Annotated in this window: 53 protein-coding genes and 2 pseudogenes (1 of these 55 cut by a window edge); 20 read left to right on the plus strand and 35 right to left on the minus strand. The window is 70.2% G+C overall.

Translation table 11 applies throughout. The features are described 5' to 3' along the window. Nucleotides 1-198 precede the first annotated feature (198 nt). On the plus strand, nt 199-1,089 hold the full coding sequence (locus tag ACFT4A_RS26395) for a universal stress protein (RefSeq protein ID WP_382834261.1): 891 nt from the start codon (nt 199-201) through the stop codon (nt 1,087-1,089). Nucleotides 1,090-1,135: 46 nt separating this feature from the next. Here ACFT4A_RS26395 and ACFT4A_RS26400 read toward each other — a convergent pair whose 3' ends face one another. From ACFT4A_RS26400 to ACFT4A_RS26410, 3 genes and pseudogenes are all read right to left on the minus strand, one after another. Further along, entirely contained in the window at nt 1,136-2,161 is a 1,026-nt protein-coding gene (locus ACFT4A_RS26400) for a 6-phosphofructokinase (RefSeq protein WP_382834264.1), read from the minus strand. 135 nt (nt 2,162-2,296) lie between these two features. Continuing rightward, nucleotides 2,297-2,506: pseudogene (locus ACFT4A_RS26405) on the minus strand (universal stress protein); the annotation flags it as partial. Between the two features lie 237 nt (nt 2,507-2,743). After that, nucleotides 2,744-3,898 carry an acetate/propionate family kinase gene (locus ACFT4A_RS26410; protein WP_382834267.1) on the minus strand — a complete coding sequence of 385 codons (1,155 nt, stop codon included), beginning with the start codon at nt 3,896-3,898 and terminating at the stop codon, nt 2,744-2,746. Nucleotides 3,899-4,072: 174 nt separating this feature from the next. Between ACFT4A_RS26410 and ACFT4A_RS26415 the strand changes: the two genes are divergently transcribed. After that, on the plus strand, nt 4,073-4,606 hold the full coding sequence (locus ACFT4A_RS26415; RefSeq protein WP_382834270.1) for a phosphate-starvation-inducible PsiE family protein: 534 nt from the start codon (nt 4,073-4,075) through the stop codon (nt 4,604-4,606). Here ACFT4A_RS26415 and ACFT4A_RS26420 read toward each other — a convergent pair. Both ACFT4A_RS26420 and ACFT4A_RS26425 read right to left on the minus strand, forming a co-directional pair. Then, a pseudogene (locus ACFT4A_RS26420) lies at nt 4,583-6,756 on the minus strand (FUSC family protein). The gene ACFT4A_RS26415 and the pseudogene ACFT4A_RS26420 overlap by 24 nt on opposite strands. A 72-nt stretch (nt 6,757-6,828) precedes the next feature. After that, nucleotides 6,829-7,929, minus strand: coding sequence for a hypothetical protein (locus ACFT4A_RS26425; protein WP_382834272.1), 1,101 nt, complete (start codon nt 7,927-7,929; stop codon nt 6,829-6,831). Between the two features lie 429 nt (nt 7,930-8,358). Here ACFT4A_RS26425 and ACFT4A_RS26430 point away from each other — a divergent pair, with 429 nt between their 5' ends. Both ACFT4A_RS26430 and ACFT4A_RS26435 read left to right on the plus strand, forming a co-directional pair. Next, on the plus strand, nt 8,359-8,808 hold the full coding sequence (locus ACFT4A_RS26430) for a DUF1931 family protein (RefSeq protein ID WP_382834275.1): 450 nt from the start codon (nt 8,359-8,361) through the stop codon (nt 8,806-8,808). Between the two features lie 62 nt (nt 8,809-8,870). After that, nucleotides 8,871-10,064, plus strand: a complete 1,194-nt coding sequence (locus ACFT4A_RS26435) for a PP2C family protein-serine/threonine phosphatase (RefSeq protein WP_382834278.1) — start codon at nt 8,871-8,873, stop codon at nt 10,062-10,064. A gap of 33 nt (nt 10,065-10,097) precedes the next feature. Here ACFT4A_RS26435 and ACFT4A_RS26440 read toward each other — a convergent pair whose 3' ends face one another. The 13 genes from ACFT4A_RS26440 to ACFT4A_RS26500 all read right to left on the minus strand — a co-directional run bounded on the left by ACFT4A_RS26440 (nt 10,098) and on the right by ACFT4A_RS26500 (nt 23,480). Then, nucleotides 10,098-10,526: a DUF2267 domain-containing protein gene (locus tag ACFT4A_RS26440; RefSeq protein ID WP_382834281.1), complete on the minus strand. Its 429-nt coding sequence runs from the start codon at nt 10,524-10,526 to the stop codon at nt 10,098-10,100. 35 nt (nt 10,527-10,561) lie between these two features. Next, a complete protein-coding gene (locus ACFT4A_RS26445) occupies nt 10,562-10,954 on the minus strand; it encodes a DUF2267 domain-containing protein (protein WP_382834283.1) in 393 nt (130 codons plus the stop codon). Nucleotides 10,955-10,974: 20 nt separating this feature from the next. After that, nucleotides 10,975-12,906, minus strand: coding sequence for an MFS transporter (locus ACFT4A_RS26450; protein ID WP_382834286.1), 1,932 nt, complete (start codon nt 12,904-12,906; stop codon nt 10,975-10,977). Nucleotides 12,907-13,380: 474 nt separating this feature from the next. Continuing rightward, the gene (locus ACFT4A_RS26455) at nt 13,381-13,842 is read right to left on the minus strand and encodes an Hsp20/alpha crystallin family protein (protein WP_382834289.1); all 462 of its coding nucleotides are present in this window, start codon (nt 13,840-13,842) and stop codon (nt 13,381-13,383) included. Between the two features lie 80 nt (nt 13,843-13,922). Continuing rightward, a complete protein-coding gene (locus ACFT4A_RS26460) occupies nt 13,923-15,704 on the minus strand; it encodes an FAD-dependent oxidoreductase (RefSeq protein WP_382834292.1) in 1,782 nt (593 codons plus the stop codon). Then, a complete protein-coding gene (locus ACFT4A_RS26465; protein WP_382834295.1) occupies nt 15,704-15,967 on the minus strand; it encodes a UBP-type zinc finger domain-containing protein in 264 nt (87 codons plus the stop codon). Before ACFT4A_RS26465 ends, ACFT4A_RS26460 begins: the two co-directional genes overlap by 1 nt. Nucleotides 15,968-15,973: 6 nt before the next feature. Then, nucleotides 15,974-16,432, minus strand: a complete 459-nt coding sequence (gene trxA / locus ACFT4A_RS26470) for a thioredoxin (protein WP_382834298.1) — start codon at nt 16,430-16,432, stop codon at nt 15,974-15,976. Beyond that, the gene (clpB, locus tag ACFT4A_RS26475) at nt 16,429-19,068 is read right to left on the minus strand and encodes an ATP-dependent chaperone ClpB (protein WP_382834301.1); all 2,640 of its coding nucleotides are present in this window, start codon (nt 19,066-19,068) and stop codon (nt 16,429-16,431) included. Before clpB ends, trxA begins: the two co-directional genes overlap by 4 nt. Then, entirely contained in the window at nt 19,059-19,466 is a 408-nt protein-coding gene (locus ACFT4A_RS26480; RefSeq protein WP_382834303.1) for a chaperone modulator CbpM, read from the minus strand. The genes clpB and ACFT4A_RS26480 overlap by 10 nt, the downstream gene beginning before the upstream one ends. Then, nucleotides 19,466-20,422 carry a DnaJ C-terminal domain-containing protein gene (locus ACFT4A_RS26485; RefSeq protein WP_382588784.1) on the minus strand — a complete coding sequence of 319 codons (957 nt, stop codon included), beginning with the start codon at nt 20,420-20,422 and terminating at the stop codon, nt 19,466-19,468. The genes ACFT4A_RS26480 and ACFT4A_RS26485 overlap by 1 nt, the downstream gene beginning before the upstream one ends. Before the next feature lie 6 nt (nt 20,423-20,428). Further along, complete coding sequence (locus ACFT4A_RS26490; RefSeq protein ID WP_382834306.1) at nt 20,429-21,031, minus strand: nucleotide exchange factor GrpE; 603 nt, start codon at nt 21,029-21,031, stop codon at nt 20,429-20,431. Between the two features lie 9 nt (nt 21,032-21,040). Further along, entirely contained in the window at nt 21,041-22,939 is a 1,899-nt protein-coding gene (dnaK, locus tag ACFT4A_RS26495; RefSeq protein WP_382834309.1) for a molecular chaperone DnaK, read from the minus strand. Nucleotides 22,940-22,991: 52 nt separating this feature from the next. After that, complete coding sequence (locus tag ACFT4A_RS26500; RefSeq protein WP_382834312.1) at nt 22,992-23,480, minus strand: general stress protein; 489 nt, start codon at nt 23,478-23,480, stop codon at nt 22,992-22,994. A gap of 223 nt (nt 23,481-23,703) precedes the next feature. On the opposite strand from ACFT4A_RS26500, the gene ACFT4A_RS26505 reads away from it, so the two are divergent. Next, nucleotides 23,704-25,485 carry a PucR family transcriptional regulator gene (locus ACFT4A_RS26505; RefSeq protein WP_382834315.1) on the plus strand — a complete coding sequence of 594 codons (1,782 nt, stop codon included), beginning with the start codon at nt 23,704-23,706 and terminating at the stop codon, nt 25,483-25,485. 68 nt (nt 25,486-25,553) lie between these two features. Here the strand turns inward: ACFT4A_RS26505 and ACFT4A_RS26510 are convergent, their stop codons facing one another. Continuing rightward, nucleotides 25,554-26,732, minus strand: coding sequence for an acyl-CoA dehydrogenase family protein (locus ACFT4A_RS26510; protein WP_382834317.1), 1,179 nt, complete (start codon nt 26,730-26,732; stop codon nt 25,554-25,556). 89 nt (nt 26,733-26,821) lie between these two features. Continuing rightward, complete coding sequence (locus ACFT4A_RS26515) at nt 26,822-27,196, minus strand: ferredoxin (RefSeq protein WP_382834505.1); 375 nt, start codon at nt 27,194-27,196, stop codon at nt 26,822-26,824. A gap of 102 nt (nt 27,197-27,298) precedes the next feature. Between ACFT4A_RS26515 and ACFT4A_RS26520 the strand changes: the two genes are divergently transcribed. The 9 genes from ACFT4A_RS26520 (at nt 27,299) to ACFT4A_RS26560 (ending at nt 35,779) form a co-directional block, all read left to right on the plus strand. Then, entirely contained in the window at nt 27,299-27,664 is a 366-nt protein-coding gene (locus tag ACFT4A_RS26520; protein WP_382834320.1) for a DUF6479 family protein, read from the plus strand. Nucleotides 27,665-27,844: 180 nt separating this feature from the next. After that, nucleotides 27,845-28,351, plus strand: a complete 507-nt coding sequence (locus tag ACFT4A_RS26525; protein ID WP_359894698.1) for a SigE family RNA polymerase sigma factor — start codon at nt 27,845-27,847, stop codon at nt 28,349-28,351. A gap of 11 nt (nt 28,352-28,362) precedes the next feature. Further along, nucleotides 28,363-28,884 carry a cellulase gene (locus ACFT4A_RS26530; protein ID WP_382834323.1) on the plus strand — a complete coding sequence of 174 codons (522 nt, stop codon included), beginning with the start codon at nt 28,363-28,365 and terminating at the stop codon, nt 28,882-28,884. Between the two features lie 137 nt (nt 28,885-29,021). Continuing rightward, nucleotides 29,022-30,302: a glycosyltransferase gene (locus ACFT4A_RS26535; protein WP_382834326.1), complete on the plus strand. Its 1,281-nt coding sequence runs from the start codon at nt 29,022-29,024 to the stop codon at nt 30,300-30,302. Beyond that, entirely contained in the window at nt 30,299-31,561 is a 1,263-nt protein-coding gene (locus ACFT4A_RS26540; RefSeq protein WP_382834329.1) for a glycosyltransferase family 39 protein, read from the plus strand. Before ACFT4A_RS26535 ends, ACFT4A_RS26540 begins: the two co-directional genes overlap by 4 nt. Before the next feature lie 125 nt (nt 31,562-31,686). Beyond that, the gene (locus ACFT4A_RS26545) at nt 31,687-33,360 is read left to right on the plus strand and encodes a purine-cytosine permease family protein (RefSeq protein ID WP_382834332.1); all 1,674 of its coding nucleotides are present in this window, start codon (nt 31,687-31,689) and stop codon (nt 33,358-33,360) included. Nucleotides 33,361-33,465: 105 nt separating this feature from the next. Further along, the gene (locus ACFT4A_RS26550; RefSeq protein ID WP_382834335.1) at nt 33,466-33,921 is read left to right on the plus strand and encodes a hypothetical protein; all 456 of its coding nucleotides are present in this window, start codon (nt 33,466-33,468) and stop codon (nt 33,919-33,921) included. Between the two features lie 130 nt (nt 33,922-34,051). Beyond that, nucleotides 34,052-34,537 (plus strand): cation:proton antiporter regulatory subunit, encoded by a 486-nt coding sequence (locus ACFT4A_RS26555; protein ID WP_382834338.1) that lies wholly within the window; start codon nt 34,052-34,054, stop codon nt 34,535-34,537. A 6-nt stretch (nt 34,538-34,543) separates the two neighbouring features. Then, on the plus strand, nt 34,544-35,779 hold the full coding sequence (locus ACFT4A_RS26560; protein WP_382834341.1) for a cation:proton antiporter: 1,236 nt from the start codon (nt 34,544-34,546) through the stop codon (nt 35,777-35,779). Nucleotides 35,780-35,848: 69 nt separating this feature from the next. Here the strand turns inward: ACFT4A_RS26560 and ACFT4A_RS26565 are convergent, their stop codons facing one another. From ACFT4A_RS26565 to ACFT4A_RS26580, 4 genes are all read right to left on the minus strand, one after another. Next, the gene (locus tag ACFT4A_RS26565; protein WP_382834344.1) at nt 35,849-36,430 is read right to left on the minus strand and encodes a hypothetical protein; all 582 of its coding nucleotides are present in this window, start codon (nt 36,428-36,430) and stop codon (nt 35,849-35,851) included. Nucleotides 36,431-36,506: 76 nt separating this feature from the next. Beyond that, complete coding sequence (locus ACFT4A_RS26570; RefSeq protein ID WP_382834347.1) at nt 36,507-37,607, minus strand: winged helix DNA-binding domain-containing protein; 1,101 nt, start codon at nt 37,605-37,607, stop codon at nt 36,507-36,509. A gap of 131 nt (nt 37,608-37,738) precedes the next feature. Next, complete coding sequence (locus ACFT4A_RS26575; protein ID WP_382834350.1) at nt 37,739-38,401, minus strand: ATP-binding cassette domain-containing protein; 663 nt, start codon at nt 38,399-38,401, stop codon at nt 37,739-37,741. Nucleotides 38,402-38,504: 103 nt separating this feature from the next. Continuing rightward, nucleotides 38,505-39,221 (minus strand): ABC transporter permease, encoded by a 717-nt coding sequence (locus tag ACFT4A_RS26580; RefSeq protein ID WP_382834508.1) that lies wholly within the window; start codon nt 39,219-39,221, stop codon nt 38,505-38,507. 286 nt (nt 39,222-39,507) lie between these two features. Between ACFT4A_RS26580 and ACFT4A_RS26585 the strand changes: the two genes are divergently transcribed. Beyond that, on the plus strand, nt 39,508-39,705 hold the full coding sequence (locus ACFT4A_RS26585; protein ID WP_382834354.1) for a hypothetical protein: 198 nt from the start codon (nt 39,508-39,510) through the stop codon (nt 39,703-39,705). 76 nt (nt 39,706-39,781) lie between these two features. On the opposite strand, the gene ACFT4A_RS26590 is transcribed toward ACFT4A_RS26585, so the two are convergent. From ACFT4A_RS26590 to ACFT4A_RS26605, 4 genes are all read right to left on the minus strand, one after another. Continuing rightward, on the minus strand, nt 39,782-40,987 hold the full coding sequence (locus ACFT4A_RS26590) for an FAD-dependent oxidoreductase (protein ID WP_382834357.1): 1,206 nt from the start codon (nt 40,985-40,987) through the stop codon (nt 39,782-39,784). 221 nt (nt 40,988-41,208) lie between these two features. Then, nucleotides 41,209-41,964 carry a dienelactone hydrolase family protein gene (locus tag ACFT4A_RS26595; RefSeq protein WP_382834360.1) on the minus strand — a complete coding sequence of 252 codons (756 nt, stop codon included), beginning with the start codon at nt 41,962-41,964 and terminating at the stop codon, nt 41,209-41,211. Between the two features lie 406 nt (nt 41,965-42,370). Further along, on the minus strand, nt 42,371-42,949 hold the full coding sequence (locus tag ACFT4A_RS26600; protein WP_382834362.1) for a substrate-binding domain-containing protein: 579 nt from the start codon (nt 42,947-42,949) through the stop codon (nt 42,371-42,373). Nucleotides 42,950-43,407: 458 nt separating this feature from the next. Continuing rightward, on the minus strand, nt 43,408-44,445 hold the full coding sequence (locus ACFT4A_RS26605) for a LacI family DNA-binding transcriptional regulator (RefSeq protein ID WP_382834364.1): 1,038 nt from the start codon (nt 44,443-44,445) through the stop codon (nt 43,408-43,410). Between the two features lie 203 nt (nt 44,446-44,648). Here ACFT4A_RS26605 and ACFT4A_RS26610 point away from each other — a divergent pair, with 203 nt between their 5' ends. The 5 genes from ACFT4A_RS26610 (at nt 44,649) to ACFT4A_RS26630 (ending at nt 50,395) form a co-directional block, all read left to right on the plus strand. Next, a complete protein-coding gene (locus ACFT4A_RS26610) occupies nt 44,649-45,680 on the plus strand; it encodes a sugar ABC transporter substrate-binding protein (RefSeq protein WP_382834367.1) in 1,032 nt (343 codons plus the stop codon). Between the two features lie 49 nt (nt 45,681-45,729). Further along, on the plus strand, nt 45,730-46,587 hold the full coding sequence (locus ACFT4A_RS26615; protein WP_382834370.1) for a sugar phosphate isomerase/epimerase family protein: 858 nt from the start codon (nt 45,730-45,732) through the stop codon (nt 46,585-46,587). 115 nt (nt 46,588-46,702) lie between these two features. Beyond that, nucleotides 46,703-48,145, plus strand: coding sequence for a sugar porter family MFS transporter (locus ACFT4A_RS26620; RefSeq protein WP_382834373.1), 1,443 nt, complete (start codon nt 46,703-46,705; stop codon nt 48,143-48,145). Nucleotides 48,146-48,173: 28 nt separating this feature from the next. After that, nucleotides 48,174-49,370 (plus strand): Gfo/Idh/MocA family protein, encoded by a 1,197-nt coding sequence (locus tag ACFT4A_RS26625; RefSeq protein WP_382834375.1) that lies wholly within the window; start codon nt 48,174-48,176, stop codon nt 49,368-49,370. A gap of 26 nt (nt 49,371-49,396) precedes the next feature. Beyond that, complete coding sequence (locus tag ACFT4A_RS26630) at nt 49,397-50,395, plus strand: sugar phosphate isomerase/epimerase family protein (protein ID WP_382834378.1); 999 nt, start codon at nt 49,397-49,399, stop codon at nt 50,393-50,395. Between the two features lie 51 nt (nt 50,396-50,446). Here the strand turns inward: ACFT4A_RS26630 and ACFT4A_RS26635 are convergent, their stop codons facing one another. The 7 genes in view from ACFT4A_RS26635 to ACFT4A_RS26665 are tightly spaced (at most 54 nt apart) and all read right to left on the minus strand, a layout consistent with a single transcriptional unit that may run on beyond the window. Further along, nucleotides 50,447-51,574 (minus strand): LLM class flavin-dependent oxidoreductase, encoded by a 1,128-nt coding sequence (locus ACFT4A_RS26635; protein ID WP_382834381.1) that lies wholly within the window; start codon nt 51,572-51,574, stop codon nt 50,447-50,449. 54 nt (nt 51,575-51,628) lie between these two features. Continuing rightward, nucleotides 51,629-52,612 (minus strand): ABC transporter substrate-binding protein, encoded by a 984-nt coding sequence (locus ACFT4A_RS26640; RefSeq protein WP_382834384.1) that lies wholly within the window; start codon nt 52,610-52,612, stop codon nt 51,629-51,631. A gap of 43 nt (nt 52,613-52,655) precedes the next feature. Next, nucleotides 52,656-53,420, minus strand: coding sequence for an amino acid ABC transporter ATP-binding protein (locus ACFT4A_RS26645; RefSeq protein ID WP_382834387.1), 765 nt, complete (start codon nt 53,418-53,420; stop codon nt 52,656-52,658). Next, a complete protein-coding gene (locus tag ACFT4A_RS26650) occupies nt 53,417-54,349 on the minus strand; it encodes an amino acid ABC transporter permease (protein WP_382834390.1) in 933 nt (310 codons plus the stop codon). The genes ACFT4A_RS26645 and ACFT4A_RS26650 overlap by 4 nt, the downstream gene beginning before the upstream one ends. 3 nt (nt 54,350-54,352) lie before the next feature. After that, nucleotides 54,353-55,309 (minus strand): ABC transporter substrate-binding protein, encoded by a 957-nt coding sequence (locus ACFT4A_RS26655; RefSeq protein WP_382834393.1) that lies wholly within the window; start codon nt 55,307-55,309, stop codon nt 54,353-54,355. Further along, nucleotides 55,306-55,803, minus strand: a complete 498-nt coding sequence (locus tag ACFT4A_RS26660; RefSeq protein WP_382834396.1) for a GNAT family N-acetyltransferase — start codon at nt 55,801-55,803, stop codon at nt 55,306-55,308. Before ACFT4A_RS26660 ends, ACFT4A_RS26655 begins: the two co-directional genes overlap by 4 nt. Beyond that, nucleotides 55,800-55,996, minus strand: the 3' end of a protein-coding gene (locus ACFT4A_RS26665) for an LLM class flavin-dependent oxidoreductase (RefSeq protein ID WP_382834400.1). The gene runs 940 nt beyond the window's last position; only the last 197 of its 1,137 coding nucleotides appear in the window; its start codon lies off the right edge, out of view; it ends in the stop codon at nt 55,800-55,802. Before ACFT4A_RS26665 ends, ACFT4A_RS26660 begins: the two co-directional genes overlap by 4 nt.

Raw genomic sequence — 55,996 nt, forward strand, 5'->3', positions numbered from 1 at the left:
TACATGCTGGACACTGCCCCACCACCAGCCCGAACAGCCCCACCCACCATCACGCCAGGGCCCGCGACCAGCCGAAATCAAGATGGCGGAGGCTCTCCGGTGCGGACGCCGCAGCGGCCCTGCCGTGGAACAGTGGAACAGAGGCGGCACGGGCCGTGCGGTTCCCGCCGAGGTGCACGCCGTGCGAAGGAGGACACGATGCGTCACCCTGTGCTGGCGGGTATCGACGGGTCCGCACACAGTTCGGCGGCAGCGGACTGGGCAGCGCGGGAGGCCGCTCTGCGGGGCGTTCCACTGCGCCTGATCCATGCCTCCCCGCCCCTTCCGGGCACCGCCGTACCGGTCCCGGCCGTGGACAGGTTGCGCCACGTGGGTGAGCGGATGCTCCAGCGGGCGGTCACCGACCTCAGCGAGCGCTACCCGGACCTCGAAGTACGGGGTGAACAGACTGATGACGCCCCGGTCTCGGCGCTTGTCGCCGCCGCACGCGCGGCCGGGCTCCTCGTCGTCGGCATGCGCGGGACGGGTGGCTTCGAGGGCCTGGCGGTCGGCTCGGTCGCCTTGCGGATGGCGATGGCCGCCCCTTGCCCCGTCGTGCTGGTGCCCCAAGGGCGTGCCGGCGCCTTCGGAGAAGGGATGCACGTGGCCCACGGCGCTGCCCGGGTAGTGGTGGGGTTCGATGCGCATCACCCGGTCAGTGAGGTGGCGGACTTCGCGTTCTCGGCAGCTGAGGCAAGGGGAGCAGGTCTGCGGGTGATCCAGGCCTGGGCCTTTCCCGCCGACTCCGTGTCTCCCCGGACACTGGCGGTGACCGAGGAGGACCGCGCCACCTGGGAGGATCAGGAGGTCTTGCAGCTCTCCGACGCCCTGCGCGCGTGGCAGGAGAAGTATCCGCGGGTTCCGGTCCGTCCCGACGTCGTGCTGCTGCACCCCGCGGAAGCGCTCTTGAACACGTCCCGCGGCGCGGAAGTGCTCGTCGTGGGCCGCTGTACTGATTCGCGGGCGGCCGAGGGGAGACTGGGGCCCATCACCCACGCCGTGCTGCACCACTCCCGCTGCCCGGTGGCGGTCGTGCCGCACGGCCGCTGACGGCGGATCAGCGGGCTGATCGCGATCCGGCAGGTGCCCGGGACGGTCAGCCGAAGAACACCTCGAACTCGTCGTACAGCGACCGATCGACCCGCTTGGTCTTCTCCGTGGCATCGGCGAGGGGGACCCGGACGATATCCGTGCCCTGCAGGGCCACCATCACGCCGAAGTCACCGTCCTTGACGGCGTCGACGGCATGCAGCCCGAAGCGGGTGGCCAGCCACCGGTCGAAGGCGCTCGGCGTACCGCCGCGCTGGATGTGTCCCAGGACCGTGGTGCGGGCATCCGTGCCGGTGCGTGCCGAGATCTCCTGGGCCAGCCACTCGCCGATGCCCGACAGCCGCATATGGCCGAACTCGTCCAGCGTCTGGTCCTTGACGGTCATCTGACCCTCGTGAGGGACGGCCCCCTCGGCCACCACGACGATCGGCGCATAGTTGATCTTGAATCGGCTCCGCACCCACCCACAGACCTGATCGATGTCGAACGGCTGCTCCGGGATGAGGATCACGTTGGCACCGCCCGCGACGCCGGCACGGATCGCGATCCAGCCCGAGTGCCGTCCCATCACCTCGACCACCAGGGTGCGCATGTGCGACTCGGCGGTGGTGTGGAGGCGGTCAATGGCCTCGGTCGCGATACCGACGGCGGTGTCGAAGCCGAAGGTGCAATCGGTGGCGGAAACATCGTTGTCGATGGTCTTCGGTACACCGACCAGATTGATCCCCTGACGGCTCAGCTCAGTGGCCACACCGAGCGTGTCCTCGCCACCGATCACGACAAGCGCGTCCACGTCGTGAGCCGCGAGGGTGTCCCGCACGCGTCGCAGCCCGTCCTCGTGCTTGAACGGGTTGGTACGGGAGGAGCCGAGGATGGTACCGCCGCGGGGGAGGATTCCGCGCACACTGGAGATGTCGAGCGGCACGACATTGCCCTGGAGCGCGCCGAGCCAGCCGTCTCGCAGTCCGACGAAGTCAAAGTCGTACTCCTGGACACCCTTGCGGACGACACTGCGGATCACCGCGTTGAGGCCGGGACAATCACCGCCGCCCGTCAGCACTCCAACCCTCATGGCTTCCTCCCATCGACCGCTCACCAACCAGGTGGCGGCCTTCTCGGCGGTCGAATCCACTGCCGGGGACACGGATCACCTCCCTCCAGACTCCCTCCGTTCGGTTCATGGTGGCCACTCGACGGACGCAGCATCTCAGTCGTGCGCGACGACGGTGACGGGGGCGGTGAAGTGGTGAAGGACAGCAGGCGTGACCGAGCCGATGTGGACACCCCGGCGGATGCGCCGGCCCACCACGACGAGGGAGGCGTCCCTGGAAGCGTCGACCAGGTCGATGGCGGGGCTGCCGGAACGTGAAACCTCGACGACCTCCACGGCCGGGTACTTCTGTCACCACGGGCGCAGCGCCTAGAGGTGGCGGCGGGCGGAATGCCGGTCAGATCCATGGCGTGTTCGTCAGTGGCCTGCTCCCCGCCCGAGGAGGGGCGCCTGTGTCATGGGCTCGGGTACGGGTCCCAGAAGTGCACCAGCCACAGAGGCGGGCCGCGCAGCTTGGCTTCCCGGGCCGCCCACTCGGCGACCGCTTTCAGGAGAGCCGTGAAGACCCACGGTGATGTTGCGGGAGATGCTGACTGGTGACAGCTACCGCGTCCCGTCAGCGTTGCCGAGCACCCGTCGGGTCTCGGCGGCGATCTGCTGTGTCTCGCCGGTTGCGACCACGAGGACCGGGACACCTCCCACCGCCTGATCGATGCGTCGGAGGCCTTCCCGCATCAAGTCTTCCAGTTCGGGGACGAGCAGCCCGCCTCGTACACCGAGAACAGTCAGGGCCGAGCAGATCTCCTCGCGTACCTCGGGTTGGTCTTCGCCGATCTCCCCGGTGAAGACCAGCGCGTCCAGCCGGTCCAGCGAGGCGGCCATCGAGGCGATGCCCTTGCGGCAGCTGAGTGTGAACGTCGCCAGCGCCAACGCGGCCGCGGCATCACCCTCCGCGCGGGCGCGCACCAGGTCCCGGGTGTCTCCCGAGGTCCCGGAGAGGCCGAGCAGACCGGAATGCCGGTGGAGTGTGTCATCCAATTCGTCCGTGCTCAGACCGTGCCGCCGCTGCAGCCACAACAGCGCGCCGGGGTCGAGGCTGCCGCTGCGCCGGCTCATCACCAGGCCTTCCAGCGGAGTGAGGCCCATGGTGGTGTCCACGCTGCGTCCGTTCCGGACGGCGCAGGCCGAGCAGCCGCCGCCCAGGTGCACGAGCACGACCTGGAGGTTGTCGACGGGTCGGCCCAGGGCCCGCGCCGTCCTCTGCAGTGCCCACGAGTAGGAAAGCCCGTGGAAGCCGTACCGGCGCAGCCCGTATTCGGCTCGCCATGGCTCCGGCACGGCGTACGTGCGCGCCTGTGCCGGCAGATCCTTGTGAAAGACGGTGTCGAAGCAGGCGACATGAGAAACGTCGGGCAGGAGTTCTCGTGCGGCATCGACCATCCGCAGGGCAGGAGTCACGTGCAGCGGCGCGAGATCGGCGACGTCCGCCAGCAGAGCCCTTACGCGTGCGTCGATCAGCGTATGGCCGGTCAGGTGCGGACCGCTGTGGACGATGCGGTGACCGACCGCCGCAGGAGCGGGCACCTCGCTGAGGAAGTTCCGCAGTTCCGCCGCAGCAGCAGGCCCCGGGGGCTCCGAGGCGTCTCTCTCCGCCACCCGTTCACCGTCCGCCGCGAACAGAGCGATGTGAAGGCTCGAAGAGCCGGCGTCGAGGACCAGTACGTGACCACGGCTCTCGTGGGAGCGGTCAGCACTCATCACACACCTCCAGTGCACCCGCGTCCTCGGGCATGGTGCGCCGACCACGGAGTGCGACCAGGCCTCGGTGATGTCGCGCCCCGCCGCTTCCCCCAGGCTGCCACCACAGGGAGGGATCCGCCCGTCCACCCGTTCGCCCAGCACGCAGCGCCTGCGGGCCGGGGCGCCCCTAGCATGCTGACTGTGCGACCCATTCTCCCGAAGATCGAGGGCGGCCGGGTACAGGGCCTCCTACAGCTCATCGAGGACGGCATCCACCTCGTCGTCGCGGCGCTCCTCGTACTGCTCGCGGGGATCCTGACCGTCGGGGTCGCCCACGACGTCATCAGGTCGATCCAGGGGCCGTACCGCGAGGAGACGGTCGTTCTCTCCGCCCTGGACAGCGGCCTGGTGCTGTTCATCGTGGCCGAGCTGCTCCACACCGTCCGCCTCACCATCAGAAACCGGACCCTCGACGCGGAGCCGTTCCTCGTCGTCGGCCTGATTGCCGGCATCCGCAAGGTGCTCATCGTGACGGCCGAGGCGAAGAAGTCCTTCCGGTGGAACGTCGAGGGGATCGAACTGCTCATCCTGGCGGGGCTGATCCTCGTGATGGCGACAGCGGTGTACGTGTGGCGGCGCTCGACGCGGCCGGGAGACTACTTCCCGCTCCAGGGGGCGCGGCGCTCCCCGTCGCCGGAGCCGTCACCCACCCCGGTGCGCGGGTGATGATCCGTCACCTTCCGCGGCCACGGCCGCCCGCACCCGTTGCCCCTCGCGAGCAGAGCCGACGTCCCGTTCCAGGGGTGTGCGGCTCACGGCTGTCGCGAGGTGGTCCAAGGCCCGTTTCTGCAGTTCCGCCCCGCACCGCAGCACCGGGCTCCGGTCCCCGGCGGCGCCCTCCCACGCTTGGAGCGCCTCCTCCACGCGCCCCCAGTCCGGATTCCTGTGCTCGCGCACGTCGTCTGCCGCCTGCGCGGTGTCCGCCTCCAAGGCCTCGGCGAACCTCTCCGCCTCGGGGGCGAAACGACTGTCGGCCCGCGGGACGTGGCTCTCCATGAGCATCGCCGCCCGGTCGAACCCCTTGAGCGCCTCCTGCGCATCCTCCGCCTCGCGCGACGTCAGACCCCTGGGGCGGACGGGTTCCTGCCTCGCCTGGTCGTAGGCCTCCTGCCAGGCGGCACGTGCCTCCCTGCTCGCCAGCAGGGCCCTGCGCATGTCGGCGCGACGCTCCCGGGTCGGTTCGGCGTAGCCGCGGAGCACAGCGGCCGCGTAGCGGCCGTTGGCGGCGAGCCAGTCCGCCAGCCGGCCCGGCAGCCGGGGGGTCTCCCATGCGGGGAACACCACGTACGCCAGCATGGCCAGGGCCCCGCCGAGCAGGGTGAGCACCACCCGCTCCGGGACCGTCTGCTCCCATGCCTGGCCGCCCATGCCGAGCAGGAAGACGACGTACGCGGCAGTGAAGCACTGGGAGTAGGCGTAGCCGGTACGGAGCAGCGTGTACGACAGGGCAGCCGAGACCACCGCCAGCGCGCCGAACACATGGGCGTCCGGGCCCAGGGCCCGCACCATCCCGGTGGCGAGCGCGACCCCTGCCATGGTCCCGGCGAGACGGCCCACCGCACGCGCGTACGTCCGGTGGAAGTCCGGCCGCATCACCATCACCGAGGCGATGGGCGCCCAGTAGCCGTGGCCCACGGGTAGCCGGGAAGCGATCAGATAGCCGAGCGCGGCCACCGCCGCCAGGCGGACGGCGTGCCGGAACACGGGCGAGTCCCGGCGGAGCTCATGGCGCACCGCCCGGACGACGACCGGGAGCAGCCGGAACATGGTCGGGCGCACCAGGAGCTGGGCGCTCGCGGGGCCGGGCGGCGTAGGCGCCTTGTCGCGCGCCCCGCCGCTCCCGGCGATCTCCAACGCCTCGGCGAGCAGTTCCACGAGCCGTTCGGCGGCCTGCCGGGCGGGCCCCTCCAGCACCTCGTGTTCCGCGTCGACGCGCAGGACGTCCGCACTCCCGGGCGGCACCTCGGCGGGAGTGCCGCGACGGATCGAACGGGCGGCCGCGTCCAGGACGTCGGCGGCCGCGCCGAGCAACTCCCGTGCGCGGTCCCGCCCGGGTCCCTCCGCCGGGGCGCCGACGTCCGGGTCGGCGAGCGCGGCGACGACCGGCAGAATGCGCTCGGCGAGGCCCCGGGGGCCGTGGAGGACGGGGGCCGGGTGCGGGCCTGTGATGGTGTCACGGCGGCCGCGTCCCGGGCCGTCATCAACGGCTCAGGGTCGAACGGCGCGGCCGGGTCGTGCCGCAGCCGGCGGGCGTAGTCCGCCACGGCGGCCAGCGCGTCGGCGAGCGCGTCACGATGCGCCCCCCAGCGGCGAATCGGGAACAGCAGGATCAGCACGGCCTGCGCCACGCCTCCGAGCGCGATGACCCCGGCGTGTTCCAGGGCCCGCCCGACGCTGGTGGGCAGGGTGATGGTCACCAGCATGCTGCCGACCGTCGTCGCTGCGACGATCCCAGCGGTCGATCCGAGGGACCACGCCATCCCCGCGGCAAAGGCCCATACGGCCAGCAGCGGGAGAAACGTCACGAGTCGCCCCGCCACCAGGTAGCCCACGAAGGTACCGAGCGCCAGACCCACGCCCGCGCCGAGCGCGATCACCTTGCGCGGACGCCAGGTGCGCTGGAAGGTGGCCGCACCCGCGGAGTAGGCACCGAGGGCGGCGGACGCGGCGTACGCGGGGGAGACCAGCCACAGCGCCGGCCCGATGACGAGCGCCACCCCAGCAGCCGTGCGCAGCGCGAGCAGGGGCTCCAGCCGCGTCTCCTCGATCGTGAGCCCGGATCGCACGACCTCCCCGAAGGTCCGCAGCCACCTCACTCATGTGAGCCTAGCCGGAACGCCCTGCCGGGGCGCGTCGGCCGCCTCCTGACGGCACCGCGCCGGTATCGGTCACTTCGAGGGCTGGTCACCGTCGTCTTGGAGCGTGTGACGACGTTCCTGTTCGCGCTTGGAGTAGGCGGCTGCCCGGATCGCATCGTCGCTCTCCAAACCAGATCCCAGCGCGCCGCCCACGGTGGCGACCGAAGCGACGAACCAGGACAGCGTCAAGTACTCCTCGGCGTCCAGTGGGGTTCGTGTCACGGAAGCGAACGCTTGGTCGTTGAGGATGAACAGCGCCCACACCCAGTTGATGACCATCAAACCCACGTAGCAGACGAGCACCCCGATACCCACGGTCACGACCGTCGAGGCGTTGTAGAGCCGCGCCCTCTGCCTCGCCTCCGGCGAGCTCTCCGCTGATCGATGCCACAGCTCCGCGTCTATGATCAGCCAGCCGATCATGAGCGCGACAGATCCGACCGTGGCGATCACGAGGCGTGGCACGCTCAGGGTCTCAGCCAGGCTCCAGACGGTGGAGTTCACGGTGGCGACTGCTCCTGTGGCGAGTGCGGCCGCCAGGGCTTTCGACAAGCCCGGCACCAACCGCCACGGCCGGTTGGCGCGGACCATACCGACGAGCACCCGCAGATATCCGCGCGGCCCGCTGACGACGTACCGAAGGTCGTCGGTCTCCTTCTCACCGATGGGGCCCGGATGAATAGGCGCGAGACGATTGGCGAGGGGCCCCAGAAGCGGCTGACTTCGCGGAGGTCCTTCAGCCCCGGTGGTTCGCGGACGCGTCAAGCCGAGCACGGCTTCTTCGACGGCCCGCCGGGCTCTCGTCTGCAGCCGCAGGCCCCCCAGTGAAGGAAGAGAGAGCAGCGCCAAGCCGTGTTCGTGATTCAGATTCACAGCGAGCCTGCGCCCGTGTGAGTGCAGCGGAAGGTCGGTGAGGGCCACGACGATGTCCCAGTTCTCCGCACTCCCGCGGTTCATGATCCGGCGCATCAAGGTGGGCGGATCCTCCGTCCCCGAGGTGAAGGGCTCGCTGACCACCTCGACGTCGAACCGTCGCCCCTGGCCCGACTTGTCGGCGAGCCGAGCGGAAAGTGTCCGGGCCATGCGCTGCGCGATCTCCGTCGGCGCGTCCGGATCCGCCAGGAGAGCCACGACCGTAACGCCCTGAGACGACACCCGCATGACTGGACCTCTCGTCGGCTGCCCCGCGATCCCAAGTGCCCACAGACGCCGCCGAGGTAACGTCGACGCCGCGTGACACGAGCCCTGCAATCCCAGAACGCCCGCGAGGCACAGCGCTACGTCCCTGCCCGGCGCCGGGGCGGCTGGTGGGCGGGACGGGCCGCGTCAACCGGCCCTGGCCGCTGCTCACCGGCCTCTCCCGAGCGCTCTCCGGCCATGCTGTCGGTCCGCACGCCCGTGCGACACCCCGGGCAGTCGGACGCATGGGCCTGGCAGGGCAAAACAGGGAGGCTAATTGGGCCCGGCATACGCATGCGTTCGCGCGCCCCCGTCGGCCAGGCTGACTGGGAAGCCCAGGGGCCGGGAGCCGGCCGGCTCCCGCAGCCGGAGGTTGCCGTCATGACCGTGATGTCCATCGCCAGATTCGAGAGGTTCTTTCGCGCGGCCGCAGGACTGGACGTCGACAAGAACGATCTCAAGCGTTACAGCGACTTCGTCGACGCCAAGCTCTACGATCTGCTGACCGTCGCCCAGGCCACTGCCAAGGCCAACGGGCGCGACATCATCCGGACCTGTGACCTGCCGATCACGAAAGGCCTGCAGGAGAGCATTCACCACTTCCGGAAGATCGACCAGGAAGTAGAAATCAAGCCGATCCTGGAACAGCTCGCCACGCATCCCGCTCTGGACCGCACGCCCGATGAGGAGACCGAGGCGGCCTATCCGGACATCATCGGCGGGCTCAGTATGGCCCTTGCCCAGAGCTTCAAGATCCTCCACCCCGACCTGAAAAACCCCCAGACCCAGCACTGGGACGAGGCTCGAGCCGTCTTCGACCTCCTGCTGTAGGTGGCTCCCGGAACAGGCGGTGCAGGCCACGGCGGCTCGTCCTCGAAGGGATCATCGAAGGCATGGACAGGAACGTGTCCGCCGGGCCCGGGGAGCGGCTGCTGGATGAACTGGTCAGGGCGGCCCAGCTGGCATCACCCGCGGAACTGCCCGTGGTTCTGAACCGGTATGCCGAGGCCATGGGCTTGGGCAGGGCCGTTGTCCATCTGGTCGACATCCAGCAAAGACTGCTGGTGCCGCTCGTCGAAGGCGAGCCGGAACTGGAGCTCGACACTTCGCTGGCCGGATGGGCCTACCGCACCGACTCGCTCCGAGTGGAAGAAGGCCCCTCCGACGGGCTGACCGTATGGCTGCCCCTGGCCGACGGGGCGGAGCGGCTGGGCGTCGTGGAGCTGAACATGAGCACCCTGGACGAGCTCAAGCTGCGGCGCTGCCGAACGGCGGCACTGCTCCTCGCACTGATCATCACATCCAAGCGCACCTACAGCGACACCATCGCGCAGCGCATGCGTACCAGGCCGATGCACCTGCCCACGGAGATGGTGAGGGCTTTTCTCCCACCCCGGTCGATCGGCACCGGGCGGGTCGTGTCGACGGCGGTCCTGGAGCCCGCGTACGAACTGGGCGGCGACGCTTTCGACCATGCGTTCACCGAGGACGTTCTGCACGCCACAGTCCTCGACGGCATGGGGCACGATCTGGCCTCCGGACTTGCCACCTCGGTCGCCATGGCAGGCTGCCGTAACGCCCGGCGCAGCGGGGCAGACCTCAACGAACTCGTGGGCACCATGGACGAGGCGTTGGCGAAGTGGCTTCCGGAGCAGTTCTGCACGGGTGTCTTCACCCAGTTGCACATGCCCACCGGTGTGCTGCGCTGGTGCAACTGCGGCCACCCGCCTCCGTTGCTCATCCGTCGCCACCGCCTGCTCCACAAGGCCTTGGAGCGGCCACCTGAGCCTCCTTTGGGCCTGCCCGCCCATCTCGCCGGGACCGCCCGTCAGACGCACGACGTCAACCTCGAACCCGGTGACCGAATACTGCTCTACTCGGATGGCGTCGTGGAATCACGCGACGAGGCAGGCGAAGAGTTCGGCCTGGAGCGCTTCACCGACTACATCATCCGGTCGACCGCGGCAGGGCAGAGCGCACCGGAAGTGCTGCGCCTGCTCATCCATGCCATCCTCGAGCATCAGCACAACGAACTCAGCGACGACGCCACGATCTTGATGTTCGAGTGGCAGCCCCCTGATCCGTGACCGCAAGAGCCGGAAGGCGCAGCCGGGCCGGGGTCACGGCAGGAGCGCGGCGAACGAGTTCGGCACCCGGGATTTGAGGTGCTGCCATTCGCCGGCGCTCACATGGCGCTCCAGAGTTTTCAGTACGGTGCGCACCAGCTTCTCGCTGCCACCCTCGACCGCATAGGGGAATTCACTCCGGACCCGCGTGAGGAACTCCTCGTTGCTCATCTTCACGGGCGTTTCTGCCGGTTTCCAGCCGTCGCAGTAGACGCCTCTGACAAGGGTCGGCAGTTGGGCGCCGAACTGTACGGCCGTCTCGACCGGGAGACGGTCCCGAAGCGGGTGCAGCACGGCCCGCAGTGCCGCGTACGACTGCTTACGCCGTTCCTTGGGCCACCCGAAAGCCTCCTCGACGTCCTTGAGGAGCCGATTGGCCTTGTCCACCATGGTGTCGAACGAGGAGAAACCTGTATCAACCATTTTCGTGGGCCTTTCGTTCTGGGCGCCTCACGGGCTCAGTCCGCGAGGTCGGCCTTGCCGAACAGGACCGCGTAACTGGAGGGGAGTTGGCTGATGATCTGATTCAGTTCTCCGCCGGTGACAGCGTCGGCAACGGTGGTCAGGACCGCGCTGGCGTCCCACTGCGCAGTACGCGGCCGGGCATGAGTGCGCTCGGCGACCCGGCGGTAGAACTCTTCGATCCCGAAGCTCTGCGCCTGCTGCGGCGTGGCATGGTCCAGAACCTGTCCCAGCGGGCCGGGCATCTGGGATGCGAGGTCCTTGACCTCTCCCGGGCTGATCCGTTGGGCCAGCACTTGCAGCACGGCGTTGGTGACGTCCGCGGCTTCGTTCTGGTCCTTGTATTCGCCTCGCTCGCGTACATGGGCGAGGAATCCGTCGTATTTCATCGCTGCCTCCTTCTGCGCGGTCACCGCTGGTCATGGGGTCCCCCTGGTGCGCTCTCGGGCCGGCCGGGTCCGTCCGCCGGCGCGTAGCTGCCGTTCGCGAGGCTCTTGGCCCGGGAGTCCCGCTCGGACTCCCGCAGGGCACGGCGGAAGCGTCCGGGGCCCCAGGAACGGCCGCCCACGGCCTGTTCGAGTTGGTCGCGGCTCGTCGGGCCGGATTCTTGGAGCGCGTGGGTGATCTGTTCGACCTCGTCGTCGAGGCGTTGTTCGGCCATGGCGGACGTACGGCTTGCCGTGCCCGCGGTGCCGGCCATCCCCGGCGAGTACATCCTGTTGCCCGGTCCGGTGCCCGGGCGGTAGCGGCGGGCTCCGGCGCGCTCCCGCTCCCGGCGGCGGGCGGTGCGGTCGGCGATCCGCAGGTCCCGCTCGTGCGCGGCCCGCCGGACGTGCTCGGGCCGGAGGCGGTCTCGTGCGTCCTGTGGCGCGGGCTCGTCGCGCCAGGCCGCCTCGGCTTCCTCAGCGGTGAGCGGCTGGGCGATGTTCTCCAGGGACTGTTGTTCGGCCCGGACACCGAAGAAGACCTCGGCCAGCCCGCCGAGCGCCATGGCTGCCGCTCCGACGAGGAAGCCGATGGCCACCAGGTCCGCATCGCCACTGTGAATCAAGTGGCCGAACAGCAGCGGGCCGGTGATTCCGCCCACGGCCGTGCCGATCGCGAAGAACAGCGAGATGGACAGGGCTCGGGTCTCCATGGGGAAGACCTCGCTCACCGTCAGGTAGGCCGAGCTCGCTCCCGCCGACGCCACGAAGAAGGTCAGCGAGACCAGCAGGAAGAACCACCATGTCGTCAGGGAGCCGTTGGCCAGCAGGACGGCGAGGACGACTGCCACGGCTGCCGAGCCGAAGTAGGTGCCCGCGATCATCGGCTTTCTGCCAACGGTGTCGAACAGTCGGCCGAGAAGGAGTGGTCCGAGGAAGTTGGCGATGGCGAAGAGGGCCAGGAAGTAGGGGATCGAGCCGGAGCCGATGTCGAAGAAGCCGTTCAGGATCGTGCCCAGGTCGAAGACGATCGCGTTGTACAGGAACGCCTGTCCGACGAAGAGCGCCAGACCGAGAACGGCACGACGCGGGTACCGCCGCAGAGCCACGCCGGCGATCTCCCTGAACGGGATGACGTCGCGCTGCCGTACGGTGACCGCCTCGCCCGGTTCCGGCAGCTCGCGGTCGGTCTCTTGGCGCACCTCGGCCTCGATCCGGTCGACGATGCGTTCAGCCTCGGCTTCGTGCCCGTGGATGAACAGCCAGCGCGGACTCTCCGGCACATGGCGGCGTACCAGCATGATGCCCAGCCCCAGGACGCCGCCCAGGCCGAAGGCCAGCCGCCAGCCGAGGTTGTCTGCCAGCAGACTCTCGTTGAGAAGCAGCACGGCGACCAGGCTGCCGAGCGCCGCACCGACCCAGTAGCTGCCGTTGATGGCCAGATCCACCTGCCCACGGTTGCGGGCCGGAATCAGCTCGTCGATGGCCGAGTTGATCGCGGCGTACTCTCCGCCGATGCCCATTCCGGTGATGAAGCGGGCGAGGTAGAGGTACAAGGCGTCGTGGGCGAACGCGGTCGCGACGGTGGCGAGGATGTAGACGCCGAGTGTGAGCATGAACAGCTTCTTGCGCCCGTAGCGGTCGGTGAGTCTCCCGAACAGGAGAGCGCCCGCGCATGCGCCTGCCACGTAGATGGCGGCGGCAGTGCCTATGTCGGCGCTGGTCAGGTTGATGCCGCTGCCCGGCTCGGTCATACGGGCGGCAACCGCCCCGACGATCGTCACTTCGAGTCCGTCCAGAATCCAGACGGTTCCCAGACCGATGACGATCCGCCAGTGGAATCGGGACCACGGCAGCCGGTCGAGCCGGGCGGGGACCTTGGTGGTGACGACACCGAGTTCGGCGGTGGCGGTCATGCCATGCCTCCTCGTTCAGGGCCGTGGGCTGTTGCCTGGAGAGGGTCAGAACAGGCCGGAATGGAGCGGTCCGCATAGGGTGGTCTTCTGTGCTGCGCTGCCACCTTCTGGGACACCGTTTTCGCTTTCTCCATGAGGGCGACACGATGCTCTGGCACTGCGAGCGTGGGTGCGGAGCGGAGGGAAGCAAGCGATATCCGACGGCCCAGGACGCCGAGCGTTACGCACGGGTGTTCGACCGCGAGGACCAGGCGGACATGGGCCGGCGAGCACCGCTGGGACTGCTCCCCCTTCGGCTGCTGCGCGCCTGGCGTCTGCGGCGCCGAAAGGAAGCCGGGGGCGAGCCGCGTGCCGAGTCTCCGCCGCCGTGAGGGGTTGTGATACGGGACGTCGTTCATGAGTCACCCCGGGTGTCGAGCCTCGCCGGCCCGGCCGCGGCGCCGTACGGATGTCCGGAACCGCGGCGTTCGCGTCTCAGCCGCCGCTCCCGGTGCTTTCACTCGTCTCGCTGATCTCGACGTGCCGGGGCTTTGCGACCTCGGCCTTGGGGACGGTGATGGTGAGCACCCCGTCCGACATCTGCGCATTGATCTTTTCGGTGTCGACCTCTCCGGGCAGCCGCAGCCGGTACTCGAAGGCTCCGGTGCGGCGAGTGCTCCGGCGCAGGACGCCTTTGCGTTCCTTCTCCTTGATCTCTCCGGTGACCACCAGCTCCTGGCCGTTCGCTTCGACGTCGATGTCCTTGCTCTTGACGCCGGGGAGTTCGATCTCGATGCGGAAGGCGTCGTCGGACTCCGTGACATCCGCCAGGGGCGTCCACGCGACTGCGGGCGCCGCGCCTCCCACCGTGGATTCGATCAGTCCGCTCATCTCGCTGAGCAGTTGGTCGAACTCCGTCAGCGGATTGCGTGCCCAGCCAACGGGCCTGTCCTGCATTGCGCCACCGCGGTGGCGCCTGACGGGCGTGGTCATTCCCATCGCCTCCTCCTTCTCGTGATCTCGTCGCCCGCTGGGTGTCATGCGAGCCAAGCGGACTCCTTCCGACGGGTGTGCGGGGAGCTGTCGGTGCCGCCGGGCGCGGCCGTGTGGCCCAGATAGCGGTGCACGAAGTGGATGCTCATCGCGCCTTCGCCGACCGCGGAGGCCACGCGTTTCACCGAGCCACTGCGGACGTCGCCGGCGGCGAAGACGCCAGGCAGGCTGGTCTCCAACGTCAGGCAGTCCCGGCCCTGGCTCTGCCACAGTCCGGGGACGGAGCAGGCCTGCGCCTCCGCGCCGGTGAGCACGAAGCCGCGCGCGTCGAGGGCGAGCGCCCCGGACAGCCACTCGGTGTGGGGGTCGGCGCCGGTGAAGACGAACAGGGCCCGCACCGCGAGGTGGCGATGCTCGCCCGTACGGTGGTCGACCACGGTGACCGCCTCCAGCACCTTGTCGCCGAGTGCCTCGGTCATCTCGGTGTGCTGCAGCACGCGCACCCGCGGGTGGCGCTCGACCTGATCGATCAGGTAGCGGGACATGTGCGACTCGAGGCTCGGCCCACGGACGAGCAGATACACCTGCGGTGCGTACCCGGCCAGGAAGAGTACGGCCTGGCCCGCGGAGTTGCCTCCGCCGACGACGGCCACCGGGTCGGTGCGGCACTGCTGGGCCTCGTAGACGGTCGCCGAGTAGTGGACGCTCGTTCCCTCCAGGCGTTCGATGCCGGGCACCCGGAGGCGTCGGTAGCGAGCGCCGGTGGCCAGGACGACGGTACGGGCGGTGATCTCGCTGCCGTCGGCGAACCCGACGGCGTAGTGCCCGTCCCGCGGTTCGAGCCGAGCCGCCTCCGCCGGGACGCTGATCCTGGCGCCGAACTTGTCGGCCTGGAGCACAGCACGTTCGGCGAGTTCGGCGCCGGTGATGCCGGAGGGGAAGCCGAGCAGATTCTCGATGCGGGACGACGTGGCGGCCTGGCCGCCGCTGGCCATGGCCTCGACCACGGTCGTGCCCAGGCCCTCTGAGGCGGCGTTCACCGCGGCGGCGAGGCCAGCGGGTCCCGAGCCGACGATCAGGAGATCGCCGTGATGGTTTCCGGCAGGCAGCGACGGCAGGCCCATGAGCCGGGCCAGTTCCGCGTTGCTGGGGTTGCGCAACAGAGTGGTGTCCCGCCAGATGACGAGCGGAGTCTCCTCCGGGCCGACGCCGAAGCGGCGCAGCAGCTCCTCGGCCTCCTCGTCGGTCTCCAGATCGATCCAGCGGTGCGGCAGCCGGTTGCGGGCGGCGAACTCGCGCAGCCGCCGGGTGTCAGGCGAATAGCGCGAGCCGATGATGCGGAAACCGGCGCCCTGCCCGACGAGCAAAGCACGACGGCCCAGGCAGGCGCGCAGCACCATATCGCCAAGGACGGAGTCCCGGGTCACCAGGTCACGCAGCTGATCCATGGACAGGGCGAGGACCTCACCGGGGTCCCTGACCTTAGCGGTGTAGAAGGCCACCTGCCCGTTCAGGAGGCCGAGTTCGCCGATGAAGCGGCCGGGGCCGTGCACACGCAGCAGACGTTCGTCGGGCGTGCCGTAGCCCTCGACGATGGCGACCGAGCCACTGAGGACGACGTAGAACGTCTCGCACCGCTCCCCCTCCCTGATCAGCACGTCACCGGCGTCAACCGCGCGCCGCCGGCCGTGCTGCGCCAGGCGGGCCATCTGGTCGTCCGGCAGGCGGGGATAGGCGCCGTAGATGTCGGCGGTCTCGAAGGGGACGCTCTCCTCCGCCTCGTCCGGCACGGGCGCCGGGCTCGGCCGCGTCTCGTCGCGGGGCATCACACGAACGCCTCGTGGACGAAACACCACCGCCAGTCCTCGCCGGACTCCAGTGACGCCACGATCGGATGGCCGTCGGCGGCGGCGTGACGGCGCGCGTGCCGGTTCGGCGAGGAATCGCAGCAGCCGACGTGGCCGCAGGTCAGGCAGAGCCTGAGGTGGCCCCACGGGGAGCCGAGCAGCAGACACTCTTGACACCCTTCGGGGGTCAGTGGCTGGACCGGCCGGACGAGCGCGAGGTGGGGGTCGGTTCGTACGGTCATGGCTGATCACCCTTTCCCGGCCTGTTCGCGGCCCGCGATCGACTGCTCCACCCACCGCCGCAGGGCTGGGGCAGGTGCGGCACCCGCCTGCCTGGCGATGGTCTGTCCTTCGTCGAGTACCAACAGCGTCGGCACCGCCTGGACCTCGAACCGCTGCGCCAGGCGCGGGTTCTTGTCGATGTCGACCTTGACCAGCTTGATCTTTCCCGCGAGATCGGCGGCGACCTTCTCCAGCGCGGGGCTCACCATGCGGCAGGGGCCGCACCAGGTGGCCCACAGGTCGACGACGACGGGCACGGTGGCCTGCTCGACGACCTCGGTGAAGTCGTCGTCGCCGGCGTCGGCCATCCACGGCAGAGGCTGCTTGCAGTTGGCGCACCTGGGGCGGCCCTCGGCGGCCACGGGTACCCGGTTGGTGCGCCCGCAGTGCGGGCAGGTGACGTTGGTGGCTTGCACGGTACTCATGCCGCCCTCGCTCCCTTCACGTCCTCGGGCTGGTCGTAGGTGACCACCAGCTCTCCGTGCTCGGCGTCGACGCGGATCTTCGCGCCGTCCTGGACGTCGCCGCGCAGCAGGGCGCGCCCGACCAGCGTCTCGACCTCGTGGGAGATGTAACGCCGCAGCGGCCGGGCACCGTACACCGGGTCGTAGCCCTGGTGGGCGATCAACTCCCGTGCCGCGTCGGTGAGTTCGACGGTGATGCGGCGTTCGGCGACCCGCTGCCGCAGCTCGTCGAACTGCAGCTCCACGATCCGCTCGATCTGAAGCTCACCGAGCGGCTTGAACAGCACGATGTCGTCGACGCGGTTGAGGAACTCCGGGCGGAAGTGCCCGCGCAGCTCCCCCATCACCAGGGCGCGGGCGTCCGGCTTGATCTCACCCTCGGCGGTGGCGCCGTCGAGGAGGTGCTCGGAGCCGATGTTGGACGTCATGATGATCACGGTGTTGCGGAAGTCGACGGTGCGGCCCTGGGCGTCGGTGATGCGGCCGTCGTCGAGGATCTGCAGCAGGGTGTTGAAGACATCGGTGTGCGCCTTCTCGATCTCGTCGAACAGCACCACTGAGTACGGCTTGCGGCGTACGGCCTCGGTGAGCTGGCCGCCCTCCTCGTAGCCGACGTATCCGGGCGGGGCCCCCATCAGCCGGCTGACGGTGTGCCGCTCCTGGTACTCGCTCATGTCGAGGCGGACCATGTTCTCCTCGGAGTCGAACAGGGCCCGGGCGAGGGTCTTGGCCAGCTCGGTCTTCCCGACGCCGGTGGGACCGAGGAAGATGAACGAGCCGATGGGGCGCCGAGGGTCGCGGATTCCGGAGCGGGCGCGGATGATGGCGTCGGCGACGAGCTTGACGGCCTCGTCCTGGCCGATGACGCGCTCGCGCAGGATCTCGTCGAGGCGCAGCAGCTTCTCGCGTTCGCCCTCCTGGAGGCGGGCCACGGGAACGCCGGTCCAGGCGGCGACGATCTCGGCGATCTCCTCCTCCGTGACGACCTCGCGCAGCAGCCGGTTCTCCCCTTGCTTCGCGGCCAGTTGCTCCTCCTCCGCGGCGAGCCGGCGCTCCAGGTCCTGGAGGCGGCCGTAGCGGAGTTCGGCGGCGCGGTTGAGGTCGTAGGCGCGTTCTGCCTCCTCCGCCTCGTGGCGGACCTGCTCCAGTTCCTGGCGCAGTTCCTGCACGCGGCGGATGGCCTGCCGTTCGGCCTCCCACTGGGCGTGCTTGGCGTCGGCCTCGCCGCGCAGGTCGGCGAGTTCCCTGCGCAGTTCCTCGAGGCGGGTTTTGCTCGCGGGGTCGGTCTCCTTGGAGAGGGCGGCCTCCTCGATCTCCAGGCGGGTGACGCGGCGGGTGATCTCATCGAGTTCGGCGGGCATCGAGTCGATCTCGGTACGCAACCGTGCGCACGCCTCGTCGACGAGGTCGATGGCCTTGTCGGGCAGGAACCGATCGGTGATGTAGCGGTGGCTGAGGGTGGCCGCGGAGACCATTGCGGTGTCCTGGATCTTCACGCCGTGGAAGATTTCCAGGCGTTCGCGCAGTCCGCGCAGGATGGAGATGGTGTCCTCCACGCTCGGCTCTTCGACCAGGACCTGCTGGAAGCGGCGTTCGAGGGCGGCGTCCTTCTCGATGTGCTTGCGGTACTCGTCGAGGGTGGTGGCGCCGATCATGTGGAGCTCGCCGCGAGCGAGCATCGGCTTGAGCATGTTGCCCGCGTCCATGGCTCCTTCGGCGGCGCCCGCGCCGACGACGGTGTGGAGTTCGTCGACGAAGAGCAGGATGCGCCCCTGGGCGGCCTTCACCTCGGACAGCACGGCCTTGAGGCGCTCCTCGAACTCGCCCCGGTACTTCGCCCCGGCCACCAGGGAGCCCATGTCGAGTGCGAACACGGTCTTGTCGCGCAGTCCTTCGGGCACATCGCCGCGGACGATGCGCTGGGCGAGGCCCTCGACGATGGCGGTCTTGCCGACGCCGGGGTCGCCGATGAGGACCGGGTTGTTCTTGGACTTGCGGCTGAGGATCTGGGTGACGCGGCGGATCTCGGCGTCCCGGCCGATGACCGGGTCGAGTTTGCCGTCCCTGGCCTCGGCGACCAGGTCGCGGCCGTACTTCTCCAGGGCCTCGTACGCCACCTCGGGGTTGGCCGAGGTCACGCGCTGGTTGCCGCGGATCTGGGTCAGCGCGCTCAGGAACGAGTCCCGGGTGATGCCGTGTTCCTTGAGCAGTCGTCCGGCGGCGGTGGACGAGCCCTCCTCGGCCAGGGCCAGCAGGAGGTGCTCCACGGACACGTACTCGTCCTTGAGGCGTTTGGCCTCCCGCTCGGCCGCGTCCAGCAGCCGGGACAGGCGCTGGGTGACGAACACCTGGCCCGGCGCCGCGCCCGGGCCGGTCACCTTGGGCCGGCGGGAAAGCTCCTCACGCACAGCCGCACGGAGCTCCTCGGGCTCCCTGCCCGTCTGTTGCAGGAGCCGGGGGATCAGGCCGTCCTCCTGGTCGAGGAGCGCGAGCAGCAGGTGCTCACCGTCTACCTCGGTCTGGCCCATGCGGACGGCGGCGGTCTGCGCCTCCTGGAGGGCTTCCTGTGACTTCTGGGTGAGACGGTTCATGTCCATGGGGGTGAGTCACTCCTCCTGCCGCGGTCGCGCAGTGCGGCTTCGAGCAGGCTGATGCGGTCGAGCAGGTCGAGCACCAGACCGATGGATGCGTAGTTGAGGCAGAGTCCGGAGCGCAACCGCTGGACGCGGGCGAGGACCGCCGGGGCCGCGGGGTCGAACACCAGGTGCCCCGCGGCGTCGCGTTCGGCGTCGACCAGGCCGAGGGCGACGAACCGGCGGACCAGGTCGGGGTGGAGGCCCGAGCGGCGGGCCACGGTGTCCAGGGAAAGCCTGGGCACGGGGACGAGCGCGTACCGCACGGCCGTGGAGCCGGCGCTCGTCCGTACGGGACGCCCGCCCGCGTCGGCCCGGGCGGTCCGGCCGCCGGTCGCCGCCCGTGAGGGTCGGTCGCTCATCACGTCCTCCTGGGGTCGTACGAAGAGGTGGCGGCGAGCTCCTCGAACAGCTCGCGCTCCCGGTCACCGAGGGCGGGCGGCACCATGACGCGGAGTTCGGCGTACAGGTCGCCGTTCGCGCCGCGCGGGTTCGGCATGCCCTCGCCGCGCAGTCGCAGTCGCCGGCCGCTGGATGACCCCGCGGGCACCGTGACCTTGGCCGTGCCGCCGCCGGGAGTGGGCACCGGCACGGTCGCACCCAGGGCCGCCTCCCAGGGGGTGACGGGGACCTGTACGTGGACGTCGCGGCCGTCCAGCCGGAACCGGGGGTGGGGCTGGATTCGCACCCGCAGGTACAGGTCGCCCGCAGCGGCGTCACCGCTGCCCCGGCCGCCCTCGCCCGCGAGCCGGATGCGCTGCCCGTCGGTGACGCCGGGCGGTACATCGACCTCGTACCGCCGCGGCTGCCCGGTGGGGCCGGCGAGCGTGACGGTGCGGCGGCCGCCCCTGTACGCCTCCTCGACGGTGAGTGGCAGCTCGGCCTCCTGGTCGGCTCCCGGTACGCCGCCGGGGGCGGCGCCTGCTCCGAAGAGCGAGCCGAGCAGGTCCTCGATGTCGACGCCCTCCGCTGCGAAGTCGTCGCCGAAGCCGGTGGTGTACCGGACACGAGGGCCGCCCGCGCCCGCGGTCCTCCGACCGCGGAAGCCGCCCCCGGGTCCCGCGCCGGCACCGACCCGCTCCTCCCAGTCCTCGGGCACCTTCCGGAAGTCCTCGCCGAAGCGGTCGTAACGGGCCCGGGTCTTGGGGTCCGACAGGACGCTGTACGCCTCGTTGAGGTCCTTGAAGCGTTCCTCCGCCCCCGGGTCCTTGTTGACGTCGGGGTGGTACTTGCGGGCGAGTTGGCGATATGCCTGCTGGATCTCGTCCTGGCTCGCGGTCCGTGACACGCCCAGCGCCTCGTAGAAGTCCCGTGCCATGGCCGGTCACTCCCGCTTCGCGACAGTCACGGCGGCGGGCCTGAGCTGGCGTTCGCCGTCACCGTAGCCCGGGCGCAGCACCTCGACGACCGTGCCCGGTGGGGCGTCGGGGTCCTGGACGACGCCGACCACCTCGTGCCGGGCGGGGTCGAAGGCGACGCCGGTCTCCGCGTGCCGCGGGTAGCCGAGCAGTTCGAGGACGTTCACCGCCTGGTCGCGCACCGCCCGGACGCCCTCCACGATCGCGCCGGGATCGGATCCGGCATGGGTCAGGGCGAGTTCGAGGTTGTCCAGGACGGGCAGGAAGGCGGCGGCCGTGCGGGAACGCTCGGCCGTCCGCTCCCGCTCCAGTTCCCTGGTGTGGCGTTTGCGGAGGTTGTCGAGGTCGGCGAGCGCGCGCCGCCAGCGGTCCTCGAGTTCCTTGAGCTCCGCCGTGTGCTCGTCCTCGGACGGTGCGGGGCCGCCGGCCGCGTCGGGGCCGGGTTCCTCGTCCGTGTCGGGCCCCGGCCCGGTAGGCGGGACCGAGCCCGGAAGATCCCCGCTGGGAGGGCGTACGGCGCCTTCCGGAACCGGGTCGGCCGGCTCGGATTCCCTGGGATGGATCGGCATGGCGGTTCCTCAGTCCTTGTCGAACTCGGCATCGATGACGTCGTCGTCACCGCCATCGCCGCTGGTCGCGCCACCCCCGGTGGTGTCCTGGTCGGGACCGCCCGTGGTGGCGCCGCCCTGATGCGCCGCCAACCCTGTCAGCACCTGCTGGAGTTCGGAGGTCAGGGGCCGCACCCGCTCCACGCCCGCCTCCTCCTTGACCGCCGCCTGGGCATCCGACACCAGCATCTCGGCGCGTGCCTTCTCGTGCGCGGGTGCGGCGTCGCCCAGCTCGGCGAGGCGCTTGTCGACCTGGTATGCGACGGCGTCGAGCTCGTTGCGGGCGTCGACGGCCTCGCGCAGGGCCTGATCCTGGCCCTGGTTGCGCTCGGCCTCCTGGACCATGCGCTCGACCTCGCCACGGTCGAGGTTGGAGCTCTCGGTGATGGTGATGCCCTGTTCCTTGCCGGTGTCCCGGTCCCGGGCCTTGACGTTGAGAATGCCGTTGGCGTCGATGTCGAAGGTGACCTCGACCTGCGCTTCGCCGCGCGGCGCCGGGCGGATGTCGGTGAGCTGGAAGCGGCCGAGCACCCGGTTGTCAGCGGCCCGTTCGCGCTCGCCCTGGAGGACGACGATGTCGACGGCGGGCTGGTTGTCCTCGGCGGTGGAGAAGGTCTCGGTGCGGCGCACGGGGATGGTGGTGTTCCGCTCAATGATCTTCGTCATCACGCCGCCGCGTGTCTCGACACCCAGCGACAGGGGCGTGACATCGAGCAGCAGGACGTCCTTGACCTCGCCCTTGAGCACTCCGGCCTGGATCGCGGCGCCCAGGGCCACGACCTCGTCGGGGTTGACGCTCATGTTGGGGTCCTTGCCGCCGGTCAGCCGGCGCACGAGGGCCTGGACGGCGGGGATGCGGGTGGAACCGCCGACGAGGATGACCTCGTCGATGTCGCTCTCGCCGACCTTGGCGTCGGCCATGGCCTGCTGGACCGGTCCCAGGCACCGCTCCACCAGGTCGCTGGTGATCTGATCGAACGTGGACCGCATGACCGAGTCGGTGAGGTGCTTGGGCCCCGAGGCATCGGCGGTGATGAACGGCAGGCTGACCTGCGTCTGCGTCACCGAACTCAGCTCGGTCTTGGCCTTCTCCGCCGCCTCGAACAGGCGTTGCAGGGCCTGCGGATCCTTGCGCAGATCGATGCCGTTCTCCTTCTGGAAGTCGTCCGCGAGGTAATCCACCAGACGCCGGTCGAAGTCGTCACCGCCCAGGTGACTGTCGCCCGCCGTGGAACGCACCTCCACCACGCCGTCGCCCACGTCGAGGATGCTCACATCGAACGTGCCGCCGCCTAGGTCGAAGACCAGCACCGTCTCGTGCTGCTTCTTGTCCATGCCGTACGCGAGGGCGGCCGCGGTCGGCTCGTTGATGATCCGCAGCACCTCCAGTCCCGCGATCCGTCCGGCGTCCTTGGTGGCGGTGCGCTGGGCGTCGTTGAAGTAGGCGGGCACGGTGATGACCGCCTCCGTGACCCGTTCCCCGAGCTGCTTGGACGCGTCGTCGGCGAGTTTGCGCAGTACCTGGGCGCTGATCTCCTCGGGGGCGTAGAGCTTGTCGCGCACCTTGAAGCGGGCGACGCCGCCCGGGCCCTCGACGACGTCGTACGCCACCGCTCTGGCCTCATCCGGGATCTCGTCGAAGTGCCGGCCGATGAACCGCTTGGCCGAGTAGATGGTGCCCTTGGGATTGAGGATCGCCTGGCGTCGGGCCAGCTGGCCCACCAGCCGTTCCCCGGTGTCGGTGAAGGCCACCACGGACGGTGTCGTACGGTTGCCCTCGGTGTTGGGCACGACGGAAGGTTCGCCGCCCTCCCACGCGGCGATCACCGAGTTCGTGGTGCCCAGGTCGATGCCCACTGCCTTGGCCATGAGGAGCTCCTCCCGGTGCGGCGGCATGCGCCGGCACTGCGGATCCGGTCGTTCATGTATGGGTGGGACGTCCGCCGGCGCCGATGGTCTGCAACCCGCCGAGCAGCCGCACGGCCTCGTCGGCGACCGCTTCGTCCACGACGACGTCGTATCGGCTGGGCTGCATCGAGCGGACGGAGGCGAAGTCCCGGCGGCCGCCCTGCAGGGTGTACAACAGCAGGCCGAACAGCGCGCCCACGATCGCTCCGAAGATCAGGCCGTAGAGGGCGACGAGCAGGGCGGAGACGAGCGGGTCCACCCAGTCGAGCAGGCCGAAGAGCCAGCCGATCAGCGCTCCGGGAAGGGCCCCGCTCGCCGCTCCGTGCAGGGCGGCCCTGCCGTAGTCCATACGGCCGATGACCTGCTCGACGAGGCGGACGTCCTGGCCGATGATGGCCACCCTCTGCACGGGAAACCCCTGGTCAGAGAGGTGGTCGACGGCGCGTTCGGCTTCCTGGTACGTCTCGTACGTGGCAACGGGCCTACGAGGCTGCTCGGTCATCGGCCAGTCCTTCCATACCTGTGTGCACGGCGGTCCCCGGCACGCCCCAGACTCGCGAACCGAGCAGCTCTGCACCTGCACCCGGCAGGTCAAAGAACAACGGAGCCCGTCGCCCCGCGAGCACGAGACACAGACCCCGAACACCTCAGGTAGGTTGGTCTGAGAGGCGTACAGAAACGGCCGCTGCCACCCCTCTGAGGACGCGGGCGAAGGGAGCAATCCCATGGCCAGCTGTTGGGCCCGGAACAAGTACCGACCCTGTCCCGACCAAGAAGGCGGCCTCCCGCAGGGCCGTCCCGGGCGGCACCCCACGACGTCGCGGAGAGGGCCCCGTACACCCCTTCCCACCCCGGCCGACCAGGCATCCCACGAACTGCCGGCGGTCTCCCGTGCCCTGTTCGACGCCCGGGACGAAGGCGAGATCCTGCGCCTGGCCATGGACCACGTGTCCGCCGCCGGCCCCTACAGAGCCGAGGCCGGATACCTCAGGGAGGACGGCCACATGGTCGCAAGCCCGCAGCTCGGGCCGGGCCATACGTCAGCCGTCGACCGGACGGTGCGAGAGCTGACGGGGCGGGACGTCCCCGTAACCGTTCCCGGTCGGTCCTGGGGCCGGGCCTTGGCCCTGCACGGGCCCGGTGGACTGCACGGCTACCTCGTGGTGACGTCTGGCTCCCGACCCACCCATGCCCAGCACTTCCTGCTCGCCATGCTCGTACGACTCACCGCCGCGGCCCTGTCGGTCGCCGTCGCGCACCGCCGCCAGCGGGAAGACGCCCTGGAGCTGCGCCGACTACGACAGGAACGGGCAACCCTCCAGCGGCGGCTGATCTCCATCGTGGTCGACCTGGGATATCAGCGGGCCGTGCACGAGGCCCTCGCCGAGGTCGCGGCCGCGGGCGACGGCGAGGAGGCCATCACCAGCGCACTGCATGAGCTCACCGGATTTCCCGTGCTGGTGGAGGACCGATTCGGCCGACTGCGGTCCTGGACCGGTCCCGGCCGGCCCGACCCCTATCCGGAACCGGACCCCGCACGCCATGAGGAGATGCTCCAGGGGGTCGCCCGGAGAGGCGGCCCCGTGCGGATCAAGGACCGGCTGATCTCCGTGGTACGCCCCCGCGGCGAGGTCCTCGGAGTGCTGGCCCTGGTCGATCCCCGGGACGAGGCAGACGAGTACACCGTGTTCGCACTGGAGCACGCCGCCACGTCACTCGCCCTGGAACTGTCGCACCTGCGCCATCTGGCGGAGGTGGAGCTGCGACTGCGCCGCGAACTGGTCGACGATCTTCTGGGGGGCACGGACGAGGCGAGCGCCTACGCCCGGTCCGAGGCGTTCGGACACGACCTGCACCGCATCCAGTACGTGGTCGTCGTGCAGTGGACGAGCCGGGCCGTGAACGACGCTTTCGCGCGGACGGTGGGCCGGGCGGCTACGGCCGTGGGCATGCCGTCGCTGGTGACTCGGCGTTCCGACCACGTCGTCCTGGTCGCCGAGGGCAGCCCTCACGACCACGCCTTGTACGAGACGCTCGCCCGGGAGACCGGAACACCTGACGGGACGATCGGGGTGAGCGCCCGCTGCGACACCCTGGACGGTATCCCCGGCCACTACCAAGAGGCACTGCGTGCCCTGGAGGTACGCCGACGGTCCCGAAGGCCGTACGGCACAACGTTCTTCGACGATCTTGGCCTCTACCGCATCCTGGGGCCCGGAAACGAATACCGGGAGCTGGAGGCATTCGTACGGGAATGGCTCGGACAGCTCATCGACTACGACGGCCGGCACCGGACGGCACTCGTGGAGACCCTGTCCCGGTACTTCGACTGCGGCGGCAACTACGCCGAGACCGCCGAATCCCTCGCGATCCACCGCAGCACGCTCCGCTACCGGCTCCAGCGCATCCGTGAGATCAGCGGCCATGACCTCTCGAACGTGGAGGGCCGCCTCAACCTGCAGGTCGCGACCCGGGTGTGGAAGATCATGCTGGACGGACCGAGTTGAGGCGCCCACGCACCGTGAGCCGCTCCGCTGGCCCCCGCGAGCGATCAAACGCAGCCCGGGCAATTCGGTCAGCGCCGCACTCGCGGCATCCCCAGCCCGATCCACGAGATGATCTCCCGCTGGATCTCGTTGTTGCCGCCGCCGAAGGTGAAGATGACCGCCGAGCGGTAGCCGCGTTCCAGTTCGCCGTGCAGGACCGCGCCCGCCGAGCCCTCCTTCAGGGCTCCGGGGGCGGCGACGATCTCCATGAGCCAGGCGTAGGCGTCGCGCCGGGCCTCGGAACCGTAGACTTTGACGGCGGAGGCGTCCTGCGGGGTGAGGGTGCCTTCCTGGACGGAGTTGACCATCTGCCAGTTGAGCAGCTTGAGGGCGTCCAGCCTGGCGTGGGTGCGGGCCAGGAGGCGGCGTACCCAGGGCAGGTCCGCGACCCGGCGGCCGTCGGCGAGCTTGGTCTCCGTCGACCAGCGCTGCACGTCGTGCAGGGCGCGGATCGCCATGGTGCCGTGGGCGGCCAGGGTCACGCGCTCGTGGTTGAGCTGGTTGGTGATCAGCCGCCAGCCCTGGTTCTCGGCGCCGACCCGGTGGGAGACGGGGACGCGGACGCTCTCGTAGTAGCTGGCCGTGGTGTCGTGCGAGGCGAGGGTGTTGATCAGGGTGCAGGAGTAGCCGGGGTCCGTGGTCGGAACCAGCAGCATGGTGATGCCCTTGTGCGGCGGGGCGTCCGGGTCGGTGCGGACCGCCAGCCACACCCAGTCGGCCGTGTCGCCGTTGGTCGTCCAGATCTTCTGGCCGTCGACGATGTACTCGTCGCCCTCTCTCACCGCACGGGTCCGCAGTGACGCGAGGTCGGTGCCCGCGCCGGGCTCGCTGTAGCCGATGGCGAAGTCGATCTCGCCGGAGAGGATCTTCGGCAGGAAGTAGGCCTTCTGCTCGTCGGTGCCGTACCGCATGATCGTCGGGCCGACGGTGTTCAGCGCCATCAGGGGCAGCGGGACGCCGGCCTGGGCGGCCTCGTCGAAGAAGATGAACTGCTCCATGGCGGTCAGGCCGCGCCCGCCGTACTCCTCGGGCCAGCCCACGCCGAGCCAGCCGTCCGCGCCGAGCCGCCGGATCGTCTCGCGGTAGAACCGCTTCTGGTCGGCGGGGTCGCCGTGCCGGGCGTAGGCGCGATCCGGGACCAGTGCGGCGAAGTAGGCGCGCAGTTCGGTGCGCAGCCGTTGCTGCTCGGGCGTGTATTCGAGGTGCACGGCGCCTCCAGGCTCCCCAAGGCCGGTCCTGTCGGCGCACACCGTAGAACGTGTTGCAGAAATAAGGAATGGAGGTGTCGGTTCAGGTGTCAGTTCAGGGTGGCGAGGAAGTCCGTGCACGCCCGCGCGCACGCACGGCACACCGCCGCCGAGTCCTCCGCCCCCGGCTGCCGGTCGAAGGCGTGGGCGGCCTCCAGGCACACGGTCCGGCACCACTCCACCTGGGCACGGATGCTTCCCTCGTCCACCTGGTTCTGCTCGGACAGCACACGGCAGGTCGCGTCGCAGACCTCCGCGCACATGATGCCCTTGCGTCGTACGAGTTCCTGGTTCTCGGTGCCCTCGGGATCCACAAGGCTCGCGCGCAGCGCGCACGCCCGCGCGCACTCTGTACACGCCTGCGCGCAGGCGAAGCGGTCCTCCAAGAACCGGAACAGCTCCTGCTGTGATGTCGTCGGAGTCACACCGTGCGGGTAGCCCCGGTCGATGCCCGTCAAACCCGGTGTTCCCAAGGGGTGCGCCGAGGTGAGCAGGTTCATGGTGAGGACCAGGGGTACTCGCGGTCCATGCATACCGCATGGATGGAGATGGCCGCGGGCCGTGGCGCCCTCGGCATCGGGCTGGTCGTGGCAGGTGTGGTGGTCGTGGCCCTGCTGTTGGGGGCCTTCGTCCTCGGCGTTCGCATCAAGCGCAGGGAGCTGCCCACGCCGCGCCCCGAGGAGCAGCCGCGGCTGCCCGACGGCGGCCCGGTCGGCGAGGTCAGTGAACGCCGGGCGCCCGAGGAGGTGCCGAGAAGCCAGGACCGGCTGACGCCGCACCGGCTGAAGGCCCACGGCAACGTGAGCGACCGGAGGAGCGCGTCACAGGAGCGCCCGCGGTGGGACGAGGGCAGCAGCGGTTCGTTCGGCGGCGGCGGCCCGGGCGGCAGGTGATTCCGCGCGGCATCGCCGTCCCCGGGCGTACATCGGAAGGGCTCGTGCCTGTGCACGGGCCCTTTTCCATGCCCGGGCCCGGCCGGGGTGAGGTGGATCACAGGATCCGGGTGCAGCGTGGGGCGGGGTCCAGCGTCTTTTCAGAGGTGTAGAAGGCCACTGAGACGCGGGACGGTGAGGATGGAGCAGGTTCGGGCGGACGGCTTCGACGAGTTCGTGGCCGCCCGTTGGTCGGCGCTGCTCCATGTCGCGCGGCTGCTTACCGGGGGCGACCGGCAACGGGCCGAGGACCTGGTGCAGGAGGCCCTGGTGAAGCTGTGGTTCGCCTGGCCGAAGGTCGCGGAGCAGGCCCCGGAGGCATACGTCCGCACGGTGCTGGTGCGGATGGCGGCACGCTCGGCGCGGCGGCGCTGGTGGGGCGAACGCCCGGTGGAGCAACTGCCGGACCGGGCCGAACCGGGCGATGTGTCGTCCACCGTGGCGGAACGCTCGCGCCTGGAGGCCGCGTTGGCGCTGCTGTCGCCGAAGCAGCGGGCGGCGGTGGTGCTGCGCTACTACGAGGACCTGCCCGAGGCCCAGGTCGCCCAGGCGCTGGGCTGCCCCGTGGGCACCGCACGGTCCCATGCGTCACGCGGAGTGGCACGGCTCCGCCAGATCCTGTCCGACGCCGTCAGGCCCGTGGGGTGAAGGGAGAAACGATGGACGACTTCGAGCGGGACCTGTCGCGCCTGATGCGCGACACCCAGCAGCACACCCCCTACGAGCCCTCGCAGCGGCAGCGGCTGCATCAGGGCATCCGGGCCCGCCGCCGGTCGCGGATGCTGTGGAAGGCGGGCGGCTCGGCCGTGGCGGTGGCCGGGCTCAGCGTCGGGCTCGCCCTGCTGCCCAGCATGCTCACCAAGGCTCAGCCCGCCGATCCCCGGCCGCAGCCCGCGACCAGCCCGACGCCCACGCACGACGACGGGCCCACGACCGGCACCCCGGATCCGAGCCCGACTCCGACCGGGTCGGCGGCGTCGGTGCCCGCGACCTCACCCGGCAGCAGCGCCCCGACCGGGACCACGAGCGAGCCGACCGGCCCTCCGCCGACCACCACGCCCTCCGAGAGCAGCACCACCACGACACTCCCCTCATCGCCCCCTCCCCCGACCCCGACGACGGCCCCGCCGTCCGCCCCGGAGACGACGCAGGAACCCTCCGCATCGGTCAGTACCGAGTAGCCGCCTGAGAGGCGGTTCCCGCCAGGGGCGTCATCGCCCCGAACTCCCGTCACCGCACCACCGACACGGGCGCCTTCGGCATGCCCTGAACCGGCGCTCGCGCATGCCGCGCGCCAGAAAGAGACCGGTAAGCAGCCATGAGTACCGAACGGCGGTCGGCCCTGATCGACCGCCCGACCTCAGAGCTCGCCGCGTTGCCGCGCCGGGCTCCCCTGCCCGCGCACCACCCGGACCCCGTCCTCGACGTGGTCGTGCCCGTGTACAACGAGGAGAACGATCTGGAGCCGTGCGTCCGGCGCCTGCACGCGCACCTCGGGGAGACGTTCCCCTACTCGTTCCGGATCACCATCGCCGACAACGCCAGCACCGACGGGACCCCGCGGATCGCCGCGCGGCTGGCCGCCGAACTGCCCGGCACGGACTGGATCCGGCTGGCCGAGAAGGGGCGGGGCCGCGCGCTGCACGCCGCCTGGTCGCGGTCCCGCGCACCGGTGCTGGCGTATCTGGACGTGGATCTGTCCACCGACCTCGCGGCGCTGCTGCCGCTCGTCGCGCCGCTGATCTCGGGGCACTCGGACATCGCCATCGGCACCCGCCTGGCGCGTGGTTCGCGGGTGGTACGCGGGCCGAAACGGGAGCTCATCTCCCGTTGCTACAACGGGCTGTTGCGCTCGACGCTCGCCGTGGGCTTCTCCGACGCGCAGTGCGGTTTCAAGGCGGTGCGGCGGGACGTCGCCGAGCGGCTGCTGCCGCTGGTGGAGGACCAGGGGTGGTTCTTCGACACCGAGTTGCTGGTCATCGCCGAGCGCGCGGGGCTGCGGATCCACGAGGTGCCGGTGGACTGGGTGGACGACCCCGACAGCAGGGTGCGGATCGTCTCCACGGCGCTGGCCGATCTGCGGGGCATGGCGAGGCTGGGCCGGGCCCTGGCCTGCGGCAGGCTGCCGCTGAGCGCACTGCGCCGCAGCGACGGCGACCTCGCGCGGGAGCTGCCGGCGGGTCTGGCCCGGCAGGCGGTCCGTTTCGCCGCCGTCGGTGTCGCCAGCACCCTGTGCTACCTGCTGCTCTACCTCGGACTCAGACCGGCGACGGGGGCGCAGGCCGCCAACGCGCTCGCCCTGCTCGCCAGCGCGGTCGCCAACACCGCGGCCAACCGGCGGCTCACCTTCGGGGTGCGGGGGCGCGGCGGCGCGCTGCGCCACCATCTCAAGGGCCTGGCGGCGTTCCTGGTCGGGCTGGCCCTGACCAGCGGTTCCCTGGCCGCCCTGCACCACAGCGCGCCCGGGGCCGGCCGCGAGGTCGAGCTCGTGACCCTCGTCGCCGCCAACCTGGCCGCGACACTGCTGCGCTTCCTCCTCTTCCGGGCCTGGGTGTTCCCCGCCCGCGACAACGACCGCCGTACGACAGGATCCTCATGAGCACCGTCGAGCTGAGCCGACCGCTGTCCGGCCACGAGCCTCCTGAAGTCCCGCGAAGGTCCGCGGAGTTCCGTCGGCGGCTGCGCTGGGCCGTCGTGCGCTACGGTCCCGTGCTGCTGACGTACGGGGTGCTGAAGCTGGCCGGCTTCGCCGTCTTCATGTACCTGCTGGACTCCGCGGGCGACTTCCGGAAGAAGAACCCCCGCTTCGGCGGCGGCGAGCACGCCTGGGACGTCCTGGCCAGCTGGGACGGCTGGTGGTACCAGCAGATAGCCGAGCACGGATACGACCCCGCCCTGGAACCCGTCCCGGGCGCGACCGGTCTGATCACCCTGGAGGGCAACTCGGCGGCGTTCTTCCCGCTGTACCCGGCGCTGATGCGCCTGGTCTCGGAGTGCACCGGGCTCGGACTGTTCGGCGCCGGCCTGACGGTGTCCGTGATCGCCTCGTTCGTCGCGGCGCTCGGCATCTACGCCGTGGCGCGACGGCTGGGCGGCGACCGGGCCGGTCTGGTCGCGGCCGGGCTGTGGGCGGTCTGGCCCGGCTCGGGCACGGAGTGGTCGGGCTACTCGGAATCCCTCTACACCGCTCTCGCCGTGTGGGCCTGCCATGCCGTCATGTCCCGCCGCTGGCTGACCGCCGGCCTGCTGACCTGTATGGCCGGGCTCTGCCGACCCACCGCCGCCGCGCTGATCGCCGCCCTCGCCGTCGCCGCGCTGCTGTCCCTGCGCCGGCGCGCGGACGGTGTGCTGCGTCCGCTGGCCGCCGTGGCGATCGCACCGCTGGGACTGTTCGGCTATCTCGCCTGGGTCAACTACCGCATGGGCGACATCAACGGCTACTCCAAGCTCCAGGACGGCGCGTGGGCCCACAAGTTCGACTGGGGAGTCCACACGTTCAAGGTGCTGACGTCCCTCCCCGTCGGGCACTTCGACTATCTCTTCGCCAGGGCCTTCGAGGACGTCATCGGCGTCTGCGTCGTGCTGGCGGTGCCGGCGCTGACGGTGCTGCTGCTGCGGCTGCGCCCGCCGGCCGTGCTCGTCGTGTACACCGTGTTGTCGTACCTCATGGTGATGACCACCCAGCAGATCTTCGGCAACGTCTCGCGCTATCTGCTGCCCCTCTTCCCGCTGTTCGTCCCCCTCGCCCTCGCGATGAGCCGACTCGGATGGCCGTCCCTGGTCACGGTCCTCGGCACGGCCGCGCTGGCCTCCGGGTCGTACGCGGGGTACGTGCTCTTCGAACTCGGAGTGCCCTAGACGGCCGCCGTCGGCCCGCGAGATGCCTCCGAAACACTCCCTTCACGCAGGAAGTATTTAGGGGTAACGCCCGCTGCCTACCGTGCCTGCCTGGTCGTCCCCAACCCGCAGCGAGGAGGCGTGACATGAGTACCGAGCCACGACTGGCAGAAGTCACCGACCCGGAACCGGCGCAGCAGGCGGCGCCGGGTTCCGACCAGGCCGTCAAGGAGACCCTGGAGGACTACACCCTCCGCTTCGCGCCGCGCAGTTACCGGCGCTGGACTCCGATGGTGGTGGCGACGACCGCGCTCGGCGGCATCGCCTACATGGCCGACTTCTCCATCGGCGCCGGCATCGGCCTGGCCCACGGCACCGGCAACGCGCTCCTGGCGATCGGCGTCGCCGCAATCGTCATCTTCGTGACCGGCTTCCCGCTCGCCTACTACGGGGCCCGCTACAACATCGACCTGGACCTGATCACGCGCGGCTCCGGCTTCGGCTACTTCGGCTCGGTCCTCACCAGCGTCATCTTCGCCAGCTTCACCTTCATCTTCTTCGCCCTCGAAGGCTCGATCATGGCCCAGGGCCTGAAGCTGGGCCTCGGGCTGCCGCTGTGGCTGGGCTATCTGGTCTCCACCCTCATGGTGATCCCGCTGGTGATCTACGGCATGACGGCGCTGAGCAAGCTCCAGGTGTGGACCACCCCGATCTGGCTGCTGCTGATGGTCGGCCCGCTGGTCTACCTGGTCGCCACCGACCCGGGGACCGTCGACCGTTTCCTCGCCTACGCGGGCACCGACGGGGACGGCGGGGTCAACACCGCCTCCGTGCTGCTGGGCGCGGGCGTGTGCCTGTCGCTGATCGCGCAGATCGGTGAGCAGATCGACTATCTGCGCTTCATGCCGCCCAAGACCGAGGCGAACAAGCGGAGCTGGTGGACGGCCGTGGTGATGGCCGGCCCGGGCTGGGTGGTGCTGGGCGCGCTGAAGCAGGCCATCGGTGTGTTCCTCGCGGTCTACATCATCGCCGAGGTCGGTCCCACCGCGGCTCCAGAGCCGATCCAGCAGTTCAAGCACGCCTTCGACGCGATGATGCCGTCCTGGATCGTCCTCCCGCTGGCCGTGGCCCTGGTCGTGATCAGCCAGATCAAGATCAACGTGACGAACGCGTACTCCGGCTCCCTCGCCTGGACCAACTCCTTCACCCGGGTCACGAAGCGCTACCCGGGACGGATGGTCTTCGTCCTGGTCAACCTGGGCTTCGCGCTGGCCCTGATGGAGGCCGACATGTTCAGCTTCCTCAACAGCATCCTGGGCTTCTACTCGAACTGCGCGATCGCCTGGGTGGTCACCGTGGCCACCGACATCGGCATCAACAAGTACGTGCTGAAGCTGTCCCCGCACGCCCCCGAGTTCCGCCGCGGCATGCTGTACGCCGTGAACCCGGTCGGTGTCGTGGCCTTCGTGGCCGCGTCCGGGCTGTCCATCGCCATGTACTTCCACGCGCTGGGCGACACGCTCCAGCCGTACTCCCCCGTGGCCGCGGCCGTCATCGCCTTCGTCCTCACGCCGCTGATGGCCGTGGTCACCAAGGGCAGGTACTACCTGCGCCGCACGGACGACGGCATCACCGAGCCGCTTCTGGACGAGGACGGCAACCCCAGCGCCGTCACGTACGAGTGCCATGTGTGCCGGCAGCAGTTCGAGCGGCCGGACGTGGCCGCCTGCCGGACGCACGACGCCGTGGTCTGCTCGCTCTGCCTGAGCACCGACAAGGTCGGCGACCATGTCCTGCCGGCGGCGCCCGCCGTGGTGTGACGCCTGATTTCCCCCTCTCCGGCGAAGCCTTTCGCTTCGCGGGGCGGCATACTGATCTTGCGCTGCGCAGTGATCAGGCCAAGGGTCGGAGAGGGGATGGCGGACATGACCACCGAAGGACCGGGCGGGCGGGGAAAGCCCGACCAGCCGGACGGCGTTCCCTCGACCCCGGAAGAGGTCTGGCTGAAGTTCCTCTCGGACAGCGAATGCGCCATACGCGCCTCCGCCCCCAGGGAGCCCTCCGCGAAGGAGCGCGCGGCGGGGCGGCGGCTCCAGCCCCCGCACGCCGTCGGCGACCTGTGGCAGCCGGAGGAACTGTGGGTCCGGGTGGCCTGGCGGGACCTGGACCGCCGTGCCAAGGCCCGGCGCGTGGGACGTGTCGTCGCCACCGCGGCCGCCGTGGCCGTGGCCCTCGGCGCCTGGTCCCAGCTGTCGACCGGCGCGGGCACGGGCAGCCAGCCGGGAACGGGCACCGTACGGCAGGTGGAGGGGGCGACCGCGAGGCTGCCCTCGGCCACTCCCTTCCCTTCCGGATCGCCCCTCCCGGAGCAGCCCAGGTAGCACACGCGGGACGGGTGCCCTTCCGCCCCGCCGCCTAGGATGAGCCCACAGGCCGGATCCGGTCGCTCGTCCGGGAGCGGCCCCCGCAGGCGAGTCTCCGGAACGCGCACGCCGACCGAAGGGGGCAGGGATGAGCGCGCCACGCCTCAACAGTACGCCGTTGCCGGGCATCGGGGTCCGCTACGACCTGACGACACGGGACAGCCGCCGTCTCTCGGTGGTCGCCCACCGCGACGGCCACCGGACGATCAGCGCCTACCGCAGGGACGACCCGGACGCCTGCGACCTCTCGGTGCGCCTGACGACGGAGGAGACGGCCACCCTCATCGACGCGCTGATGCCCGCGCACCACACGCCGAACCTGCTGTCCACCACCGATCTGGGGCTCGTCGCCGAGCGGATCGAACTGCCCGGCTCCTCGCACTGGAACGGCAGGCTGCTGGGCGAGTCCCGGATCCGCACCGACACCGGCGCGTCCGTCGTGGCGGTGCTGCGCCGGGCCGAGGCGATCCCCTCCCCCACACCGGACTTCCGGCTCGCCGGCGGGGACACCCTCATCGTCATCGGGACCCGTGAGGGCGTGGAGGCGGCCGCCGAGATACTCGGGCGGGAGTGACCCGCCATGCACTCCTCCGCGGTCTTCCTGATCGAGTTCGGCTGTCTCATCCTCGGGCTCGGACTGCTCGGCCGGCTCGCCGGGCGCTTCCGCTTCTCGCCGATCCCCCTCTATCTGCTGGCCGGGCTCGCGTTCGGCAAGGGCGGACTCCTGCCGCTGGGCGCCAGCGAGGACTTCGTCGCCATCGGCGCCGAGATCGGCGTCATCCTGCTGCTGCTCATGCTTGGCCTGGAGTACACGGCCGCCGACCTGGTCTCCAACCTCAGAACCCACTATCAGGCCGGGGTCGTCGACGCCGTCCTCAACGCCCTGCCCGGCGCGGCACTGGCCCTGCTGCTCGGCTGGGGCCCGGTCGCCGCCGTGGTGCTGGCCGGCGTCACCTGGGTGTCCTCCTCCGGCGTCATCGCCAAGGTGCTCGGTGACCTGGGACGGCTCGGCAACCGGGAGACCCCGGCGATCCTGAGCATCCTGGTCCTCGAGGACCTCTCCATGGCGGTGTACCTGCCCATCGTCACGGCCCTGCTGGCCGGGGTGGGCCTGGCCGCGGGCGCCGTCACGCTGGCCATCGCCCTGGGCGTGGCCACGGTCGTCCTCGTCCTGGCGGTGCGCTACGGCCGCCATGTCTCCCGTTTCGTCTCCAGCGACGACCCCGAGAAGCTGCTGCTGGTGGTGCTCGGCGTCACCCTCGTGGTCGCCGGGCTCGCCCAGCAGCTCCAGGTGTCCGCCGCCGTGGGCGCCTTCCTGGTCGGCATCGCGCTGTCGGGCGAGGTCGCCGAGGGTGCGACGAGCCTGCTCGCGCCGTTGCGGGATCTGTTCGCCGCGGTGTTCTTCGTCTTCTTCGGCCTGCACACCGACCCCGCCAGCATCCCGCCCGTCCTGCTGCCCGCCCTCGCCCTGGCGGCCGTCACCACCGCGACGAAGATCGCCACCGGCTACTGGGCCGCGCGCCGGGCCGGGATCGGACCCAAGGGCCGCTGGCGGGCGGGCGGCACACTCGTGGCCCGAGGCGAGTTCTCCATCGTCATCGCGGGACTCGCCGTCACGGCCGGCATCGAGCCGTCCCTGGGTCCCCTGGCCACGGCGTACGTCCTCATCCTGGTCCTCCTCGGCCCGCTGACCGCCCGCTGGACCGAGCCCGTGGCGACGCTCCTGACGGGACGGGTGCGACGGAGGAAGGCCGCGCCCGTCGCTCTCGGCGCTCACGAGAGCATCGAGGGCCAGGACCCCGTCGGCCGTGCCTGACGCGCATCGGCGGTAGCACAGCTGCGGCACACGGCGAGCCTGATGTCCCTCGTCGGCCGTAGCTCCCGGTCAGCCGGTCTTCCACCCCCGCCGTGCGTCGATCCGCTCCCATTCCGCGTCCCACTGCGCCATGCGCCGCCGGTCCAGGGACAGCCGTATCAGCCAGGCGGCTCCCAGCACCGCCCCGCCGGCCAGGGCCCCGGCCAGCGCGCCGCCCATGGTCGTGTGGAGCCAGGCCTCGCCTTCGGACACCGGTGGGGTCGTGATGTCACCGCTCTTGTTCACCCACACGGGGACCGTGCTCCCGGCTGAAGCCCGGGGCGGCACCCGTGCCTCGTCCTTGTGCGTCGAACCGTCCGGCGCGGTCCACCGCACCTCGCCCCACACCCGGTGGTCGCTCGCCGCGCGGGCCGGTGACGGGCCCGGCGCGTCCTTGACGACGACCGCCGAGACCTGGTGGCTCCCGGCCCGCTGCCGTTCGACGGCGTGCTCGACCGCGCCCGCCGCCATCAGTCCCCCGGCCAGCCCGCCCAGCAGGGCGAACACCCAGCCGGCGAGCACGACCCAGGCTTCGACGACGTCCACGCGCCGCTTGAGCGCGTTGCGTCGCCACCGCCACCACCGCATGGTCGTACGCTCTGACGCTTCCATCGGCCGACACCCCCTCGTGAGCACCGGCAGCACCCTTCCAGTGTGCGCCTGATCGGTGCCCCTGTCGGCGTGGCGCTCAGCCGGGGGACGCCGCGATCCGTACCCGGTCGCTGTCGCCGCCGGAGAGGAAGGACGCCAGTGCCCCTCCCTCCTCGGCTAGGGCGGTGCGGTCGGCACGGGTGAAGCGGCCCAGCGGGGTGATCAGGACGGTGTCTCCCTCGACGATCCAGGTCGCGGCGACCCGGCCGTCGACCAGGACGACACGGGCCCCGGCGACCGACAGTCCGCGATGGGCGTCGTCGATGATCCGGCCGCGGTCGTGGTAGCCGAGGATCGCGTTGTCGAAAGCCGGCAGGAACCGTACCGGGGCGGGGGTGTCGGGGTCGGGGCGCGGCGCGCCGGGGAGGTCCAGCAGTTCCCGGCCGCGCTCGTCGCGGAAGGCGACCAGTTCCTCGCGCAGGGCGGAGACGGCGGCGGGCAGTCCGGCCAGGCCGCACCAGGCGCGCAGGTCGGCCGAGGCGGCGGGGCCGAACGCGGCCAGGTAGCGCCGTACCAGTGTCTGCCCCACGGGGTCGGAGCTGTCGGGGTCCGGTGGGTCGATCTCGCGGCCCAGCCAGGAGGAGACCAGCTCGTAGCGCGCTCCTCCCGTCGTGCGCCACAGCCCGCGCGGGGGCAGCTGCACTGTCGGGAGCAGGCCTGCGACGAGCATCTCGCCGAGTGGCCGGGGACCCGCCGCCGGCCAGCGGTCGACGACGGCGCGCGCGAGGTCGCCCATCGCGCGGGGTTCGCCGTCGGCCATGACGGACCGCCCGGCCGCCGCGAGTTCGCCGAGGTCCACCCCCTCCAGCTCGCGACGGTAGGTGCCGAGCACCCGCTGGCGCAGCATGGCGTCGTGGCGCGCCCGCCAGGCCACCAGGTCGTCGGCGGTGACGAGGTGGACGGTGCGGCGCATGAGGTGGGTCCGCACCACACGCCGCCCGGTCAGCAGGTCCGACAGCACCGTGGGCGCGAAGGCCCGCAACCGGGACCAGAGCCCGATGAAGGGCTCCTGCGGCTCCTGCGCCTGGAGACCGCACAGATGCGCGACGGTGTCGAGCACCGGCATGTCGGCGCGGTCGAGGAGCAACTGCCGCGCGAGGGTGGCGCGGTTGAGCGCGCGGGCGTCGAGAACGGTCAAGGGAGCACCTCGGCCTTCGGGTCGTGTGCCGACCCGTGGTTCGAGTGGTCCGGGCGGCTTGCCCGGTCACCGTCGCACGGGATGCGGTCAGGTCGTGACCGCATCCGGTGTCGCGCCGAGGTGTCGCGCCCTCAGGACTCGGACTGCAGCAGGGCCAGCTCGGCTTCGAGGTCGGCCATGGCCTCGCCGCCGGCCATGAGGTCGGTGATCTCCTCCCGGGTGCGTTCGCCCTCGCGGAAGTCGTCGGCCTTCTGGCCGCGGATGAGGACGGCGAAGTGGTCGCCGACCATCATGGCGTGCCGGACGTTGTGGGTGACGAGGGTGACGGCGACGCCCTTGGCGCGGGCCTGCATGATGATGCGCAGGACGTGCGCGGCCTCCTTGACGCCGAGCGCCGCGGTGGGCTCGTCGAGGATGAGGACGTTGGCGCCGAAGTAGACGGCACGCGCGATGGCCAGGGCCTGGCGCTCACCGCCGGACAGACTGCCGACGGGACGGGCGCCGTCGGTGACACGGGTGATGCCCAGGGACTGCATCTCGCGGACGGCGATCCCGCCCGCCCGCTTCTTGTCGAACAGCTTGAACGGGCCCCACCCCTTGGTGGGTTCGGCCCCGACGAAGAACGAGCGGCCGACGCCCATGAGCGGAAAGGTGCCGCCGAACTGGTGGACGGTGGCGATGCCGTGCGCGGACGCGTCCCGGGGGCTGTCGAAGGCGACCTGCTCGCCGTTGACCTCGATGGTGCCGGTGGTCGGCTTGTGGACTTGCCGGCGCCGTTGTCGCCGAGCAGGCACAGCACCTTCCCGGCGTCGACCGCCAGGGAGATGTCCCGTAGGGCGTGGGTGCCGAGGAAGGACTTGCTGATGTCGGTCAGACGCAGCAGGGGCGCGGTCATGGTCAGGCCTTCTTCGGGGAGCGGGGGGTGGACAGGGCGAGCCGGCGGAAGGTGTTGTTCATCAGCACCGCGACAAGGATGAGGATGCCGAGGATCAGCGCGGCCCAGTCGGAGTTCCAGCCGGTGTAGTAGATGCCCTGGTTGACGATGGCGAAGGTCAGCGTGCCCATCACGACGCCGACGACGGAGCCGTAGCCGCCGGTGAGCAGCACGCCGCCGATGACCACGGCGATGATGGAGTTGAAGACGAAGGCCTGGCCGTTGGCGACCTGGGCGCCGTTGTAGAGGATCGTCTGGATCACGCCGACGAGGGCGGCGCCGAACCCGCTGGCCATGTACAGGGCGATCTTCACCTTGGCGACCGGGTTGCCGGTGGCGCGGGCGCTCTCCTTGTCGCCGCCGATGGCGAAGATCCAATTGCGGTACGGCATCATCTGCAGCAGCACCGTGACGCCGACGGCCACGGCGATCCACCAGAAGATCGCGACCTCGAACTGGCCGCCGATCAGCTGGCCGAAGAGCGCCTTCGAGGTGGGGTCCGGGCTTCCCGGGACACGCCGGTCGTCGCGCCGTCGCTGGTCCTGGCTCCTGGCCCCGTGCCGGTGTCGATCTACGCCGACGAGGTGTGGTCGCTGGTCCCGCTGGTCGCCAACCCCAGCGCCGCCCGGCCCGGGTTGGACTGGGCACGGTTCCCGGACGCGGTGCGGTCCCGGGTGCAGCTAGCCGCCTGGATGATGATCAACACCCCGCTGCCGGCGAGCGTGCTGGTTGGCCATCCAAGCTGGCACTCCCGCCTGGGTCCTCCCGGGATCTACCACACCGTACTGCGCTGGCAGCGCTTCACGGTCTGGCTGCACGAGCAGGGTCTGGGCGATCTGCACTCGGTCACCGAGGACGTTCTGGTCTCGTGGGCCGGTCATCTGGCTCGGCAGCCAGGCGCCAGCCGCGGCAGCTGCCCGGCCCGCTCGCCGACGGACTGGCCCGGCGCCGGACAACGAGAGGCGGTTGCGCCAGCAGGTCCGACGGCTCAAGGAACTGCGGGCCGCAGACGCCGAAGAGATCGCCCATTTCAAAGCCGACGTCGAGGCACTGGTCGGCGCCCTGCACCGGGACACGATGGCAAACAGCCACCTGCGCCAGCAGCTCGCCGACCGCCATGGCACGGTCCACACACTGCCGACGCAGGCCCCGCTTGGCAGGTAGCAGGCCCTCCGCCACCGATGACACGTCGCCGGCCTCGCGCGTGGCCTCCCTTGTCGTGGCCGTGCGCGAGCGCGGCCTACTCGTGCAGCGGCAAGTGGCCGATCACCTTCTCACCCACCGCCGCGGACATCCGAAGAGCCTTGTACGCGTAGGCACGCATGGCCTCTTCGTAAGCGCCGATACCGTCCAGCAGCTTCTCGTCGCCCCGCGCGACGGCGAGCAGTTGCCCTCCGAGGACGTGCGCGTCGCGCAGCGCGGTGTTGGCACCGATGCCCAAGGACGGGCTCATGGCATGGATCGCGTCTCCTACGACGGTAACGTTCGAGGGATCCCAGGCACTGACGGGCACACAGCTGCGCAAGGTCAGCGCCTGCACCGTGGTGGTATCCCACAGCCGGACCGTCTCCACCAGGGCCGGATGCCAAGAGGCCACGCGTTCCAGCGCGTACGCTTTCAGCTGCTCGGGCGTGGCGGTGAACAGCTCGGTGTCGGGCATCATGCGGCTCGCGACGGAGTTGAAGATGCTCAGCGCGTAGTTCTTGGTGGCCTCGTCCTGGAAGTCCCGGTCCTGTTCCTTGATCAGCGGAGAGGCGGGGTTGCTGCGCTCCAGCGGGCCGAGTGTGAGCCCGGTCCAGTCGGAGGCGAAGGCCAGCGAGAAGGTGTTGAACAGCTCCGCCGGCAGCTTGGCCTTGGTCTCCTCGGTGATCGGGACCTTCGCGGCGATGTGCCGCGCGGCCAGGTCGGCGACCTTCACCTGCGGCAGCCTCTGGGCCCGCACGCCGGAGTTGATGCCGTCCGCGGCGATCAGCACGTCGGCCTCGACGGTTTCCCCGTTGCCCAGGAGCACGGTGACGGTGCCGTCCGGGTTGGAGCGGTATCCCGTGACCTTGGCACCGAAGTGCACGGCCTTCTCCAGACCGAGGTAGAGGATCCGGCGCAGCGTCGAGCGGCACACCACCAGGTGCTCAGGGATGTCGGTGGGCACCCCGATGCCTTCCGTGGCGGACTTGTCGCGGCCCGGGCGGGGGTTGAGCTGTTCGTCGAACAGCAGCATGTCGTCGTTGGGCATGCCGGAGGTCGCGAGGAACAGCTCCCACAGCCGCGGCTCCAGGGCAGCGTGCAGCGAGGAGGTGCCGGTGGAGTTGATGTGGATCCGGTAGCCCGCCTCGCGGGCAGCGATGCCGGTGTCACGCTCGTGGACGGCTACGTCCAAGCCGTGCCGGTTCAGGTAGTGGGCCAGCGTCATCCCGGCAAGACCGCCGCCGGCGATGACGATACGCATCCCAGACAAAAGTACTCCCAGTGGATTTTATTTCGTACAAGGGAGCACACTGGGCCTCTCCCTAAGGAGAGGAAGATTGACACAGCCAAGCGATTGGGCGATGACTGAGCCCCGGACTACCAACCGGGATGCAATTTCGTGTGCATGAGGTTGTTCACCGGCCTTCTGCCGGTGGGCGCCAGACCAATTCACGGTCGCAGCGCTTCTTATGCTTCAGCGCATCAGAGCGTGCGCGCGAACAGGTCCAGCAGGGCCGCCCAGTGGCGTTCCGCGGCTGCGAGATCGTATGCGGCGGTGTCGGCCTGCGTGAAGCCGTGGTGTGCGCCGGCATACACCTCGCAACGGTGATGCACGCCCGCCGCAGCAAGGACCCCGTTCAGGCGCTCGATCTGTTCGGGCGGCAGTGCACGATCCTGGTCGGCGTGGCCGAAGTACAGCTCGGCCTTGATCCGGGCGGCGAGCAGGTGCGGGCTGTCGGCCGCGGTGGAGGCGAGGTTCGCGCCGTGGAAACCAGCCGCGGCGGCCACTCGGTCCGGATAGGTGCCGGCCGTGCGCAGTGCCAGGCCGGCACCCATGCAGTAGCCAGTGACGCCGACCGGCCCTCCCTTGACCATCGGGCATTCGGACAGCCAGGCCAGGTAGGCGTCGGCGTCCCGCATCGTCGCCTCCGGCGTCAGCGACTGGATGATCGGCCCGAGCCGCTCGAAAAGCTCCGGGCGCTCGCCCGGGTCCACGAAGTCCGGCAGATCGATCACCGGCGCCCGCCCATGGCGGTAGAAGACGTTGGGCACCAAGACGGTGTAACCGGCCGACGCCAGCCGGTCGGCCATCTTCTTCAATTGCGGACGCAGTCCGAAGGCGTCCATGTAAAGCAGAACGGCGGGAAACGGGCCGCCTCCGTCAGGGTGCGCCAGGTAGGCATCAGCTGTGCCGTCCCGCGTCGCGATGTCCTCGGTCGTTCCATGAACAGCACCCATACGCACACCTCCCTTTCTTTCGAGCAGAAATTGACCGAGGTGTCCAATCGGAAACGACTCGGTATTACCGACTGCAGGCCATAACGGCCTCGACGACCGATTCTAGCCCGCGATGTGGCCGCAACAGCGGGCCTGAAGCAAGTGACCCTTCCCCCACTCTCAATCCTTGACGCGGCCCAGGAAAGCTGGTCAGACCAAACCCGAATTGACAGAAAGCGAGAAATCTGCTCACCCGAATACAGCCCGAATTGATTCCGCCAAGACTCACTCACCACGCTGCGGGGAGAGGGGAAGCACAACACTGCGCACCAGGCCCACGTTCTTCAGCCCCCCTCCAGGTACGCCCAGGAAGCAAGTGTCTTGAGCGATCCCGGACCTGGACTGATGCCCTACACGCGACCTCACATCAACACGCTGGACTTGACAGAGAAGTCACGGCTGAGGGGTTGCCGAAGTTCGAGGAGGGAAGGGGCAGTTGCTTGGACTTGGCGCCCTTGGTCTTGGCACCGTCGGCGATGCCGTCGCAGCGGGCTTCGGAGTTGGCAGCGCCGGGCACCGTGTTCACGCAGAGGATGTTCTTGGCGCCCTCGTCGGCGAACTTGGCGCCACCGGCCTTGCCCGCCTCATAGTCGTCCGACCCGATGTCCTTCAGGGCTCCGGTCCGCCTGGCCGCGTCGACGCCGCCCGCGTTGCAGATGAAGACCGGGATGCCCTTCTTCACGGCCTGCTCGATCGCGTCGTCCTGGTTCTCGGGCACCCAGTCCGGCACGACGATGGCGGACGGGTTCTGCGACAGGGCCGTCTGCGTCAGCTTGGCGGCGTCGGGGCCGAGGTTGTCGTAGGTCTTCGGGCCAAGGAAGGTCACCGAGCCGCCCTTCGCCTTGACCAGCTTGCCCGCGTCCTCGCCGCCGCGCTTGATCGCGGACCAGAAGGGGGCGTCGGGCTTTCCGCCGATGACGTAGATGGAGTTCTTTCCGTTGTTCATGCCGGTGTTCTTCGCCCCGCCCGTCGAGTCGGTTCCGCCCGACACCTCCGTCTGCCCGTCGCTGGTGCCCGTGGCCTTGCCGCTGGCAGCCGGTCAGCGCGGTCGCCGCCAGGGCCAGCAGGCTCACCGCGGTCAGGGCTCTGCGGGAGAGTCCGCGGCCCAACGGGCGCCCAGGCATGGTGCGTTCCATGTGCGGGGTCCCCTTCGTGCAATACCAGGCGGCGGCCTGGGCGAGGCGAGAGATGAGGCCGGAGAACCGGGCGCGGGCAGGCGAAGAGAGGAGGCGTGCCCGCCCCGGCCGGGGAATGGTGACGAAAAGCCCTGCGATCTTTTAAATCGCTTTAATTGGGTGCCGCAGAGCATGCTTCTGTCTCGGAGAGGTGTCAAGGGTTCGACTCCGAATTGCGAGCCTGGTCATCTACACCCGCGGCGTTGTCCGCGCCTGCGGCACGCGACGGTCAGCGCGGCTCTGTCGTGGTCCCGCGCGTGACCAGGGAGGGAGCGAGGACGATCTCGCGAGGTTCGGTACGCCCCTGGTCGAGGCGTTCGACGGCGGCGGTGACGGCCTGCCGGGCCTGCTCCTCGGCGTTCTGGCTGACGGTGGTCAGATCGAAGGCGTCCAGCCGGGACAGGGTGTCGTCGTCGTAGCCCGCGACGGACACCGTGCCGGGGACATCGACCCCGGCGCGCCGGAAGGCGGTGAGGAGACCGATGGCGCTCTGGTCGTTGTACGCCACGACGGCGGTCGGCAGTTCGCCGCCGCCGACCAGCTGCCGGCCCGCCTTCTCGCCGGCCTTCTCCGTACTGTCCCCCTGGAGGACCCTGATGTGCTCGTCGAGCCCGTGCCGGCGCATGGCGCTCCGGTAGCCGCGGCGCCGGTCCGTGGCGATGACGCCCTTGCCGCCGTCCACGTGCACGATGGAACGGTGGCCGAGCCCCACCAGGTGGTCGACGATCTGGCCCACACCGTCGTCGTCCGCACTGCGTACGACATCGAGGTCCGCGTCGGCGATCCGGCGGCCGACGGAGATGACGGGCGCCTTGCGGTCGAGGTCGGCGAGGGCGGCGGCGGGGGCCACCGGCCCGAGGAGGATCAGCGCCTCGCAGCGGAAGGCGAGCAGCGTCTCGACGGCCGCGTGCTCGTCACGGGTCCGGGTCAGTGTGCTCAGGACGAGGTCGTAGCCGATCTCCTCGGCGGCCGTGTGCAGGTGCTCGACCAGCTCGGCGTGGAAGGGGCTGTGGATGTCGACCATGACGCCGAGCAGCCGGCTGCGCCTGCTGGCGAGGGCGCTGGCGGTGCGGTCGGGGCGGTAGCCCAGTTCTGCGGCGGCCTTCAGGACGCGCTGCCGGGTGCGCTCGCTGGGCCCGGGCACATTGCGCAGCACCAGCGACACGGAGGCGGTGGACAGGCCGACCCGCGCGGCGACGTCCTCCAGCCGGGGGCGCGAAGCCGCGCCGTTGCCGCCTGAGGAAGCCGCGGAGTCGAGCTCGTCCACATGAACTCCCGTCGCGATCGGCGGCAACACTCTTGACATTCGGCTGTGACGCCACAGATAGTACCAGCACTTAAAGCGCTTTAAGCGAGCAGATTCGACCGCCTGAGCCGCACCGTCCGGTCGACGGGCCATCAGCGCAAGGCCCGTCTTCACCCGCGAGGTGTTCGGCAGCGACCCCCTGTCGTCCAGTGAGGTGCACGATCATGAATCGCACAACCGCTCCACACCCCCGCTCCCGCAGAACGGGCTGGACCGTGGCCACCGTCGCCGTCGCGGCCACCGCCCTGCTCGCCACCGGCTGCTCCAGCGGCTCCGGCGGCAAGAAGGCCGAGGAGGGCGGGACCGACGCCGCGGCCGGCCGGGCCGACACCCCGCGGATGACGATCGCCATGGTCACCCACGCGCCGTCCGGCGACACGTTCTGGGACATCATCCGTAAGGGCGCCGAGGCCGCCGCGGCCAAGGACAACGTCAAGCTGATCTACTCCAACGACGAGAGCGCGGGCGGCCAGGCGAACCTGGTCCAGAACGCGATCGACCAGAAGGTCGACGGCATCGCCGTCACCCTGGCCAAGCCCGACGCCATGAAGTCGGCCGTCGCCAAGGCCCGCGCCGCCGGCATCCCCGTCGTGGGCTTCAACTCGGGCATGGACGAGTGGAAGGACCAGGGCCTGCTGGAGTTCTTCGGCCAGGACGAGTCCGTCGCGGGCCAGGCGTTCGGCGAGAAGCTCAACGCGACCGGGGCGAAGAAGGCCGTCTGCGTCGTCCAGGTGCAGGGCCATGTCGGACTGGAGGCCCGCTGCGCCGGAGTGAAGAAGACCTTCAAGGGCCAGGTGTCGAATGTCTACGTCAACGGCAACGACATGCCGTCCGTGAAGTCCACGATCACCGCCAAGCTCAGGCAGGACTCCGCCATCGACCAGGTGGTCACGCTCGGCGCGCCGTTCGCGCTGACGGCCGTGCAGTCGGTGTCGGACTCCGGCAGCAAGGCGAAGGTCGCCACGTTCGACCTCAACAAGGACCTGGTCGGCTCCATCGAGAAGGGCGACATCGAGTTCGCCGTCGACCAGCAGCCCTTCCTCCAGGGCTATCTCGCCGTCGACTCCCTGTGGCTCTACAGGAACAACGGCAACTACATGGGCGGCGGCGAGGCACCCGTCCTCACCGGCCCGGCCTTCGTCGACAAGAGCAACATCGACAGCGTCGCCGACTTCGCCGCCAAGGGCACGCGCTGACCGCCCGCACCGTCACACCGCACCTGTCCCCTCTCACCCGGAGACGCTTGTGAAGATCGCCCTCGACCCCTTCATGATCCGCCACGTCCCGCTGCTCGAACTTCCCTCCGTGGTGGCCGAGCTGGGCTACGAGTGGATCGAACTGTCGCCCCGCGAGGACTTCATCCCCTTCTTCCGGCACCCCCGCGTCGACGACGGCACGGTCGCGAAGTTCCGCAAGGCCCTGGACTCCGCCGGCGTCGGCATCTCCTCACTCCTGCCCCTGTTCCGCTGGTCGGGGCCGGACGAGGACGCCCGGCAGGCCGCCGTGCGCTACTGGACGCGCTCCATCCAGATCGCCGCCGACCTCGGTGTCACCAGCATGATCTCCGAGTTCAACGGCCGCCCCGAGGAACCGGACCGCAGCGAGGCCCAGTTCTGGAAGTCCATGGACGAGCTGCTGCCGCTGTTCGAACGGGAGGGCATCACCCTCACGCTGGAGCCGCACCCCGACGACTTCATCGAGAACGGCTACGACGCGATCAACCTCATCCGGGGCATCAACCACCCCAACGTGTCGTTCCTCTACTGCGCGCCGCACACGTTCCACATCGGCGACGACGCCCCCGGCATCATCGAGTACGCCGGTGATCTGCTGACCCACGTCCATCTCGCGGACGCCTTCGACCACACGGCGTCCTCCGGCAACCGCTACATCCTCAACCCGCCGGGCACCCCCGCCCGCATCCACCAGCACCTGGACATCGGTGAGGGTGAGGTCGACTTCGGCGAACTCTTCGGCGCGCTGCGCGCGAACGGCTTCGACGGCACGCTGACGGCCTGCGTCTTCGCCTGGGAGGAGCGGGCCAAGGAGTCCTCCCTCTTCATGCGCAAGAAGATCGACGAGTACCTGACCGACCGGTCCTGACGAACATCGTCTTGCCATGCGCTTTTTTAAAGCGCTTTACATCGACGTCTCCTGTTCCTTATCCCCGGCCTCCGGCTGATCCCCCACACGACACCTCAACCGCTAGGAGGTGGCCATGGACGTCACGGACGACACGCCCCAGGCCTCCGCACCAAGCACCACAGCCACCGAACGCGCCTCGCCGGAGGTCTGTCGACGGCTGCGCTTCATCACCGTCATCGCCACGTTCGGCGGGCTTCTCTTCGGCTACGACACCGGCGTCATCTCCGGCGCGCTGCCCTTCATGGCCCTCTCGCCGGAGGAGGGCGGGCTCGGGCTGACGCCGCTGACCGAGGGGGTCGTCGCGTCGTCCCTCGTGCTCGGTGCGGCGTTCGGGGCCCTGTTCGGGGGCCGGCTGTGTGACCGCTACGGCCGCAAGCGGACGATCCTCGGGCTCGCGGTGCTGTTCTTCGTCGGCGCGCTGGGCACGGCGCTCGCACCCGATCTCGTGGTGATGGTGCTGTTCCGGGTGCTGCTCGGGCTCGCCGTGGGTGGCGCGTCCGCGACGGTTCCGGTGTTCATCGCCGAGCTGGCTCCGGCCGAGCGCCGCGGCCGGCTCGTGACGCAGAACGAGCTGATGATCGTGACCGGTCAGCTGCTGGCCTACACCTCGAACGCGGTCATGGCCCAGACCATGGGCGAGGGCGGTGTGTGGCGCTGGATGCTCGCGATCGCCACGGTCCCGGCCGTGCTGCTGTGGTTCGGGATGCTCTTCGTGCCCGAGTCGCCGCGGTGGCTGGCCTCGCGCGGCCGGTTCGACGACGCCGCCCGCACCCTGGGCCGCATCCGCGACGCGCACGTGGTCGACGCGGAGTTCGCCGAGATCAAGCGCCGGGTGACCGCCGATGCCCATGAGCCCCGGGCGGGCCGGCGGGATCTGGGCACGCCGTGGGTGCGGCGGATCGTGATCTTCGGGTTCGGCCTTGCCGCGCTGACACAGCTCACCGGCGTCAACTCGATCATGTACTTCGCGCCGACGATCCTGCTGGACACGGGGCTTGGCACCCAGGCCGCTCTCACCGCGACCATCGCGAACGGCGTCGTGGCGGTCCTCGCCGTGTCGACCGGCATGTGGCTGCTGGGCCGCTACGGCCGGCGCCCGATGCTGCTGACCGGGCAGGCCGGTGTCACCGTCTCGCTGCTGCTGATCGCCTTCTGTTTCCTGGTCCTGCCCGAGTCGACCGCCCGCAGCTACCTCGTGCTGGCGTCCATGCTGACCTTCCTGCTGTTCATGCAGGGCGGCATCGCGACGGTGTTCTGGCTGATGCTCGCGGAGATCTTCCCGCTGCGGCTGCGCGGCTTCGCGATGGGCATCGCCGTGTTCGGCACCTGGACGGCCAACTTCGTGGTCACGCTGGCGTTCCCGCCGCTGATCGACGCGATCGGCGGCGCCACGTTCCTGATCTTCGCCGCGATCAACGCCGTCACGCTGGCCTACTACATGCGCACCGTTCCCGAGACCCGGGGCCGCTCGATGGAGGCCATCGAGTCCCACTTCCGCCGCCGGTTCGCCACCTGATCGTCCCTCCTCCGTGAAAGGCACCGCCATGACCACGTCCAGTAAGCCCCTCTCCGTCGCGGTGATCGGGGCCGGCATGGCCGGCCGCAGCCATGCCGCCGGTTACCGCAACGTCAACACGGTCTACGGCGCGGGTCTGCCGCCCGTCCGGCTGGCCGCGATCGCCGACGCCAATGTCGCGCTCGGCGAGGACGCCGCCCGTCGCTACGGCTTCGAGAAGGCGCTGCCGAGCTGGGAGGCCGTCGCCGAGGACCCGACGATCGACGCCGTCAGCATCGTCGTCGGCAACGACCTGCACCGGCCCATCGCCGAGGCGCTGGTGGCCGCCGGCAAGCATGTGCTGTGCGAGAAGCCGCTGGCCGGATCGCTGGGGGACGCCCGTGCGATGGCCGAGTTGGAGCGCGGCGCCGAGGTCGTGACCGCGGTCGGTTACACCTTCCGCCGCTCCCCCGGCATCGCCGCGATCCGCGACCACGTCCTGCGGGGTGAGCTGGGCGACCTGACTCTGTTCAGCGGCCGCTACTGGTGCGACTACGCCACCGACGCCAAGGGGCCGCTGAGCTGGCGGTTCAAGGGCGGGCCGGGTTCCGGTGCGCTGGGTGACGTCGGTTCGCATGTCATCGACGCGGCCGAGTACGTGGCCGGGCCCGTCGTCTCGGTCTCCGGCGCGACGCTGTCGACGCAGATCCCCAAGCGGCCCCTGCCGCTGGGCGCGGTCGTCGGGCACAACGCGGCGCCCGTCTCCGACGAGCTCGGCGAGGTCGAGAACGAGGACACGGCGTCCTTCACCGCCCGCTTCGAGTCGGGCCTCGTCGGGACCTTCTCGGTGTCCCGCACCGCGTTCGGGCTGCCCAACGGGCTCGCCTTCGACGTCCTGGGCGTGGGCGGCCGGGCCGCGTTCGACCAGCACCGGCCCGCCGAGTACCTCTTCGACGACGCCCAGCCCGACGCTCGTACCCGGGGCGCACGGCACATCATCGCCGGCCCGAACCTGCCGTACTTCGCGGGCGGTGTCCCGATGGAGGCGCCGGGCGTGGGCGCCAGCAACGCCGACAACTTCACCTACCAGGCCCGGGCCTTCCTCGACCAGGTCGCGGGGGTCTCCGAGCCGCTGCCGGCCTGCGCCACGTTCGCCGACGCGCTGCGGACCATGGAGATCATCCGGGCCGTGGTCGAGTCCTCCCGGCTCGGCGGCACCGCCGTCGACGTTCCGCCCGCCGCCTGACCACCCGTACCCAAGGAGCACGAACCATGGCCCTCAAGCTCGGCGCGTACACCGCCTGTCTGCACGACCGGACCCTCACCGAGGCCCTCGACATCCTGAAGGAGAACGGGCTGACCTCGGTCGAGGTCAACACCGGCGGCTTCATTCCGGCCCCGCACTGCCCGGTGGACCTGCTGCTGTCCTCGGCCACCGCGCGCGCGGAGTACCTGGCGACGTTCGCCGACCGCGGGATGGAACTGACCGGGCTGAACTGCAACGGCAATCCGCTCAACCCGCTGCCGGGCGTCGGCCCGAAGCACGCCGACGATCTGCGCCGCACCATCCGTCTCGCCGGCCTGCTCGGCGTGAAGCACGTCGTCACCATGTCCGGCACTCCCGGCTCCGACCCCGACGCCAAGTACCCCTCGTGGGTCGTGAACCCGTGGGACGGCGTCTACATGGACGTCCTGGACTACCAGTGGGGCGTGGCCGTCGGGTTCTGGAAGGAGATCGACGCGCTGGCCCGGGAGCACGACGTCCGGGTCGCCATCGAGATGCACCCGCACAACGTGGTGTTCTCCCCCGTCACCCTCAAGCGCCTCGTCGACGAGGGCGGCCTGACGAACGTCGGCGCCGAGATGGACCCCTCGCATCTGATGTGGCAGGGCATGGACGTCGTCGCGTGCGTCAGGTGGCTGGGGCCGCTGGTGTTCCACGCGGCGGCGAAGGACGCCACACTCTGCCCGGGTGCCGACATCCGCGGTGTGCTGGACACGTCGTTCACCCGGGTGCCGGCCGACGCGCCCGGCAAGGTGCCCACCGGCTACGGGTTCTGGTGCAACTCCTGGCCGGAGAACCCCGCGTGGAAGTTCGTCGCCGTCGGCGAGGGACACGACGTGGCCTACTGGACGGAGTTCCTGCGCGCCCTCGCCGAGGTCGACCCGGACATGGCGGTGAACATCGAGCACGAGGACGCCGCCTACTCGCAGACCGAGGGCCTGGCCCTGGCCGCGAAGTGCCTGCACGGCGCGGCGGCCGCGCTGTAGCAGGGGTTCGCGCCCGGCCCCGTCTCAGGACGGGGCCGGGTCGCGACCGGCTCACCGGCGTTGCCATTCCTCCGCGAGGAGTCGGTAGGAGCGCACACGGTCGGCGTGGTCGTGCGTGATGGTGGTGATGATCAGCTCGTCGGCGCCGGTGGCCTCCTGGAGTTGTTCGAGCTGGTCGGCGACGCGCCTCGGCGAGCCGACGAACTGGGTGTCGACGCGGTCGGCGACCAGCGCGCGGTCCTGCTCCGTCCAGGCGTGCGCGCGGGCCTGCTCGGGCGTCGGGAAGGGGATCGCGCCCTCGGCGGTGCGGATGCTGCGCACCCACGGGCCGTAGCCGGTGGCCAGTTCGCGGGCCGTCTCGTCGTCCTCGGCCACGACGACATCGGCGGAGACGCTGACGAAGGGCTTGTCGAGATGGTCGGACGGCTGGAACGCGGCCCGGTAGCCCTCGGCCGCCTCCAGTACGGTGGCCGGGCTGACGTGGTAGTTGGCCGCGAAGCGCAGGCCGTTGCGGCCCGCGACCTCGGCGCTCTCGCCGCCGCTGCTGCCGAGGATCCACACCTGCAGGTCGGCGCCCTCGCCGGGGACGGCGTGTGCTTCGAGGCCCTCCGGCGAGCGGTAGTCGCCGCGCAACAGCGCGAGGATGTCGTCGACCTGTTCGCCGTAGTCCTGGTGGCCGGCGCCCGGCTGCTGCAACAACCGCTGCTGGAGCTTGAGGCGCGGTGAGCCGCGCAGATGCTCGAAGGAGAACCGGGGCGGGATCCTCAGGCCGTTCGGGGTGCGCCCGTCGACGACCGGGGTCGTGGTCGGGCGGGGTTCCGCCGTCTGTCCGGGGGGCCGGCCGCCGGAGCGGCCGAGGCCCAGGTCGAGTCGCCCCGGGTGCAGGGCGTCGATCAGGCCGAACTCCTCGACGGTGGACAGGGCGGTGCGGTGGCCGAGTTGCACGGCACCGGAGCCGATCCTGATCGTGGAGGTCGCGGAGGCGGTCAGGGCCAGTACGACGGCGGGTGAGGTCCCGGCCACGCCCGGGTTGAGGTGGTGCTCGGCGAACCAGTAGCGGCTGTAGCCGAACCGCTCGGTCTGCCGGGCGAGGTCGATGGTGTGGTGCAGCGCCTCGGCGGCGGTGGAGCCGGACGGGATCGGGACGAGGTCGAGGACCCCGAGAGGGATGCCGGACATGGTCGGATGCTCCTCAGCGGTCTGGTGGTCGCGGACGGTCTCGGGACGCAGCGGCTAGCTGCCGTTCTTCGGCAGGCCGGGCGGGTTGATCTCCGACCTGGTCACGGCCTCGTCGGACAGGCCCCAGCGCTTCAGCACCTTCGCGTAGGTGCCGTTGTCGATGATGTGGTTGATCGCGTCGGCGAGCGGCTCGGCCAGCCCGCTGTCCTTCTTGGTGGTGGCCGCGATGAGGCCCTGGAGGCCCGCGCCGGCCCCGGAGTAGGTGCCGACGACCTCCGTCTTCCCGCTGGTGGCCGCGTGGTAGGCGGCGGTCGGGTTGGGGCCGAGGTAGAGGTCGATCCGGCCGGACTGGAGGGCGAGGTAGGTGTCGCTCTCGTTCTGGTAGTACTTGATGTCCACCGGCTCGCGGCCGGCCTTCTTGTTCTGTGCCGACCACTCGACCAGCAGCTTCTCCTGGTTGGTGCCGCTGCTCACGGCGACGGTCTTGCCCGCCACGTCCTTCGGCCCGGTGATCTTCAGGCCGCTGCCCTTCTTGGCCGCGAACCCGAGGTTGTCCTCGCGGTAGGTGGCGAAGTCGTACTTCTCCTTGCGTTCCTCGGTGACGGTGATGTTGCTGAGGCCGGCGTCGTACTTGGCGCTGTCGAGGCCGACGAAGATGTTCTCCCACGACACGGTGTTGATGTGTGGCTTGAGGCCGAGTACGTCGGCGACGAGGTGGGCGAGGTCGGGCTCGACGCCGATGACGGTCTTGTTGTCGGTGGCGTAGAAGGTCAGCGGTGCGGCGGAGCCGGCCGAGGAGACGAGTTCCAGGGTGCCTCTCTTGCGGATCTTCTCCGGGACTTCCGCCGCTATGGAGTCGACCTTGCCGGTCGTGATGCGCTTCTGGTCGGGGCTGATGTTGATCTGCGTCTTGCTGCCGTGCTCGGCCGCGACCTCGGTGGTGCCGCCGTCGGTGGGGTTGGCGCAGCCGGCGAGGACGAGGGCGGTGGCGAGGCCGAGCGTTGCGGCGGTGGTGCGGCGGGCGGCGAGGGTGGCCACGGTGGTGCTCCTTGCGTGCGTAGCGTGCGTAACGGAAGGGGTGTCAGAGGACCTTGGAGAGGAAGGCGCGGGTGCGCTCGTGCCGCGGGGCGTCGAGGACGGCCGAGGGCGGGCCCTGTTCCACGACGACTCCGCCGTCCATGAAGACCACCGTGTCGGCGACCTCGCGGGCGAAGCCGATCTCGTGCGTCACGACGATCATGGTGGTGCCGGTGCGGCCGAGGTCCTTGATGACGTCGAGGACCTCGCCGACCAGTTCGGGGTCGAGCGCCGAGGTGGGTTCGTCGAAGAGCAGCACCTTGGGTTCGAGGGCGAGTGCGCGGGCGATGGCGACGCGCTGCTGCTGTCCGCCGGACAACTGCCGTGGATAGGCGTCGGTCTTGTCGGCGAGCCCGACCCGCTCCAGCAGCCGGCGGGCGGTCTCCTCCGCCTCCTTGCGCGGGCGGCGCAGCGCGGAGACGGGCGCTTCGACGAGGTTCTCCAGCACGGTCAGGTGCGGGAAGAGGTTGAAGTTCTGGAAGACGAACCCGATGTTGGTCCGCTGCTTCAGAACGTCCTTCTCCTTCAGCTCGTGCAGCTTGTTGCCCGAGCGGCGGTAGCCGATGAGCTCGCCGTCGATGGTGACCCAGCCGCTGTTGACCTTCTCCAGGTGGTTGATGGTGCGCAGCAGCGTGGACTTGCCGGAGCCGGACGGGCCGAGGATCACGGTGACCTCGCCGGCGCGGACCTCCAGGTCGACGCCGCGCAGCACCTCCAGGGGGCCGAAGCTCTTGTGGACGCCGTGGACGTCGACCATGACGGCATTCATGAGCTCTCCTTCGTCACGAGGCGCCGGGCGCGCTGGAACGGGGTGGGCGGCGGGGTGCGGTCGGCGCCCCGGGCGTAGCGGCGTTCGATGTAGTACTGGGCGATGGACAGCAGGGAGGTCAGGACGACGTACCAGGCGGTGGCGACGAGCAGCAGCGGGATGACCCGGCCGTTGCGGCCGTAGATCACCTGGACCTGGTAGAAGAGCTCGCCGATGGACATCACGTAGACCACCGAGGTGCCTTTGAGCAGGCCGATGATCTCGTTGCCGGCGGTGGGCAGGATGGCGCGCATGGCCTGCGGCAGGACGATGCGGCGGATCTGCCGCAGCCGGGGGATGCCGAGCGCGGCGGCTGCTTCGAGCTGTCCTTGGTCGACGGCGAGGACACCGCCGCGGACGATCTCGGCCGCGTAGGCCGCCTGATGCAGGGTCAGTCCGATGACGGCGGCGCCGATGGTGCCGATGAGGGTGTTGCTGTCGACGGACCAGAACACCGGGCCGAAGGGGATGCCGAGGCCCAGCTCCTTGTACAGGGCGCTGAGGTTGAACCAGAACACCAGCTGGACGATCATCGGGATCGACCGGAAGATCCAGATGTAGGTCCAGGCGACGGTCGAGAGCAGCGGGCTGCGCGACAGCCGCATGAAGGCGATCACGGTGCCGAGGAGGAAGCCGAGGACGGTGGCGTAGGCGGTGAGCTGGAGGGTCACCCACACCGCCTGGACGATCGTCTCCGAGAAGACGTAGTCGCGGAAGACGTTCCACTCCCAGACGGGGTTCGTGGCGAGGCCGTGGACGAACTGGGCGATCAGTACGAGCACGGCGGCGCCGGCGGCCCAGCGGGCGTAGTGGCGGGTGGGGACGACCTTCAGTTCGGCCGGGTCTTCGACCAGCCGGGGGGCCGGTTCTGTGATGGTGTCGCTGCTCATGGGTCACCTGTGCTCGGGCGGGTTGATCTGCGACGCGTCGATCGCGGAGGCGGAGGTGCCCCACTTCTCGAGGATCCGGGCGTAGGTGCCGTCCTTGATCAGCACGTCGACGGCGGCCCGGAAGGCCTTGGTGAGCGGGGAGTTCTTGCGGAAGGCGAAGCCGACGTCGAGGCGGTGGTACTCGCCGAGGAAGGTGGTCTGGGAGGCGGGCTGGGACGCCTGGTAGCGCAGGCCGTTGATGGTCGACATGATCACGTCGATGCGGCCCTGCTGGAGCGCGGTGAGGGTCGCGGCGTTCTCCGAGTAGACCTTCACCTCGTACGGCTCCTTGCCGGCCTTGGCGCAGACGTCCTTCTGCGCGGTGAGGGTCGTCTCGAAGGTGGTGCCGGCGCCGGTGCCGATGGTCAGCCCGCACAGCTGCTTCAGGTCGGTGACCTTCTTCTTGAGTGTGGTGTTGCCCTTCTTCACGGCGAAGCCCTGGCCGTCGTTGATGTAGGTGACGAAGTCGACGGTCTTCAGGCGCTGGGTGGTGACACCGAAGTTGCCGGTGCCGACATCGAACTTGCCGCTGCCGAGGGCGGGCAGGATCGTCTCGAAGGAGGCGTCCTGGCGCGCCGGTTTCACACCGAGGACCTTGGCCACCGCGTCGGCGATGTCGATGTCCTGGCCCGCGGGCGCCTTGCCCGGGCCGTTCGGGTAGTAGGCCCCGGGCGGGAATCCGACGGAGCTGCCGATGCGCAGGGTGCCCGCCTTGCGGACGTCGGCGGGCAGCAGGGCGGCGGCGAAGTCCACCTTGCGTACGGCGGCGACCGGGTCGTCGGTGGGCGCGGGGGACGCCTGGGCGCCCGCGGGAGTGGTGCCGGGGGTGCCGCCGGAGCCGCAGGCGGTCAGCGCCAGGAGGGGCAGCAGTGCGAGGGCGGCGGCGCCGCGCGGACGGGTTCTGATCGTGCGAGTGTTCACGGCTTCAGGGCCTCTCCGAGGTGCTTCTCGAACGGCAGCGGGCCGATGGTCTCCGGGTCGGCCTCGGTGTCGAACAGGGGTGTGTAGCCGGTGGCCAGGTACAGGCCGCGGGCTTCGGGCTGGCGCGGGCCCGTGGTGAGGTAGATCCGGCGGTAGCCGCGGAGGGCCGCCTCGTGCTCCAGCTCGGCGACGACGCGCCGGGCCAGACCGCGCCGCCGGTGGGCGGAGTGGCTCCAGATCCGCTTCAGCTCGGCCGTGGTGGTGTCGTACCGGCGAAAGGCGCCGCCCGCGACGGGCTCGCCGTGCTCCAGGAGCAGGATGAGCAGACCGCCGTGCGGTTCGGTGAACTCCTCGTCGGGATAGCGGGCCATCTCGGCGTGCGCGTCCCCGCCGTAGCGTCTGGAGTACTCGTGGCCGAGCTCGCGCAGGAGTGGCTCGACGCGGGGATCGGAGACCGGGACGTGAAGGGACGTCAGTTCCGGTGCGGAGGTCATGCGTTCACCGCCGCGAGGGTCTGTGTCCCGCGGGCCGCACGCTCTGCGTCGCGCTTGGCGACCTCCTCGCGGACGATGGGGATCACGTGCCGTCCGAAGTCGATGGCGTCGCCCAGCAGGTCGTAGCCGCGGGCGGAGAGGATGTCGACGCCGAGGTCGTAGTAGTCCAGGAGGGCCTGGGCGACCGTCTCCG

Origin of the sequence: Streptomyces sp. NPDC057099, assembly GCF_042671245.1 — a bacterium.
Classification (GTDB): Bacteria; Actinomycetota; Actinomycetes; order Streptomycetales; family Streptomycetaceae; genus Streptomyces; species Streptomyces purpurascens.

Coding starts and splice junctions, on each gene's coding strand:
- ACFT4A_RS26460 (WP_382834292.1), bottom strand. CDS start 15,704: ATGCCCCGCGACGAGACGCGGCCGAGCCCGGCGCCCGTGCCGGACGAG.
- ACFT4A_RS26450 (WP_382834286.1), bottom strand. CDS start 12,906: ATGACCGCCACCGCCGAACTCGGTGTCGTCACCACCAAGGTCCCCGCC.
- ACFT4A_RS26590 (WP_382834357.1), bottom strand. CDS start 40,987: ATGCGTATCGTCATCGCCGGCGGCGGTCTTGCCGGGATGACGCTGGCC.
- ACFT4A_RS26630 (WP_382834378.1), top strand. CDS start 49,397: ATGGCCCTCAAGCTCGGCGCGTACACCGCCTGTCTGCACGACCGGACC.
- ACFT4A_RS26400 (WP_382834264.1), bottom strand. CDS start 2,161: ATGAGGGTTGGAGTGCTGACGGGCGGCGGTGATTGTCCCGGCCTCAAC.
- ACFT4A_RS26625 (WP_382834375.1), top strand. CDS start 48,174: ATGACCACGTCCAGTAAGCCCCTCTCCGTCGCGGTGATCGGGGCCGGC.
- ACFT4A_RS26600 (WP_382834362.1), bottom strand. CDS start 42,949: ATGAACAACGGAAAGAACTCCATCTACGTCATCGGCGGAAAGCCCGAC.
- ACFT4A_RS26465 (WP_382834295.1), bottom strand. CDS start 15,967: ATGACCGTACGAACCGACCCCCACCTCGCGCTCGTCCGGCCGGTCCAG.
- ACFT4A_RS26435 (WP_382834278.1), top strand. CDS start 8,871: ATGGACAGGAACGTGTCCGCCGGGCCCGGGGAGCGGCTGCTGGATGAA.
- ACFT4A_RS26645 (WP_382834387.1), bottom strand. CDS start 53,420: ATGAATGCCGTCATGGTCGACGTCCACGGCGTCCACAAGAGCTTCGGC.
- ACFT4A_RS26525 (WP_359894698.1), top strand. CDS start 27,845: ATGGAGCAGGTTCGGGCGGACGGCTTCGACGAGTTCGTGGCCGCCCGT.
- trxA (WP_382834298.1), bottom strand. CDS start 16,432: ATGAGTACCGTGCAAGCCACCAACGTCACCTGCCCGCACTGCGGGCGC.
- clpB (WP_382834301.1), bottom strand. CDS start 19,068: ATGGACATGAACCGTCTCACCCAGAAGTCACAGGAAGCCCTCCAGGAG.
- ACFT4A_RS26485 (WP_382588784.1), bottom strand. CDS start 20,422: ATGGCACGGGACTTCTACGAGGCGCTGGGCGTGTCACGGACCGCGAGC.
- dnaK (WP_382834309.1), bottom strand. CDS start 22,939: ATGGCCAAGGCAGTGGGCATCGACCTGGGCACCACGAACTCGGTGATC.
- ACFT4A_RS26565 (WP_382834344.1), bottom strand. CDS start 36,430: ATGGAAGCGTCAGAGCGTACGACCATGCGGTGGTGGCGGTGGCGACGC.
- ACFT4A_RS26520 (WP_382834320.1), top strand. CDS start 27,299: ATGCATACCGCATGGATGGAGATGGCCGCGGGCCGTGGCGCCCTCGGC.
- ACFT4A_RS26430 (WP_382834275.1), top strand. CDS start 8,359: ATGACCGTGATGTCCATCGCCAGATTCGAGAGGTTCTTTCGCGCGGCC.
- ACFT4A_RS26500 (WP_382834312.1), bottom strand. CDS start 23,480: ATGACCGAGCAGCCTCGTAGGCCCGTTGCCACGTACGAGACGTACCAG.
- ACFT4A_RS26490 (WP_382834306.1), bottom strand. CDS start 21,031: ATGCCGATCCATCCCAGGGAATCCGAGCCGGCCGACCCGGTTCCGGAA.
- ACFT4A_RS26650 (WP_382834390.1), bottom strand. CDS start 54,349: ATGAGCAGCGACACCATCACAGAACCGGCCCCCCGGCTGGTCGAAGAC.
- ACFT4A_RS26610 (WP_382834367.1), top strand. CDS start 44,649: ATGAATCGCACAACCGCTCCACACCCCCGCTCCCGCAGAACGGGCTGG.
- ACFT4A_RS26440 (WP_382834281.1), bottom strand. CDS start 10,526: ATGGTTGATACAGGTTTCTCCTCGTTCGACACCATGGTGGACAAGGCC.
- ACFT4A_RS26410 (WP_382834267.1), bottom strand. CDS start 3,898: ATGAGTGCTGACCGCTCCCACGAGAGCCGTGGTCACGTACTGGTCCTC.
- ACFT4A_RS26505 (WP_382834315.1), top strand. CDS start 23,704: ATGGCCAGCTGTTGGGCCCGGAACAAGTACCGACCCTGTCCCGACCAA.
- ACFT4A_RS26555 (WP_382834338.1), top strand. CDS start 34,052: ATGAGCGCGCCACGCCTCAACAGTACGCCGTTGCCGGGCATCGGGGTC.
- ACFT4A_RS26395 (WP_382834261.1), top strand. CDS start 199: ATGCGTCACCCTGTGCTGGCGGGTATCGACGGGTCCGCACACAGTTCG.
- ACFT4A_RS26540 (WP_382834329.1), top strand. CDS start 30,299: ATGAGCACCGTCGAGCTGAGCCGACCGCTGTCCGGCCACGAGCCTCCT.
- ACFT4A_RS26530 (WP_382834323.1), top strand. CDS start 28,363: ATGGACGACTTCGAGCGGGACCTGTCGCGCCTGATGCGCGACACCCAG.
- ACFT4A_RS26550 (WP_382834335.1), top strand. CDS start 33,466: ATGACCACCGAAGGACCGGGCGGGCGGGGAAAGCCCGACCAGCCGGAC.
- ACFT4A_RS26545 (WP_382834332.1), top strand. CDS start 31,687: ATGAGTACCGAGCCACGACTGGCAGAAGTCACCGACCCGGAACCGGCG.
- ACFT4A_RS26480 (WP_382834303.1), bottom strand. CDS start 19,466: ATGAGCGACCGACCCTCACGGGCGGCGACCGGCGGCCGGACCGCCCGG.
- ACFT4A_RS26415 (WP_382834270.1), top strand. CDS start 4,073: ATGCTGACTGTGCGACCCATTCTCCCGAAGATCGAGGGCGGCCGGGTA.
- ACFT4A_RS26595 (WP_382834360.1), bottom strand. CDS start 41,964: ATGGGTGCTGTTCATGGAACGACCGAGGACATCGCGACGCGGGACGGC.
- ACFT4A_RS26635 (WP_382834381.1), bottom strand. CDS start 51,574: ATGTCCGGCATCCCTCTCGGGGTCCTCGACCTCGTCCCGATCCCGTCC.
- ACFT4A_RS26455 (WP_382834289.1), bottom strand. CDS start 13,842: ATGCAGGACAGGCCCGTTGGCTGGGCACGCAATCCGCTGACGGAGTTC.
- ACFT4A_RS26535 (WP_382834326.1), top strand. CDS start 29,022: ATGAGTACCGAACGGCGGTCGGCCCTGATCGACCGCCCGACCTCAGAG.
- ACFT4A_RS26660 (WP_382834396.1), bottom strand. CDS start 55,803: ATGACCTCCGCACCGGAACTGACGTCCCTTCACGTCCCGGTCTCCGAT.
- ACFT4A_RS26560 (WP_382834341.1), top strand. CDS start 34,544: ATGCACTCCTCCGCGGTCTTCCTGATCGAGTTCGGCTGTCTCATCCTC.
- ACFT4A_RS26445 (WP_382834283.1), bottom strand. CDS start 10,954: ATGAAATACGACGGATTCCTCGCCCATGTACGCGAGCGAGGCGAATAC.
- ACFT4A_RS26620 (WP_382834373.1), top strand. CDS start 46,703: ATGGACGTCACGGACGACACGCCCCAGGCCTCCGCACCAAGCACCACA.